We start from the raw sequence: 56878 nt of genomic DNA on the forward strand, positions 1-56878 counted from the left end.
GCTGCGGTCATGCTGATCTCGACTTTCAGTGATCCCTCATTTTAAGAGGGCCCACTGTCCGAGATATCCGCGGCAGGTCAGTCCGTGGCGACCGCGGCGGCATCCGCTTAGATAGGGCGCCGGCCTCCGCAGGGGTTCACGTGGCGGGCGAATCGTTCATCTGCAAGAAGGCGCGTAGATGCGGCGGCGGCCGCACTCGAATGGTGCGGACTCGATTTCGCGCCGATATTGACGGTGTTTTTGGTTGAGTGCGCGAAAAGGCGGGCCTCGCGTGCTGTGTGCACGTGGGGCCCGCCGGGTTCCTGCGAGGGAGTTCTGGGGGTGGTTAGCAGGGGTAGTTAGCCTTTTTTGATAACGACGATGGAGTTGTCGGTGTAGTAGTTGCGTTGGAAGTCGATGATGGTGGTGGTTTTGGCGATGACGGCGCAGTTGGCTACCTTGGTGTCGCGGCCGAATTTGTTGTCTTTGATGATGGTGCCTTTGAGGGGGCCGTAGGCTTTTTCGGCGATGTTGACGGTGCAGGCGCCGTTGTTGGCGTAGTTGTTGGTGTAGACGAAGTTGGAGACCACTCCGCGGTCCTGGGTGATTTGCACGGCGGCGCTGTGGGAGTCGGTGAGGCGGTTGCCGATGACTTTGACGTTGTTGCCGCTTTGTACCTGGATGGAGTCGTCGTGGCTGGGGGATCCGCCTTGGTTGGGGTCGTTGAGGTAGTGCATGTGGTCGTGGATCCAGCTTTTCTGGATGAGTGCGTTGCTGCCGGTGATGTGGATGCCGTCGATGACGTTGTGGATGTTGAGGCGGGTGGCGGTGAAGTTGTAGCCGTAGATGCCGTTAGCGTGGGGTGAGGCGACGGTCGGAAACAGTTCGGTGTCGGTGATGATGAGGTTGCTGTAGCCGCCGAGGTTGTTGATGAGGGCGCCGGGACCGTTCATGGTGCGGCCGCGGATGATGGAATTCTTGATGGTGACGTTGGCGGCGCTGATTTTGACCAGGCCGCGCACATCGAGGCCGTTCAGGACGGTGCCGGGCGTGGTGACGTTGATGTCACCGTTGACGACCTTCAGGGCGGTGCCGGCGGGAACACCGGTGTTGGAGGCGGTGGGCGGGCCAGCAGTCGGAGCCGGAGCAGGGGCTGGGGCCGGAGCTGGGGCCGGAGCAGGGGCTGGGGCCGGAGCAGGGGCCGGAGCAGGGGCTGGGGCCGGTGTTGGGGTGGGTGCGGTCTTGGCGGTGTAACCGACGATGGTCATGTCGACGGTGGCGTTGGCGGTGGCACTGGCGACGGTGATGGTGCCGTCGGACTTGCTGGTGACGGGGACGGTGTAGGTGCGCTCGGGGCCGTCGCCGGTGGGAGCGGTGAAGTAGTAGCGCTGGGTGTTTTCTGGACCGACGAGGACCTTGATGTCGGTGCGGGCAGCAGCGGTGGTGTCGAACATAACGTCAACCGTGGCCGCGTCGGTAGGGATCGTGCCCAGGTCGCGGGTGACCTTGCTGCCGGCAGGGATGGCGATCGACGTGGTGTTCGTCGCGGCTTGGGCTGGCAGAACGGTCAGACCGCTCAGCGCAACGGCGCACGCGCCAGCTGTGGCGATGAGGGCCAGGCGGTTTGACGGGCGAGTGGAACGAGGGGGGCGAACGGTGGCGAGCGAAGCGAAAACAGTGGAGGGAGTCATGGTTCACATTTCGTTGGGGGCACAGATGCGGGGGTGCAGGTGGCGGCTGTAGAGGCCGTGTGGAATACGATGAGCATTGCCCACTATGGGCAATGTAACAACTGGACTCGGGGCTTTCTCAGGTTCACCCCCCGTTCAGGGGCAGACGGTCTACCCAAAATGCGCGCAAAAAAGCGGCCGGACCTGCGGTAACAGGCCCGGCCGCATCCGTTTGCGGATATAAACGAATTTCGCGTTTGCGCTTCTCGCGCGCGCCGGTCTACGCGGCTACGCGGCTACGCGGCTACGCGGCTACGCGGCTACGCGGCTACGCGGCTACGCGGCTACGCGGCTACGGATTATGGGCGAGGGTATGCGCGTGTGAACGCACGCTGCTGGCCGCACACGGCGGAATGGCGCGGGCGAGCTGGGTCAGGAGTCGACGGGGGGCCAGATGCCGTCGCATCCGCTTTGATCACAAGCGAACTGCCACGCATCCCCGTTCGGCACGACCTGCATCGGCATGAGGCAGCGCGCGCAGTTGGGCGGGCCGAGCACGACCGTGTTGCCGCTGGCTAGTTCGGCCTCGGTATAGGGCGGACCGCAGTAGACAAGCGAACACGCATAGTTCTCGCAGCCGTAGTCGTAGGAGATACCGTGCCAGGAGACCTGCATGGGGTCGTTACACTGCGGGCACAGGCGCGGCCGGGCCACGTCTTTCTTTTGAAAAACCCACGACACGTTGTCGTCCATGAGGTGAGACTAGTCCTGCTAATGGGAGCTCGGTATGGTTTTGCCAATTTGTGGAGAGCCGAGCGGTTCCTACTCCGGTCGACGTTCACACGTGCGCAGACCTTGGGTCAGCGCAGGGGCATGTTGGCGTCGCTGGCGCGGCTGGCGAAAATTTGCCCAGGTAACCGCGGCATCAAACTCCTGCCGCGATGAGCGCCGCCGTGATCCTGGTGACGGAGCCGTTGATGGCCGCCGCCGCACGGGCGTAGACGGTCGCGGACTGCCGGTAGGGGTCATCGACGTCGTCGAGAGTGGGGGGAGTGGGCGAAGGGTGGAGTCCTCGGGTCAAGGCGACGCCGGCGATGAAGGCTGCGAAGTCGAGGGGCGGCCGGGCCCTGGAGACGGGGGGCAGGAGTCTCATGGAGGTCTCGACAGGTTCGACCGCCGCGTTCTGGGCTGCGGAGCCGGCGCCGGCCGAGGCCGGCGCGTCGACGAGAGCAGCCGGGGCTACCAGACGCGCAAACTGGTTGAGGGTGAACGTGTAGCGGGTTGCCTTGGGCAGCATCGATACGACCTGACGACGGTGCTCTCTGGTGGCAGTCAGCACCAGGTCGGCGTCGGCGATGAGCTCCTCGGTGAGCTGTCGCGCTACGTGCCTGGTGTGTGACGCACCGTACTGCGATGACCGAGCCGCTGCCTCGGGTGTCATGGCGCTGCCGGTCATGGCCTGGGTTCCGGCACTGGTGATGACGGCGTCGATGCCTGCTGTACGCAGGTTTTCGCGCAGCAGCTGCTCGGCCAGCGGTGACCGGCAGATGTTGCCGGTGCAGACCATGAGAATACGGGGGGCGTGAGCGGGCGCAGCGCTCACGTGCACGGATGCAGCCTGTGCGTCAGAGTTCAGGTCCCTACTGGTATTGGGTTCGTTCATGTTTTGCTCTCGATCGGCGGGAGTTTGTGGGGGCGATAACTTCGGGGCCGGAAATGTCACCGTCGGTGTGTCCATTTCTGTTGTGGCGTTAGCCGTCAGCATCCGGTCACTCAGCAGACAGCGCGGTCCTGACGGCGCCGCGAGCACGACCAGAAGTTTTCGAAGGTGAATCTTTCGTAGTGCGTTGGTACCGGATGGCTCTGATCACCACGGATCACGGCGTTCTGCGATCGCTGTGATCATTCGTGGCGAACCTAACAAGTGAATTCTAATGATGCGGTGTCGTTGAGCACGATCAGTGGTGTGCTGCGCAGTTCGAGCTGGCCGGTAAAGGGCTCGGCGCCCAGCCAGTTGAAGCGCAGCACGGTGCTCTCGCCGGGTGCCAGTTCGATGCCGATCGAACTCACCGGATACCCGGCATCGGCAGCCAGATGGTACGGCACTTCGACGCCGTCACGGGTGAGGCCGAGGTTGTGCACCTCGGGGGTGCCGTAGCCCGCGACCATGGTCTTGATATTGCCGGGTGCCACACCGAAGGCGCCGCCACCGGTGACGTAGGCCGGCAAGCTGGTGGCGGCATTAGCTGGGGCAGTGTTGGTAAGGGCCACCTCGAACGCATACTGCGGGCGCCGGTCCTGGCGGCAGGTCTGCTGGCCGATAGCTGTCTGCACGTCGAGGTAGAGGCCCATTTTGGCGCCGGTTCCGTCGTTCAGGTAGAGCCCGAACCGGTTGGTCTCGTCGTCACTGACCGGTCTGGCGCCGGCCAGGGTGGTGTCGTCGAGAATCGTCTGATCGGCTTCGTCGGCATTCCAGACCAGCACCCGGTTCTCGGCATTGGCCCTGGCTAGTGCTGCGATGAGCTTGGTCGGGTCGGCGTCACCGCTTTTTACTACGTTGAAAACGGCGCCGGCTGCTGCCGCGAAAAAGATGTCTTGCTGCTTCGGGTCGTCATACCGTGCGTACACGTCACTCAGCAGCAACTGCACAGCATTGTCAGCGTTGAGCTCGTCGCCGGTGGGGAGGGTGATCGGGCCGGTGGCCTTGAGCAGATAGCTGAGCGCGACCGGGTCGATCGAAAGCACACCATTTGCTTCCAGGCCGAATTCAAGGCGCCACATTTCGCGAGCGAGCTCACCGGTTTGCGCAAAGTCAGGAGCCATCGAGACGTTCTGAATAAACTGCCCGGTGATGTCGCCGTAAATGCTGCGAATCTCGTCGCCGAGGGGCAGCACCGGAGCCGGGTATTCCGGAAAGGAGGTCGAGCTGGCCTGCTGGGTGAGTTCAATGCTGCCCTTGTCAGTGTGGAGCAGCGCTAGCGCACCAGGGATGCCGCCGGTGGACCGCAGTTCGGCCGGGTTTTGGAACAGCAGAATGTAGTCGCGCGGCTCGGTGGCGCCAAGCATGGCCGGCAGCAGGGTCACTGCCCGGTTCATGCCGTCGAGCGTGGCCGAGGTTTCAACGGTGACGGTCTGCAGCCGGGTGACGGCAGCGCGCACGACGTCAAGCACGTCGTTGGTCTCGATGGCTTTCACGTTTGTGACTGCGCGGGCCAGGGCTGCATCGGCAGCTGCTACTGCCGGCTGCGCATCGAGCAGCGGTTGCAGGGCAATGGCGCCGTCGACGGGCTTGAAATCGGTCAGGTCGAGATTGCCGGCCAGCGCAGCCAGGGGGGTGACGGCGCTCTGCGCGACGTCGTCGACGACCGCGGCGAGTTGACGCACGGCCACGAGGTTGGAGCCGAGGAAGGGCAGCAGCTCGTAGGTGCGCCAGACCGGGTCGCTCGTGCGTGACCGAGCGGTGTTGGCGTATCCGGCCAACTGTGCAGCGGTCCGGGCAGCAGCCTCACCGTCACCGGCGACGACGTGGTCTGTGATTTTCTCGGCCAGCGGCACCGCAGCTTCGAGTGCGTCCCTGGCCTGCAGGCCACGAATGCCGACCCAGGCGGTGGCTGCCACCACGATGACCAGCAGGCCGAGCACGAGGAACCCCACGGTGGTGCGTGTTCGCGAGCGCTTCGGAGGCATGGTCTGGGTCGAGTGAGAAGAGGACATGGCCATATTCAAGCAGACCTCGGATGTCGGCTACGGCTTGACGCGCGCGCCGGTGCGGCATCCGTTTCGCTGGCTTCCGGGCGGAGCGCTGGCGCGATCATCGCGGACCTGACTTTCACCGGCCTCGTGATCGGGCCAGCGCTGGTGATTTTCTTTCGATGTGCGTGCTGGCCATGCGCCAACAGCGTCAGACCGATCTAACTGTCCCTAGAATTGGGGCTGGGTTATAGCTATCTAAGCGAGAGACTCTGTGTCGGAGTTCACTAGGCTCGGCAGCACATGGGAATTGTCGTTCCCGTTTTGGAATTGAAACCCGTGGTTGTATGCGACTCGGCCTGCCGTTCGCGTTCGCCGATGAACCAGCGCGAGGCAGAATAATGGGTAAGTTGACGTACGACTCGAGTATCACCGTCGAATTCGACGACCGAGTACTCGCGCACATTCAACTCGTGGTCGGCGCAAAACTGCGCCGCGGCGAATCGTTCTATTTCTCCTGGCGCGACGATCCCCCCGTCGGGGGAGGCCGCAGCACCGTTTGGATGCACCCCGGCATTTCGTTGGCCTATAAGTACTTCGGTAGCAAGGCGCCGGTACTCAACCGCGACTGGGTTGAGGCGCTGTCGCTCTCGGCCAACTCCGCGACCGGCCTGCAGGTGATGGCGGAACCGGCGCAACGCACCCCTCTCGCGCTGCGTCCGGACAGCTAACCCCACGTATGCCCCGGCTGCTTCCAAGGGGCTGAACTCGCACGGGCTGGGCATCGTCTCCCCCGGTGGAGACGAGCACGGCCGCGCCTCGGGCACGGAGGCGGTCGACGTTGCTCGTGATTGTTGACCCGTCTGAGAGGCGCGATCGCGAGAACGAGCGCTTTACTGGCCTTATTCGGGCGCTGGCCGGCTGCGATTGTTCAGCACGCCGTGGCTCTCATCGAGGTAACAACTGCCGCAGAGTGACTCGTAGGTGACTTCTTCGCCATCAATGGCTACCTGGTCGCCGTCGAACACGAAGACGCCGTCGATCTTGCGACCGTTGAACACGGCCTTGCGTCCGCACCGGCAGATGGTCTTGAGCTCTTCGAGGCTGTGAGAAACTTCGAGCAGCCGGCGACTGCCGGGAAAAGCGACGGTCTGAAAGTCTGTGCGGATGCCGTAGGCCAGCACGGGCACGTTCTCTAAAATCGCGATGCGCAGCAGGTCATCGACCTGGGTTTCGGTAAGAAACTGAGCCTCATCGAGCAGCAGCGCGCTCACGTCCCGGCCGGACCTGTGCAGAACCTGCGCGCGGTGCTGCTCGAACGCGGCGTACGCATCCGTCTCGGGAGTGAGCAGAAAATCGACGGTTCTGGTGACGCCGAGACGGGAGAGGATGCCGCGGTCGCCCTTGGTATCGACGCTCGGCTTGGCCAGCAGCACATGGTGGCCGCGTTCCTCATAGTTATAGGCCGCCTGAAGCATGGACGTGCTTTTACCGCTGTTCATGGCGCCGTATCGAAAGTACAGTTTTGCCATTATTCGATGCCTTTGATCGTGGTGCGTTCAGCGCTAAATTCTAGCGCGAGCAGCGCATGCCGACTGGTCACCCGTACCCGGGTGAACACGGCGCGCAGCACGCTGAGGTATGGGCGCAGGGCGCGGCGGCGCTGGTACGGCGGCAGTGAGATTACGACCTGGATGGTGATGGTGTCTACGTCGCGGTCGTCTCGGCGGGATCGTATCTGGGAATGCAGCTGCGCTTGGGCACGCGCCTGGGTGCGGGCCTGCGCGGATGCCTGCTCCTGGGCGGCGGTGACGATGGCAATGGTCGTGGTGTCGGTAGCCGGCATGGGAAGGGCTCCGCGCAGTCCGAAGGCCTGGGTAACCTGGGCGGTATCGGTCGGGCCCTCGCCGGATCCGTCGATCTGCACGACAAGGCTGGTCGGGTCGAATCCCTTGAGAGTGCAGAGAGCCACGATCATGGCGCCAGCGGCGGCGCGCTGGTCGGAGTCGAAAGCGGTCGCTCGACGGTCGGGGTCGGCGATGACGCAGAGCGGATCGAGGCCACGATCGGTGAGGCCGATGCGTTCGCGTCCGATGAGGTCGTCGAGCCAGGTGTGGTCGACCTCGGCCACGAGCACCCGCCGCACCTGAAAGGCGAGGGAGCGTGCGCGTTTGATGTCGGCGGCAGTGAGCTCTTGCCGAACGAGGACGTCGGCCAAAAAGGGGAGTACATCGGCGCCGAGATTGGTCAGGCGATGGTCCACCACCTCGTGCGCGAGGGGGCCGCGGTTCTCTTCCGTGCGCGCGCGGATGGCGCGGCGGGCATCCGTTTGCCAGCGGTGAATGGAGTTGACGACCTGTCGAGAGTAGGCGGCGGAGGCCAGGGCGGGCGCGAGTACCTGCGTCATAGCGATGATGGCGAACAAAACGGGCGACGTCGGCACACCGAGGAACGGTGACTGAACCAGGGCCGTGATGCCCACTACCGTGGCGGACGAGCCGCCGAGCACGAGGATCTCTTTCCACGGCCGGAACGGCGCGAGGGCCAAGAGCAGCAGGCCGAGTCCGATCGGGGCGAAGTCGTCCTGGATCATGCCGTTGAACTGCCAGGTACTCGCCGCGGCGAGCAGGTGCGCCGCGAGCCCCAATGCCACGATCACGATGGCGCGGATGCGGGTGAACGGGGCCAGGTCGGGACGAGCAGCCCAGACGAGCACTGCGGCCGCGATCATGAGCACGCCAACGGACACCACCGCGAGCCCTATGAGCAAAATCTCATGCATGCGCGAGATCGTCGCGACGACGGCGTAGGTGACGACGATGGCGGAGACAACCGGGGCGAGCGGCCAGGCGGCAAGGCCTCCGATCGGGTCGAGCCGCTGCTGAGAAGCGGATGCCGGCGCGCGCGGCCGACGCGGAGTGGGGGTCGCGCGGGTCATGCAGCGGGCCGTTTGAAACGGTTCGGCTGATCCTCGGGCTGTATCTGTGCCGCCGGCACCGTCAGGCGCACGTTCGTGCCGGCGCCCGGCCTGCTCCAGATCAATACGGATCCGCCGAGTTGTTCGATACGGCGCCGCACGGACTGGCGGATACCGAGGCGGTCGGATGCGGATTCCGATTCGGTGAAGCCGCGGCCCGCATCCGTTATAAGGAGTGAAATAGTGCTCAGGTCGGATTCAACGGCAACCTCGGCGGAGGCGACGCCGGCGTGCAGGATGACGTTGACGAGGCAGTGCTGCACGGCGAGGCCGACGTCGCGGTCGCTTCCGGCGTCGAGGCGGGCGAGGGCGTCGCGGTCACCGGTGACCTCGACGACGAGTCCGCGGTCACGGCTGCGTTCGATGGCGGTGTACACGGCGCTGGAGAGCCACGCGTCGCTATGCAACTTCTGGGTGTCGGTCGGTTGCAGGGCGGTGTTGGTGCGGGCGTCGATGTCGGTCAGCCAGTTGGTGTCGTGCAGGGTGGTCAGAGTGTATTTGAGGCTCGCGGTGAGGCCCGCTGAAAGTGCTCCGGGCTCGGCGAGCGACAGCGCGACGAGCTGAGCCACCGTCGTGTCGTTGAGTAGGGCAATGGCGCGGGTATCGAGGGCATCACGCAGCTGCCGGTTGGCGCTGTCTTGCACTGCGCGGTGGATCGCGGGCTGGGCGGCGTTGCTGGCCCGACGGTCGATTCCGGCGAGCACCATGGCGCCGACCAACACGAGGTAGGTGGACAGGGTGAACAGATCGGGCCGGTAGGGCACGGTGGTGGTGAGGATGGCAAGGAAAGCGGAGGCCTCGGCGAGAATGAAGGCGGCTGTACTCCAGAGCACGCCGCCGACCGCGCTGATTCCGGCGCCGCCGACCATGACGAGCGCCATCTTGGGCATGGCAACGAGGAACATATTCGACGCTGGGAATGCCTCTGGGACGTCGAGCACGGTCGTGGTGAACACGTAGACGCCGAGGGTTCCCACGACAAGGTAGGCGACCGCGAATGCAATGCGGCGGTGCCGGGTGAAGAGCACGAGCAGGGCGCCCATAGCCACGACGACCCCGACTGTCACCCAAAGTTCAGGACTGTGCAGACTAAGAATGGCAACCGAGACGACTGCGGCCATGAGGCAGGTCAGCGCAAACCAGTGTGCGGCCCGCGCGAGGGCGCGCGCGAGCGTCAACTGGACCAGGTGGCCGGGTAACCCTAGAGACATATTTCCCCCGTGTTCAGTATGCCACCGGGGGTGGGCGGTGGTTGAGCGAGGGTGCTGTTGGGGTGCTTGGGGTGGGCGTTGGCGGCATCCGCTCGCCGGGCCCACGTTATGGCCCCGGGCCCAGTTTCTAAGCTGGGCCCACGGTCCGGGCCCGGGCCCCGTCCGGAACGGAGTCAGAACAGGGTCGGCGCCAGATCGGGCGGAAGCTCCGCCGCGATCAGCGATCGGGGCGCCTCCGCAGGGCGGGCCCACGTTATGGCCGTGGGCGCAGTTTCTAAACTGGGCCCACGGTCCGGGCCCGGGCCCCGTCCACTTGACGCGGCCGGCACACGCGGCGCGGCCGGCACACGCGGCCCTGCCAAGGGCGGGCGTAGCGCGGGCGTGCGGGAGCCGGACGTTGGCATCCGCTCTGGGGAGGTCGGAAGGGCACTCGACCGCACGCCACCGGTGGCTGGGTCGACGATTCCACGCTCCAGGCCGTGCGCACGAATGAGAGGTTTGATGCGGGCGGCGAGCCACGTGCGGTACTCCTTGGGCGCGTATTGGCCGCCGGCGTAGAGTTCCCGATAACGGCCAACGAGTTCCGGATGCTCGCGCGCGAGCCACAGCAGGTACCAGTCTTTGACGGCTGGTTTGAGGTTGAGTCCCGAGTAGAGCACGCTCGTGGCACCGGCGGCCTTGGCCCGTCGCAGCGCCTCGTCGAGGTGGGCGCGGGTGTCGGTGAGAAAGGGCAAAATCGGCATCAGAAAGACGCCGCAGTCGAGTCCGCGTTCGCGGACCGCGGTGACCGTGGCGAGGCGCGCCTTGGTGGTGGGGGTTCCGGGCTCGACCGACTGCTGCAACTCGTCATCGTAGATTGCGATCGACATGGCCAGGTCCACCGGAACGTGTTCGCTCGCCTCCACGAGCAGGTCGAGGTCGCGGCGTAGCAGCGTGCCTTTGGTGAGAATGGAGATGGGCGTCTTGCTGTCGGCGAGGGCCGCAATGATGCCGGGCATGAGGCGGTAGCGCCCCTCCGCGCGCTGGTAGGGGTCAGTGTTGGTGCCAAGTGCCACTGGATGCCGGCCCCACGTCGGCTTGGCGAGTTCTTTCCTCAAGACCTCGGCCACGTTGACCTTCACGATGATCTCGCTGTCGAAATCTTTGCCGGCGTCGAGGTCGAGGTATGGGTGCGTGGTGCGTGCAAAGCAGTAGGTGCAGGCGTGTGAACAGCCGCGGTAGGGGTTGATCGTGTAGCCAAACGGCATCGTGCTCTGGCCGGGAACATGGTTGAGCGCCGACTTGCACAGGATCTCGTGGAACGTGATTCCCGCGAACTCGGGCGTCTGCACGCTGCGCACCAGGTTGTTCAGGCGGGCGAGTCCCGGCAGCGCGCCGACTTGTTCGGTCTGTAATTCCTGTGAGCTCCACCGCATGCAACTAGTCGAACATAAGTACTATTCAAATGCAAGTGCTGCGCAACATATTCGGAGTGAAACGAATGCCGGCGGCCGCCCCGCGCGCGCTGCCCCTTCGCGGCACTCGTTCGGAAAGCGGGCACCTCTAACACGGAGTGCCGCGCGTTCTAACGAGTGCCGCGAGGCTTAACGTACGGCGCCACCCGCGAGACGGGACAGCCGCATCCGTTCGCGGGTGATTCGCACTACTCTTCCGGGCAGGCAGACAGAGAGGGGATCCGCATGACCCGGTTACGACGCAGCGACCCGACCCGACCTGGCTATTCCCGGAGGCGGGCGGGCACGGGGTTCAGCTATCGCGACCCGGCCGGGCAACAAATCACCGACGCAAAGCTGCGGCAGCGGTTCGCGGCCCTCGCTATCCCCCCAGCGTGGAATGACGTGTGGATCTCGCCGCATCCGAACGGTCATATCCAGGCGATCGGCATCGATGCCGCCGAGCGCCGCCAGTACATCTACCACCCGGCCTGGCGTGAACAAAAGGACCGCCTCAAGTTCGAGCGCGCGCTGCAGTTGGCCTCGTCTTTGCCGCGGGTGCGCGGCCAGGTCACCCGTGAGTTGCGCGGCGACGGCCCGCCGCGTATTCGGGCGCTCGCCGCGGCATTTCGCATGCTCGACCTGGCCTCACTGCGCATCGGTAGCGAGCGCTATGCCGACACCTACGGCAGCCACGGACTCTCGACCCTGCTCTGCTCGCACGTCACGGTACGCGGCGACGAGGTCAGGCTTAATTTCCCGGCCAAGAGTGGGCAGCAGTTCGAGGGCGTAATAACGGATGCTGACCTCGCCACCTACCTGCGTGCCCGGCTGCGCGAACGGCCGGCCGCACCCCTGCTGTCCTGGGTATTAGATGACGTCGAGGACGTCGTCTCGGCCTCTGACATCAACGATTTCATCAGGGAACGCACCGGCGGCGAGTTCACCGCAAAGGACTTTCGTACCCTACGAGGCACGATTGCTGCCGCGCAGAGCCTGGCTCAGAGTTTGACGGAGAGCCTGGCGGCCAGCGCGCAACCGGCTGGGCCGGCTGCCAGGGGGCCGACCGGTGGGAAGGGCCCCAACAGCGTGCCCACCTCGTTTACTGCGTCCCCGGCATCCACTGCGCGGCCACCACGCGCGGCAACGCGCAGCCGACGCTCCGATGACCGCGCCATCGCCGAAGCGATGCGGCAGGCCGCCGATGCGCTCGGCAACACGCCGGCGATCGCCCGCACGAGTTACGTCGATCCGCGCGTCGTCGATCTGTTTCGCGCGGGTGAAACCATCGACCCGGCCAGCCGGGTATCGGTCGAAACAGCCCTGCGTGCACTTCTGCTCGGCGACACGGAGTGAGCAAAAAGTCACGCGGCACATTGTCGCGCCGGCAGCGCGAGCCATTTTTAGTGGATGTCCCCCGTTCGGGGTATAACTTAAACGTCGCCGGACTAGGCGCAGCTATGGTCATTGAGAAAGGTATGCCCGTGACCCACGATTCTGATCCCGTTGAAGAGCCGCCGCTCAATATTCCGGAGCCGCCGAGCACACCGACCAATCCCGACCAGCTCGTGGGACCGGACGGCCCCGATGGCCCCGACGCGGAACACGCGGGGTCTGCCGGGAAACCGGACGGTTCTTCCAGGGGACACCCCAAACCGACCGCGCCGGTCGCGAGTGCGAGTACCGGCCCGGACGGTCCAGCTCCGAGCGTCGATGGGTCGACTGCGGGAGAAGCCGCTGTCGCAGCCGCGGTCGAGCCGGACAGCGACACCGACAATGACGACGACCAGGACAACCGCGACAACGAGGTGAACCTCGACGACGTAGACCCGGTCGACGACCCCTCGAACCCTGATCTGATCGGCCGCGACGTGGATGGCGATGATCCCACCCGCGCCGAACCCACGGCGCGGATGACGACGATCCCACCCGCGCCGAAGCCAGGGCCTAAAACCCGCAACCTGAAGGAGTCCCCATGAAAGGCAAATTCCTGTTCCTCGCCGGTACCGCAACGGGCTTCGTGCTCGGATCCAAGGCTGGCCGCCAGGCCTACGATCGCCTGAGCGCGAACGCCCGCCGGCTCTGGGGAGACCCCACCACGCAGAAGGTTGTCTCGCAGGCCGAGACCATTGCGCGCGACGCGGCATCCGTGGCGCAGACCAAGGTGAGCGATCTGTTGGATCGCACGGAGGCATCCGTCAAGAAAGAAGAGACTCGGACCACCCCGAAAGCGGATGACGGGAGCCACGTCATTTAGACCACCGGGGAGTCGGCGGCCACGCGGGCTCTGTGCCGGTACGCGGGCTCTGTGCCGGTACGCGGGCTCCCTGCCGGTACGCGGGCTCTGTGTCGGCATACGGGCTCCCTGCCGGTACGCGGGCACGCGCGTCGTGTCGCGCGGGCCCGTCGTGTCGCGCGGGCCCGTCGCATCGGCAACTCCGCTGTGCGTGAACCGGCCGGCTAAACCGGCTGCAATACCGCTGGAGCCGCCAATGCGCCCCGCACCAGAAAGCTCGTCTCAGCCCGGTCGAACGAGGAGTAAACGACCTCGTCGTGAGCACTCCGAGCTTCGTCACTTCGAAGGCTCCCCCTCTCTGCTCGATCATTCTCCGCAGGGCGGCCGGGTCACCGTCAAGAATTTTCGGATCCCGCACCCACCACTCGGTCGGTGCGAGATGAAGGATGCCGTGCTGCGATACGTGCAGGTTTCCGCATCCGAAACGCCAATGTTCGGATCCACTTGCCGCCTCCGGGCCGTTCCGAGCCTCAAGTAGACATCAGCGGGTAGACATCAGCTGACTGCCTTGATCAAAGGGTTGACCGGGCGCACCTCCAAAACTCTCACGTCAGTCCAAGACACCGCCCGTGCATAATTCCTGCAAAGCCCTCCGGCGAACTTCTCTCAGGCGCATAACTCCTGCAATTTGTTCCAGGCACGACGAGGCTCCCCCGTGATCACGCGGGAGCTCAGGTAGCGGCCCGCAGATTGCAGGAGTTATGCACCTCGCCGGCCACCCAGCAGAGGCCCAGCAGTAGCCGAACAGTAGCCGAACAGGCGAAAGCCACCTAGAGGCCCACCCGGCGGGTGCCGGACAGCTAGTTGCTCAGGTGCAGGACCTCAGCGGTGGCGGCCAGCGACGCCGCGGCCGCGGCAGGGTCGTCAGAGAGTTTGGTGCCGTAACTGGGGATCATCTGACGGATACGCGGCTTCCAGCCCTCGATGCGGTCGGGGAAGCAGCGGGCCAGCAAGTCCACCATGATCGGCGCGGCCGTCGAGGCTCCCGGCGAGGCACCCAGCAGGCCGGCGATCGACCCATCAGCGGACGCGATGACCTCGGTGCCGAACTGCAGCACTCCGCCGAGCTTGGCGTCGTGCTTCATGACCTGCACGCGCTGGCCGGCGGTGATGAGCTCCCAGTCGTCCGAGACCGCAGCGGGAATGAACTCGCGCAGGGCCTTGAGTTTGGCGTTTCGCGAGGCGAATACCTCGCCGAGAAGGTATTTCATCAAGTCGAAGTTGTGACGCGCGACGGCGAGCATGGGGCCGAGGTTGTGCGTACGAATCGAGAACGGAAGGTCGAACCAGGTGCTTGTCTTCAAGAACTTCGGGCTGAAACCGGCGTACGGGCCGAACAACAGCGACATTTCGCCGTCGACCATGCGGGTATCGAGGTGCGGCACCGACATGGGCGGCGCGCCCTTGGCTGCCTTGCCGTATACCTTGGCCTGGTGCTGGGCGACGAGCTTCGGATTGGTGGTGCGCAGAAACTGGCCGCTGATCGGAAATCCGCCGAAACCCTTGATCTCGGGGATTCCACTCTGCTGCAGCAGCGCCAGGGCTCCACCGCCGGCGCCGACGAAGACGAAGCGGGCATTGATGCTGGTGCGGGTCTGGCCGACCTGGCGCAGCAGTTTGAGGTTCCAGGTGCCATCCGCTTTGTGCTTGAGACCGACGACCTGCTCGTTCATGTGCATCGTCACCCCCTGTCGTTCGAGGGTGTCGAACATGAACCGGGTGAGGGCGCCGAAGTCCACGTCGGTTCCGCTCACGATGCGCGTCGCGGCAATCTTCTGGCCGGCCGGGCGTTTGCGGGTGAGCAGGGGCGTCCACGTACCGATCTTCGCGGCGTCGTCGCTGAACTCCATGCCGGAGAACAACGGCTGGGTGGCCAGCACGGCATGACGTTTGCGCAGGTACTCCACGTTGGCTTTGCCGTGCACGAAAGTCATGTGCGGGGTGGAGTTGATGAACTTGTTCGGCTCCGGCAGGGCGCCGATGGAAACGAGGTGGGCCCACAGCTGGCGGCTGATCTGAAACTGCTCGTTGATGACGACGGCCTTGTCGGCCGTGACCGAACCGTCGGGTGCCTGCGGCATGTAGTTGAGCTCGCACAGGCCGGCATGGCCGGTGCCGGCGTTGTTCCACGGATTCGAGCTCTCCTGGGCAAGTTCGCCGAGACGCTCGTACACCTCGATGCGCCAGTCGGGCTGCAACTCCTTCAGGAGTATGCCGAGGGTGGCGCTCATGATGCCGCCACCAATGAGGACTACGTCGACGGTTCCCTGAGAATTCACACTTTTGAGTGTATCGCTGCCAGCGGATGCGCCCTACCGTGCCGTCCTGCCCCGCGGCGGCCCACACCTATCGGCGAGCGGGCGCGTTGAGGTGCTCGCAGGGCGCGCAGCACCGCATCACGGCTACTTTCGCGACGCAGCGGACAACGAGGTCGATCACCGCCCAGAGCCCACTCCCTGGCAGAAGCGGGCCGATGGTCGCAGTGATTCTCGACCGGGGTCGGAACGGTCTGTATGTTCACACAACATAAGTCACCTCGGCGAGGATCTGCCAACTTAGCGGGGTACCGGAGCGTATTCGGTCAGAAAAACCCGAGTAGCGCGTCGCCGTCATCATCATCGAAGACGACGCAGACATTCGTAACCTGCTGGAGGCCGTGCTCGCCCAGGCCGGGTTCGAGACACTCGCCACGAGCGACAGCCTCGACGGTATCGCCGTAGTACGCGCCTACGATCCGATCGTCACGACCCTCGACGTGAGCATGACCGGTATGGACGCCTTCGAAACGGCCAAGCGTGTCCGTGCGTTCAGCCCGACCTACCTCGTCATGCTCACTGCCCGCGACGACGAAATCGACACCCTCCAGGGCCTGGAAGCCAGCGCTGACGACTACCTGACCAGACCGTTTCGTGCGCGAGAGCTGCGCGCACCTGATGCCCGTCGGTGTCGATGAGGCGTTTGAAATCGTCAAGGTCCAGGAGCAGCCGGCGATGGCTTCTGCGTCGCTGCGGGTGCTGTTGATGGTGTCCAGGGCCTCCTGGAAGGCGCCATGGTTGGGCAAGCCGGTGAGCGGGTCGGTGTTCGCCTTCGCTGTGAGTCCGGCCCAAGCGCGGCCACACCGGGCTGACCGAGAAGCGCCAGAACGGCGACGACTGCCTCCGTGATGACCACCAAAGCCACGACCCTGAACACGCCGAAGGAGACGCGCTGCAGCACGCCCAACACCCCCGGTTCGACTCCCGCAGTCAAGACCTAGGCGACTTTTCTTGGAACGGGGCGCCGGACGGGATGTCGTCGCGACCGGTCGATAGGGCTTTGGTAACCAACGGGGTTCAGAGTTCGGCCGCACCAGCGGAACCGGGCCGGTGCGCGTGCGCGTCGAGGTTAGGCTACGACGAGGTCTACCGCGATGAGCTCGGCGATCTGCACGGCATTTAGTGCTGCACCCTTGCGGAGGTTGTCGTTACTGATGAAGAGGGCGAGGCCACGGCCATCCGCTACGCCTTCGTCCTGACGGATGCGACCGACGAAGCTGGCGTCCTGACCGGCAGCCTGCAGCGGGGTGGGGATGTCGGTCAGTTCGACGCCAGGGGCGGTTTTGAGTAATTCCTGGGCGCGGGCAACGCTGATCGGCTTGGCGAACTCGACGTTGATCGATAGGGAGTGGCCGGTGAACACAGGTACGCGCACGCAGGTTCCCGAAACGAGCAGCTCGGGCAAGGCGAGAATCTTGCGGCTCTCATTGCGCAGCTTCTTCTCTTCGTCGGTCTCGAACTGGCCGTCATCAACAATGGAGCCGGCCAGCGGAATCACGTCGAACGCGATCGGACGGGCGTAGATGGTGGGCTCGGGCAGGGTCACCGCGCTACCGTCGTGCACGAGCTGGAATAGATTTTCGTCTTGCGCGGCGACGCGCACCTGGCTGGCCAGCTCGAACGCGCCGGCCAGGCCGCTGCCGGACACCGCCTGATAGGTACTGACGATGAGCCGTTTGAGGCCGGCCTCATCGTGCAGAACTTTGAGCACGGGCATAGCTGCCATGGTGGTGCAGTTCGGGTTGGCGATAATGCCCTTGACGGCTCGCTTGATGGCTTCGGGGTTGACCTCGCTGACGACCAGCGGAACGTCGGGGTCCATGCGCCAGCCCGAGGAGTTGTCGACGACGAGCACGCCGGCCGCGGCGAAGCGCGGGGCCTGGGCCTTCGAAAGGGTGGCGCCGGCCGAGAAGATGGCCACGTCGAGCCCGGTGGGGTCGGCGATCGAGGCGTCTTCGATCGTGATGGGCTCACCCTTGAAGGTGAGGGTAGTGCCGGCCGAGCGGGCCGAGGCGAAGAAGCGGATGCTCTTGACCGGAAAATCGCGCTCCTCGAGCAGGCGCCGCACCACGGCGCCGACCTGTCCGGTGGCTCCGACGATGCCGATGTTGATACCGGCTGTGTTGGCTGAGGTGGTCACGTGTGTTTCCTAACGTCGTTCGCCCTCACGGGCACTTCATGCTGTCGAGGGGCTAGCGGCCGGAGCCGCCGTGCACGACGGCCTCGATCTCGCCGTCGAGCCCGAACGCGGTGTGTACCACGCGGAGGGCTTCGTTGATGGTGTCGGCCCGGGTGACCACCGAGATGCGGATCTCGCTCGTGGAAATCATCTCGATGTTGATTCCGGACTCATAGAGGGCCTCGAATAGTTTCGCCGATACTCCGGTATTGGTGCGCATGCCACCGCCGACCAGGGCGAGCTTGGCGATCTGGTCGTCGTATTGCAGGCTCGCGAAACCGATGAGGTCCTTCTCATTGGTCAGCGCGGTGAGTACCCGCTCCCCTTCCGACTTAGGCAGCGTGAACGAGATGTCGGTGAGCCCGGTGGCGGCAGCCGACACGTTCTGCACGATCATGTCGACGTTGGCATTGGTGCGCGCGACGATCTTGAAAATGAGCGCCGCCTTGCCCGGGATGTCGGGCACACCGACCACGGTGACCTTCGCCTCGCTCAAGTCAGCGGCGATTCCGGCGATGATTGGCTCTTCCACGATTTCTCCTTTTTCTCGCGCGGTCACGGCGTTGTACACGATGGTGCCGGTGTTGTTGTTGAACGAGGAGCGCACGTGGAGCGTGACGCCGTGGCGGCGCGCATATTCCACAGCGCGAATATACAGAACCTTGGCCCCCGCAGCGGCGAGTTCCAGCATCTCTTCGCTCGTGACGCGCTCGAGTTTGCGAGCGCGGGGAACGACGCGCGGATCCGCTGTGAAGACGCCATCGACATCGGTGTAGATCTCGCAGATGTCAGCGCCGAGGGCAGCGGCGAGAGCGACGGCGGTGGTGTCTGAGCCCCCCCGTCCAAGGGTGGTGATGTCTTTGGTGTCGCGGTTGAAACCCTGGAAACCGGCAACGATGGCGACGGCGCCCTCGTCGAGCGCCGAGCGGATACGCCCCGGTGTGACGTCGACGATACGCGCCGAACCGTGCCGGGCATCCGTGATCATGCCGGCCTGGCTTCCGGTGAAAGAGCGTGCGTCGTAGCCAAGGCTTTTGATGGCCATCGCGAGCAGCGCCATCGAGATGCGTTCACCGGCCGTGAGCAGCATGTCGAGTTCGCGCGGGGCGGGGAGCGGGGTGACCTGGTGGGCGAGGTCGAGCAGTTCGTCAGTGCTGTCACCCATCGCCGAGACGGCGACGACGACCTCATTGCCAGCCCTGCGGGTGTCGACGATGCGCTTAGCGACCCTCTTGATACTTTCGGCATCGGCGACGGATGACCCGCCAAACTTCTGCACGATCAAGCTCATGTGACTCCTGAGATGGGGGTTTGCGGGCCGATGATGCGCGCCCCGTCCAAGGTTCCATCCTAAATGCTGGCGCTCGGAATCGGTGCCATGTGACGCTGCGCTGCAGGATGGGGCGGGCGGAAGTGGCTAGTGCGCGACCTCGCGGCGGCCCTCGAACGCGCGGCCGAGGGTGACCTCGTCGGCGTACTCGAGATCGCCGCCCACCGGAAGACCGGAGGCGAGGCGGGTCACCTTGATCTCGAGGGTTGTGAGCAGGCGCGACAGGTAGGTCGCGGTGGCCTCCCCCTCGAGGTTCGGGTCGGTCGCGATGATCACCTCTTGCACGGTGTTGTCGGCGAGACGCTGCATCAGCTGGCGGATGCGCAGGTCGTCGGGGCCGACGCCGTCGATCGGGCTGATGGCGCCGCCGAGCACGTGGTACAGCCCCTTGAACTCGCGGGTGCGTTCTATCGCTACGACGTCTTTGGCCTCTTCCACCACGCAGATCGACGTGGGGTCGCGACGTGGGTCGCGGCAGATGAGACAGGTCGGCTGCTCGGAAACATTGCCACAAATTTCACAGAATCGCACCTTGTCGCGCACCTCGAGCAGCACGTTCGCCAGCCGGGTCACGTCGAACTTCTCGGTCTGCAGAATGTGGAACGCGATGCGCTGGGCTGACTTGGGGCCGATACCCGGAAGCTGGCCGAGCTCGTCGATCAGTTCCTGAACGATGCCTTCATACATGGTCTAGTAGTCGTTTCTGGTTCGGGGCGCCGCAGTGTACGGCTGTTCTTCGATGAAGGTGGCGCCGAGTATCTCGCGCACGACGGCCTCGCCGTAGCGCTGCTTCGTCGCGAACGACGGCGCCCGCGACGGATCTTTTGGGGCGCCGCGCTGGCCGGCATTCGGGTGCTGCCGGCCACGCTGCGCGCTGGGCTGGACGGCGTTCGGCTGCACGGCGTTCGTCTGCACGGCTGATGCCTCGGCCTGCCCCGCGTAGTTCGGCACACGTTCGTCGGCGGGTGCGTCCATCTCGGGGGGAACGTCGTCATCGAACGGTGGCGGTACGTCGTCAAACGGTGGCTCGTCGTGACGCTGCGGCGCGGCAAACGGCGCGGCGGTCGAGGCGTCAGGCACCGCGGAGTTTGCAGCCCCGGAAGTCGCAGCCCCGGAAGTCGCAACTGAGGTCGCGGACGCGGACGACGAGGTCGGGACCGGGGCAGGCGTCGAAACCGGCGCAGCGGCGTCGGCCGTGGCATCCGTTGTCTCGTCGGCGATAACGGGTATTGCCGGACCATTGGGCGAACCGGGAATGGCCACGGTGGCCCACCCACTGGTTGATGCGGCGACCGGTGACGCGCCTGCGCCCGGCGATGCTACCTCGCGCGCAGCAGCGGCCGGAACGGACGCCGTGCGCGGCGTCGCAACTGCCCCACGTGCAGTCGGTATGGCTGCAGTCCGCACCGCTGCAGTCGGCACGGCTGACCGGGATGCCGCCGAAACCGCACCCAGTGGATCTGGCTCAGCCGCTTCGAGCGCATCAGCGGCGGGTGCTGCAATTGCGGTTGATTCGAGTGCGGGGTCCGCTGGCGCAGGCTCCGCGGTGACGGTCGGCGAGGCGCTGGACGACGCGCTGGGCGAGGAGGTCTCACGGCTCGCTTCAACGCGCGCGATGAACTTGACCCGCAGGCCGAGCACGGCGACGATCGCCGTGCGCAGAAAATCGCTGGTTCCCATTCCGGGAACCTTTTGCTGCTTGAAGCTCTCGACGTCGGCTTGGCTTGGGAACGAGAGGGCGAGCACGTCGCCGTTCAGGCCGAGCACCTGAGCGGTGTAAACGACGAGCCACGCCGTGGTCTTCTCGTTTTTGACAGCTTCGAGAATCTCCGGCCAGGCGTCCTTGAGCTGCTGCAGAGTGACCGGGGCGCCGGCGGCGACAGCGGGGCGGTCAGCCTGCGTTCCCGAAGTGGCAGACTCGGCTACCGGTTGTGGAGACACGACTGGCGGTTGTGGAGACAGGATCGGCGCCGAGGCTGCGGCCGCGGAGGATGGCGACGCTTGGGAGACGGGCAGTATTCCCTGTGCGCCGGTCTTGGCGGGCTCGACCAGCGGTGAGGGCGCGGAGGAGGCGTGCACCACAGGAGGCGAGACCGGCGCGCCCGAGGCAGGCGGCACAGATCCCGCGGAATTCGCCGAGCCACCAACGGCGGGCGCCGCAGCAACACCGTCGACGCCGATGCGACGCTCAAGGCGCTCGACCCGGGCCAAAGCGCCGCGGGTCGTGTCATCGGTCGCGGGAATCAAGGCGCGCGCGATCATCAGCTCGAGGTGCAGGCGCGGCGAGGTGGCCCCGCTCATCTCGGTGAGCGCGGCGTTGAGAATATCGGCGGTCCGCGAGAGTTCGGCCGCCCCAAAAGCGGCGGCCTGCACGTTCATGCGCTCGAGTTCGTCTTGCGGCACACCGCGCAGCACGGCCGCCGCCCCCGCGACGCTCGTCGCCGCGACGATAATGAGGTCGCGCATGCGTTCCAGCAGGTCTTCAACGAACCGCCGCGGATCTTGCCCGGTCTGGATGACCCGGTCGACCGCATCGAACGCGGCGGCTGGATCGCGCGCGCCGATGGCTTCAACGGCCTCGTCGAGCAGGGACGCACTCGTGTAGCCCAGCAGTGCCACGGCGCGCTCATACTCAATGGACTGCCCATCGGACCCGGCCATGAGCTGGTCCAGGAGCGAAAGAGTATCGCGCGGCGAGCCGCCGCCGGCGCGCACGACGAGTGGCAGTACCCCGGGGGCAACGACCATCTTCTCGGTGTCACACATCTGCTGCACGTATTCGAGCATCGGTCCCGGCGGCACCAGCCGAAACGGGTAGTGATGGGTGCGCGAACGGATGGTGCCGATCACTTTTTCGGGTTCAGTGGTCGCAAAAATGAACTTCACGTGTTCCGGCGGCTCTTCGACGATCTTGAGCAGCGCGTTGAAGCCCTGCGGCGTGACCATGTGCGCCTCGTCGAGGATGAAGATCTTGTAGCGGTCGCGGGCCGGCGCAAAAATAGCGCGCTCACGAATATCGCGGGCGTCGTCGACACCGTTGTGGCTGGCCGCGTCGATCTCGACGACGTCGAGGGAGCCCCCGCCGTCGCGGGCGAGTTCCACACAGCTCGGGCAGACACCACAGGGAGTGTCGGTAGGACCCTCAGCACAGTTCAGGCAGCGGGCCAGGATGCGCGCCGATGTGGTCTTTCCGCAGCCACGCGGACCACTGAACAAATAGGCATGATTCACCCGGTTGGTGCGAAGCGCCGTCATCAGCGGATCGGTCACTTGGGACTGGCCGATCATCTCGGCAAAGGTCTCTGGCCGATAGCGGCGATACAGGGCGGTAACCACGTTCTCCATGGTACTTGCCCGCACCGACACTCGCCCGCGCTCGCGCCGCTGAACTGTTCTGTGCCTGCTCGTAAATCCGGTCGATCCGGGACAGGCCGTTCGAACGGGCTAACCCACCGTCGCCAAGGTCTGGCGGGCGATCTCAAGCTCTTCGTTGGTGGGAATCACCAGCACCGTGACCGCGGAATCGTCGGCGCTGATGACACGCGCGCCCCGTTCGGTGGCCGTGTTGCGCTCGGGATCGATGCGGATGCCCAGCGCGTCCAGCCCGGCAAGCGACCGTTCGCGCACGAGCGGCGCGTTCTCCCCGACACCGGCCGTGAACGAGATCACATCGAGCCGGCCGAGCTGCGCGTAGTACGCCCCGATATAGCCCTTGATTCGGTGCACATACACGTCGATCGCGAGTTGCGACGGCCCGTCGCCGGCGGTAGCGGCTTCCATGACGTCGCGCAAGTCGCCGCGTCCGGTGAGGCCGAGCAGCCCGCTACCGCGGTTGAGCAGGGTGTCGAGGTCATCGAAGTCGAGTCCGGCCCTGCGGTGCAGGTGAAAAAGCACGCCGGGGTCGATGTCACCGGAGCGGGTGCCCATGACGAGTCCCTCGAGCGGCGTCATGCCCATGCTGGTCTCGACCGAACGGCCGCCGGCGACCGCGCAGACCGAGCCTCCGTTGCCGAGGTGCAGCACGATCTGGTTGAGCTCCGTCACCGGGCGCGCGAGAAAGTTGGCCGCCTCGCGGGCCACGAATCCGTGGCTCGTGCCGTGAAAGCCATAGCGACGAATGCGAAAGCGCTCCGCCAGGTCGGCATTGATCGCGTAGGTGAACGCCTCCGGAGGCAACGTCTGGTGAAACGCCGTGTCGAAGATGGCCACGTGCGGCACATCGGCGAAAGCTTCACCGGCCGCGACGATGCCCTGCAGCGCGCCCGGATTGTGCAGCGGCGCGAGCCCGGACAGGTCGTCGATGTCACGCTCGACCTGCGGCGTCACCAGGGTCGGCTCGTGGAAACGCGCTCCGCCGTGCACGACCCGGTGCCCGACGGCGACCGGCGCGTGGGCCGCGAGCGACGGCCCGTGGGTCGCAAACGCCTCGAGCATCACGGCAAATCCGGCCGTGTGGTCGGCAATAGGCAGCTCACGCTGCCATGTCTGATCAGCGGATGCCGAACCTGGCGTTTTCGACGCGACGTCTGCCTCTGCGGTAGTCGCCGCCACCCCGGCGACAGAGTGTGCGGCCGCGCCCATGAGCTCGCCGATGCGCTCGACCAGACCGCTCGCCAACGTGGTCTCGGTGTCCATTTCGATCAGCTGATATTTGAACGAGCTCGAGCCGGAGTTGACGACGAGAACCGCAGTCACCGAGTTGCCCCGGCGGGTGTGGCATCCACGACAGGACTGCTCTGCGCGCCGCTGTCCGCAGCGGAGACAAGCCCGGCCGCCTGGATGGCCGTGATCGCCACGGTGTTGACGATGTCTTGCACCAGGGCACCGCGCGAGAGGTCGTTGATCGCCTTGCGCAGGCCCTGCAGCACGGGGCCGATCGCGACGGCGCCAGCGCTGCGCTGCACCGCCTTGTAGGTGTTGTTGCCGGTGTTGAGGTCGGGAAAGATGAACACCGTGGCGCGGCCGGCCACGCGGGAACCGGGCATCTTGGTGGCGGCGACCGCGGCATCCGCTGCTGCATCGTACTGAATCGGACCTTCGACCAGCAGGTCGGGCCGGCGCTCGCGCACGAGGGCAGTGGCGGCGCGTACCTTCTCGACGTCGGCGCCCTCGCCGGAACTGCCGGTGGAGTACGACAGCATGGCGATGCGCGGCTCAATGCCGAACTGCACCGCCGTCGCCGCAGCCGAAATGGCAATGTCGGCGAGCTGCTCGGCCGTGGGCACCGGAATGACGGCGCAGTCGCCATAGACCAGCACGCGATCGGCGAGCGCCATGAGGAACACGCTCGACACGACGCCGACGCCGGCCTGGGTCTTGATGATCTCGAAGCTCGGCCGGATGGTGTGCGCGGTGGTGTGGGTGGCACCGGAGACCATGCCGTCAGCGAGACCCTGCTGCACCATCATGGTACCGAAGTAGCTCACGTCGGTGACGGTCTCGTTGGCCTGGTCGAGCGTGATTCCCTTATGTGCCCGCAATTGCATATATTCCTGCGCGAACTTGATGCGCAGCAGGTCGTCGTAGGGGCTCACGACGTGGGCCTTGGAGATGTCCAGCCCCAGGCCGATGGCGCGCGAGCGCACCTCGAATTCCTCGCCGAGGATGGTCAGTTCGACCACATCGCGGGCCAGCAGGGTGGCAGCGGCGCGCAGCACGCGGTCGTCCTCCCCCTCGGGCAGCACGATGTGCTGCCGGTTCTGCCGGGCCCGTTCAAGCAGCGTGTACTCGAACATGAGCGGGGTGACGACCTCGGCCCGGCTCACATCGAGCCGATCGAGCAGTGCGGCCGCGTCGACGTACGTTTCGAACAGGGCCAGCGCCGTGTCGTGTTTGCGTTGCGAGTCGGCGGCGAGCCTCCCGCGGGTGCGGGTGATGCGCATGGTCGTGTCGTAGGAACCGAGCGACGTCCGAATGATCGGCAGGGATGGGGCGAGGCCCTCCATCAGCCGCTGGATAGGGTCGGGGAGTTCGAAGCCGCCGTTGAGCACGATGCCGGCGATCGACGGGAACGTTGCGGAGGCGTTGGCGAGCAGCACGGCCAGCAGCACATCCTCGCGGTCGCCAGGCACGACGACGACAGCGCCTTCGATCAGTCGTGGCAGCACGTTGACCATCGACATGGCCGCCACGACAACGCCGAGCGCCTCTCGGGCCAGCAGCGCCGGGTCGCCCTTGATCAGGGTGCCATCGGTCGCCTCCATGATGCTCTGCATGCTCGGTGCGACAAGGTAGGGGTCTTCGGGAATAGCCCAGATCGGCACGCCGAAGGCTCCGCCCGAGCGCGCCGGCTGGGCATTGGTCGTGGCGCGCACCGACTGGATAATTTCGGCCAGGACCGTTTGGTCGGCGCGGTTGACGATGATCGCCAAAATGGATGCGTGTTCGTCGCGCAATTCCGCCAGCGCGACGTCGGTCTGCTGTCCGATGTCCACGGCGCTGCGAGCGTCGCTCTGGCCAAGGCGTTCGCCCTCGCCGGGGCCAACACGGCCGCCGAGCACGAGCAGTACCGGGGCGCCGAGGTTCGCGGCGATGCGGGCGTTGAAGGCGAGTTCGGTGGGGCTGCCGACGTCGGTGTAGTCACTTCCGATGACGACAACAGTGTCGCAGTTGGCTTCGATCGCTTTGTAGCGCGCAACGATACGGGCCAGGGCCGCGTCGGGATCGGTGTTGACGTCGTCGTAACTGACGCCGATGCTCTGCTCGTAGGTTTGCCCGGCCGCAGCACCGGGTCCGGCGTTGGCCTGCAGGTGGCGAAGCAGGAGCTCGACGACGTAGTCCGGTTCGGTCGCGGTGCGGGCAACAGGGCGAAATACGCCGACCCGCTCCACCAGGTGGGTGAGCGTGTCGAGCACGCCGAGAGCGATTGAAGATTTGCCGGTATTACCTTCGGCGCTGGTGATATAGATGCTTCGAGCCACGGTGTCCATTCAAGCGTATGTGGGCTGTGAGTTTGTTCTAGCTAGATGTTGTCGCTGCCGGTTTGGTCGGTGCGCGGCGCGGCATCCGTCTTCGACCAGGACCAGTCGGTGACCGCTGGCAGGTCCTCGCCGACGTCCCGGGTGTACTGGCGCGCGGCCAGGCGGGCGTCCTGCATCTGCTGCCGGAGCAGGCCGGCGCGGGCGGCGAGGCCGGGGGTGCGGTCGATGACGTCCATGACGAGGTGATACCGATCGAGGTCGTTGAGCATGACCATGTCGAAGGGGGTCGTCGTGGTGCCGTTCTCCTTATAGCCGCGAGCGTGCAGGTTTTCGTGGCCGTGGCGCTTGTAGGTGAGCCGATGAATGAGCCACGGGTAGCCGTGATAGGCGAAAATGATGGGCTTGTCTGGCGTGAACACGGCATCGAAGGCGCTGTCGCTCAGGCCGTGCGGATGGTCGTCCTCGGACTGCAAGCGCATCAGGTCGACGACGTTCACGACCCGCAGCTTGAGATCCGGCAGGTTTTCGCGCAGAATCTCGGCGGCGGCGAGCACCTCGAGGGTGGGAACGTCGCCGGCCGCGGCGAGCACGACATCGGGCTCCTGACCGGCAATTTCAGTGCCGGCCCAGTCGAAGATGCCCAGCCCCCGGTTGCAGTGGGCGACGGCCTCGGTCATGGTGAGCAGGTTCGGCGCTGGCTGCTTGCCGGCCACGACCACGTTGACATAGTTGACGCTGCGCAGGCAGTGGTCGTAGGTGCTCAGCAGCGTATTCGCGTCGAAGGGCAGGTAGACCCGCACCACGTCGGCGCTCTTGTTGACGACGTGGTCGATGAATCCGGGGTCCTGGTGGCTGAACCCGTTGTGATCCTGCCGCCAGACGTGCGAACTGAGCAGGTAGTTCAGGCTCGCGATCGGCGCCCGCCATGAAATATCGGCGGTGACCTTGAGCCATTTAGCGTGCTGGTTGAACATCGAGTCGACGATGTGAATGAACGCTTCGTAGCAGTTGAACAGTCCATGCCGCCCGGTGAGCAGGTAGCCTTCGAGCCAACCCTGGCACTGGTGCTCGCTCAACACCTCCATGACGCGGCCGGCGCGCGCCAGGTTCGTGTCACCGGGACGGATCTCGGCGTCCCACTGTTTGCTGGTCACCTCGTAGACCGGCGGGGCCAGCCGGTTCGAGGCGGTTTCATCTGGCCCGAAGATGCGAAAGTTGTCGGGATTCAAGCGGATGACTTCGGCCAGGTAGCCGCCCAGCACCCGCGTGGCCTCATCCGTCGTTGCAGCCGGCTCTGGCACGTCGACGGCGAAATCACGAAAGTCGGGCAGGTGCAGGTCGCGGCGCAGAAGTCCGCCGTTGACGACCGGGTTGGCGCTCATGCGCAGGGGGCCGACCGGGGCGAGAGCTCGGATTTGTGCGACGGGAGCACCGGTGGAGTCGAACAGCTCTGCGGGACGGTAGGAGAGCATCCACTCTTCGAGCAGGGCCGTGTGCTCCGGTGTGTCACGGGCATTGGCGAGCGGAACCTGGTGGGCGCGCCAAGTGTTCTCCACCTGCACGCCGTCGATGATGGCGGGACAGGTCCAGCCCTTGGGGGTGCGCAGGATGATCATCGGCCAGCGCGGACGGGCAAAATCCTCGTTGTTGTTATCGGCCTTCGCCGCCGCTGCCTTGATCTCGGCGATCTGGTTGAGCACCAGGTCGAGCGTCTCGGCCATGCGGGCGTGCACGAGCAGCGGATCTTCGCCGTCGAACCCGCCAGAGACGATGTACGGAGTGTGACCGTAGCCGCGCATGAGGTCGAGCAGCTCGTCTTCGGGGATGCGCGCGAGCACGGTGGGGTTGGCGATCTTGTACCCGTTGAGGTGCAAAATGGGCAGCACGACGCCGTCGTGAATCGGGTCGATGAACTTGTTGGAGTGCCAGCTGGTGGCGAGCGGTCCGGTTTCAGCCTCGCCGTCACCGACCACCGCGGCCACGAGCAGGTTCGGATTGTCGAATGCGGCCCCGTAGGCGTGGCTGAGGGCATAGCCGAGTTCGCCACCCTCATGGATGGATCCGGGGAGTTCGGGCGAGGCGTGGCTGGGGATTCCGCCGGGGAAGGAGAACTGGCGAAACAGCTTCTGCACGCCGCGGGCGCTCTGTTCGATGTCGGCGTAGACCTCGGTGTAGGTGCCGTCAAGGTAGGCGTTGGCGACCATTCCGGGGCCGCCGTGGCCCGGGCCGGTGATGTAGATGGTGCTCTGGCTGCGTTCCTGGATGGCGCGGTTCAGGTGTGCGTAGAGAAAGTTGAGGCCGGGCGTTGTGCCCCAATGGCCGAGCAGGCGCGGTTTGACGTGGTCGCGGGTGAGGGGCTCGGTGAGCAGGGCGTTGCCGAGCAGATAGATCTGGCCGACGGTCAGGTAATTCGCGGCACGCCACCAGGCGTCGATACTCGCGAGGGCCTCCGGGCTCAGCGGTGCGGGTGCACGCGTAGGCCAGGTCATGGTGCCGGAATCGTGGATCATCGGTCCTCCGCATCGTCTCGCGGCCACGCAGCCGCTCTTCTTCCATCCTATTCAGCCTTGGTCGTGCCTCAAGTGCCAAAGGTCCCATTGGCCGCGGAGGCGTCCACCTTCTGGTGACAGTCCAGTAGATTTACTTCTGAACGCGAGCTGATCCAGTCATAAGATCGTTCAATGGAACTCCGTCAACTTGAACATTTCGTTACGGTCGCCGAGGAACGTCACTTCACCCATGCCGCTGACCTCTTACAGATCTCACAGTCCGGCCTCTCGGCGTCGATTCGTGCCCTCGAAGGTGAACTCGGGATGTCCCTCTTCGCCCGCAGCACTCGACGGGTAGAACTGACCGCGGCCGGACAGGCGCTTCTGGCGGACGCCCTGCGCACGCTGGCCAGCGCAGCCGCGGCGCAGAATGCGGTCGCGGCCGTTCGTGGTCTCATGCGTGGCCGGCTCACCGTCGGGGCCGAACCGTGCGCCGGTGCAATCGACCTGCCCGCCGAGCTGGCGCAGTTCCACACGGTCAACCGCGGTGTCGAGGTCAGACTGCGCTACGCGGGTTCGGTCGAACTCATCGAGAGCGTCGCAACCGGGCGAGCGGATATTGCGGTCGTCGTCGAAACCGGTCCCACCCCGCCAGGGGTTACCCTGCACGAGCTCGGCACGCAAAGACTCGTCGTACTCGCTCACCCCGACCATCCGCTGGCCGGCCGATCCTTGATCACTCTGGAGTCTTTGCGCACCGAGTCGCTGATCGGTTTTCAGTCCGGTTGGGCCGCGCATGTGCTTGCCCGACGGGCCTGTGCCGCAGCCGGATTCGACTATCGGGCGGCGATGGAGGTCAACGACGTGCATCCTCTACTGGATTTGGTGGGCTACAACCTCGGGGTCGCCATTGTTCCGGCGAGCTTCGCCGCCAAGCGTCCCGAAACCCTGCGCACGATCGAACTGCCCGGCGGCCTGCCGACGTGGAGTGTCGCGGTCGCCGTCGCTGACGAGCCGAGCCCGGCCGCCAGAGCGTTCCTGGATCAGCTCTTGGCAAACGTGGCGGTTCAGGTTGCGGGCAGCTCGGTCGACGCCAGCTCGGTCGCCGCCACCTGAGCCGAAACGCTTATTACTGGTTGCTAAGCCCTCGTCCTCGCCGCGTCAATGAGCGCCTCGAAACTGCGCTCGAGGCCCTTGTCTCTGATTTGCGCGTCGGGGTGTGCGTCGTACCAGCGGATGGTGTCGCGCGCGCCGAGAGCAAGCGGGGTGGTGCAGACAAAATCGGGCACGAGCGCCTTTATCTTGCTGTTGTCGAAGATGACAGAATGCGCCCTGTCGCCCAGCAGTGCCGGGCCGAGATGCGGCACCGCAGCCGCGATGGTCTCCGACGCCACGTGCACCAGCTCGGGCAGTGGCACGCCCGCTGCCTCGGCGTACAGCTCGTAGATCCTATTCCACGGCAGAAATTCGTCGGAGGTGATGGTGAAACTGTCGCCGATGGCCTGCGGCAGGCCGAACAGCCCAACAAAAGCTTTGGCGAAGTCCGTGCTGTGCGTGATCGTCCAGAGCGAGGTGCCGTCACCGTGCACCAGCACGGGGCGACCGGCGCGCATGCTGACGATGTCACTCCACCCGCCGGTGAGCGGGATCGCGGTCTGGTCGTAAGTGTGCGACGGGCGCACAATCGTGACCGGGAATCCCTGCTCGCGGTACGCCGCGACCAACAGGTCTTCGCAGGCGATCTTGTCCCTCGAGTACTGCGAGTAGGGGTTTCGAAGTGGCGTGGATTCCAGAATGGGCAGTCGAGCCGGCGGCTTCTGGTAGGCCGACGCCGAGCTGATGAACACGAACTGGCCCGTGCGCCCCGTGAACAGCTCGATATCGGCAGCCACGTGTTCGGCCGTGAAGGCAACGAAGTCCACGACGACATCGAAGGTTCGCCGACCCACAGCAGCCCGGATCGAGGCCGGGTTGCGCCCGTCTGCCGTGAGCACCTCCACACCGGCGGGAACCGGGCGCTGGGTTGTCGTCGCCCGGTTCAGCACCGTGAGATGGTGCCCGGTCGCGACCGCTTGTGCGGCGGCGGCAGCGCTGATCACGCCGGTACCGCCGATGAACAAGACGTCGAGCCCGCGCATCACCATGCGTAGTCTTCCGGAGCGCTCTTCTTGCCGGGGAAGATCTCGTCGAGGCGGGCCAGTGCCGACGCGTCGAGTTTCACATCGAGTGCGCGGATGCCCGCAGCCAGCTGGTCCTGCGTGCGCGGACCGATGATCGGGGCGGTGACGCCGCCCTGGTGCAGCAGCCAGGCGAGCGCGACGTCGCCGGGTTCGTGGCCGAGTTCGGCGGCGAAGTCTTCGTACTTCTCGATGGCGTCGCGGTGAGTCGCGAGGGCGTGCACGGCATGGTCGGAAAGGCGACGCTTCCCGTCTCGCTGCTGGCGGAGAACTCCGCCGAGCAGTCCGCCCTGCAGGGGGGACCAGGCGATGACGCCGATACCGTTGGCCTGTGCGGCCGGCAGCACCTCGAGCTCGATATCACGGGTGATCAGGTTGTAGATGGACTGCTCGCTGACCAGTCCGGTGAAATTGCGTCGACGCGCTTCGGCCTGGGCCGTGGCAATGTGCCAGCCGGCAAAGTTGCTGCTGCCGGCGTAGAGGATCTTCCCCTGCGCAACGGCCGTCTCCATGGCCTGCCAGATCTCGTCCCACGGGGTGCTGCGGTCGATGTGGTGAAACTGGTACACGTCGATGTAGTCGGTCTTGAGCCGGGTGAGGCTCGCGTCGAGGGCGCGACGGATGTTCAGGGCTGAGAGCTTGCCGTTGTTTGGCCAGTCGGTCATGTCACCGTAGAGCTTGGTGGCGAGCACGGTCTTGTCGCGGCGCTCGCCGCCCTGGGCGAACCAGTCGCCGACGATCTTCTCGGTCGCGCCGTTCCCGAGGCGACCGCCGTAAACGTTCGCGGTATCGACATAGTTGATTCCCGCGGCCTGGGCGGCGTCCAAAATGGCGAACGATTCGGACGGGTCCGTTTCCGGGCCGAAGTTCATGGTGCCGAGGCAGAGGCGAGAAACCTTGAGGCCGGAGCGGCCAAGCTGGGTGTATTCCATATCTTTAGGTTGGCCGCGCATCGTTCGACTGTCCAACAGCACCCACGGATACCACTGTGCACCTGCGCTTCTCAATCGAGAACGCCGGCCCAGCCGCCTCGGCACTCGAGCACCGCCCTGGTTGCCCCCGCGCTTCCACGCAGAGAAAAGACTCCTCGCGCACCCGCCAGAGCCCGGTTACCCTTGCTACGTTTCCGTCCTGGGGGAATTGGCCAAGGTGGCGCCACACGAGGAGCCGGTTCTCAGTTTAGGGTACGGCGTGGGGCGTGGCCAACCGAGCGCGGTCTGGCCGGTGGCGGCAGCATCCGCTGGAAACAGGTAAGATTCTCTGGTGCCGTTGCTTTACTGAAACGGCGGCCAGGAGAATTCGCCTAGTGGCCTATGGCGCACGCTTGGAAAGCGTGTTGGGTGAAAGCCCTCGGGGGTTCGAATCCCCCATTCTCCGCCAAGCTCGTAGTGCGCAGAGTTCAACGCCCCATTCTCCGCCAGATCAACAAACGCAACGTGTTGGGTGACGCACAGGTCAGGCGTCGGCGCGATCGGCGAGACCGCGCACGAAGGCGGCCTGGCCAGCGTGCTGCAGGTCGTCGGAGAGCACACTCGCCAGGCGCACGCCGACGGTGACGGCGGGAGTCCAGGACGCGTCGACGACCCGATCCAGGTCCGCCGCGCCCAGGGTCGCCAGATAGGTGAGGGTCGCGGTGTGCACGGCGTCATAGTAGCCGCCGAGCAGGTCCGCATCGGCGCGAACGGCGGCGACTTCGGCGGAGGTGAAGCCATAGCCGATCCTCTTCGGCTCGAACGGCAGGCCGAATCGTTCGGCCCACCCCTGCCCGGTGTACACCTGCTCGGTGCCCGCCAGGTCGGCGATATGGTCGTCCTGCAGGCGGGACAGATGCCAGATGAGCCAGGCGATCGTGTTGGCGTCGGCATCCGCTCGATACGTGAGGGTGGTAACGGTCGCATCTTTCAGGGTCGCACCGACGTATCCCTGGATACGGGAAAACTCTTCGATGAGCAGTTCAGACGGGGTCATGGCTCTCCTTAGTCGTTCTGCCACCGTACCCCCCGCCCACGCCGCGGCTGGTGCGGTGCTCAGGCTTATCGCACCGTCGATCAGCGGTGCGGCCCAATGAGCACGCGCTGCCGCGTCAGGTCGAGCCCGAGGGCAACGACGCGCGCCGAAAGGCCCACGGGCCCTTCGGCGAGCGCCCTCACCTCGAGCGCGTGCTGCAGCACCGACGCACTTCGGACGGGGAGCGCGCGCCAGATGTCAGCAACGGTGTGGCACAACGAGATCGCGCCGGTCGCGCTGGTCACCGACCATCCCGCGGCGAGCGCCGCGATGCGGGGTGCGCCGGGTACGCCGGCACACACAGAGGACACCGTTTGCGCCACCAGAATGCGATTTCTGAGGGTGTTTTCGGCGCCCATCACCGGGTCGGGGTAGACCGTCGCGCCGCATGCTCCGCACATTTTCGGTTCCTGACTGACCTGACGGCCCGAGTTACTGCATCACGTCGCCGGAGTTGGGCCCGAGGGTCTGCCCCACATAGAGGTTTCCTCCCGGCTCACTGGCAAGCAGCAGCGCCGTCGGGGCGACTTCGGCCGCAACGCCGAACCGCCGAAGCGGCAATTCGGCGCGCTTGGCACGCTTCCAATCTTCGGAGATGCCCTGCACGAGCGGGGTCTCGATCGGGCCGGGAGCGATGCTGTTGACGAGCACGTTGTCGCTGGCAACTTCAAGCGCCAGCGATTTAGTCAGAGCCACGACCCCCGCCTTGGCCGCCGAATAATGGCTCAGGCCGGTGCCGCCCTTGATGGCGAGCTGGGAGGCGATATTGATGATGCGGCCCCATTTCTGTTGGCGCATCTCCCCCACCACCTCCCGGCAGCACAGGAACACCCCGGTGAGGTCGACCGAGAGAGTCTCGTTCCACATGGCGAGTGTCATGTCTTGCAGTGGTGACTCGGTGAGCAGGCCGGCACTGTTCACCAGAACGTCAATGGTGCCCAGCCGTTGGCGAGCGGTCGCGAAGGCCGCGCGCACGCTGTCTTCCTGCGACACGTCGACGTTGATCGCGTCACTGTCGGTGCCCGCGCGATCGAGTACGACCACGCGGTCCCCGTTGGCAACAAAAGCTTCGGCGATCGCCCGCCCGATTCCACTACTGCCGCCGGTGACGACGACTCCACGGCCGGTGGACGCGCGATGGTGCTGGGTCATTTCTGTTCCATATCTAGGCGCGCATTTTCACGGTGAGTCCGCCGTCAACGATGAGGGACTGCCCGGTGACGTACCCGGCCTGCGACGAAGTGAGAAACGCGATGACACTGGCCACTTCTGCCGGCGTACCCACGCGACCCCAGGGGATATCCTTGCCGGCTCGCGCGAGTCCGTCCGGTCCCAGCGAATTGACCGGGTCGAGTGACTGCGGAGTTTCGATAAGTCCGGGAATGACCGCATTGGCCCGAATGCCCTGCGGCCCCAGTTCAACAGCCACACTGCGAATCAGACCGAGCACGCCGGCTTTCGCCGCAGCGTAGTGAGCATGACCCTCCCACCCGTAGACCGCGCCGGCGATCGAGGACACCGCCACCATAGCGCCGCCCTCGGTCATGCGTTCAGCTCCGGCACGCAGTGTGCGCAGCACACCGGTGAGATCGACATCGAGCATGTCGGTCCACCGTGCATCCGTCATGTCGCCGAGGGATGAATGACGCAAAATACCCGCGTTGGCAACGGCATAATCGAGGCGGCCGTACTCGTCGACCGCTCGTTGGGCGAAAGCGTCAACGGATGCCGTGCTGCGCACGTCGACCTCGTGCACGACGGCTTCGCCACCGGCGGCGCGCACCAGCCGCAGTGTTTCCTGCGGGTCGTGCGGGTCACCCGGAAACGTGCCGATGACGCTGCGCACCCCCTCGCCGGCATAATGCACGGCGAGGGCCCGACCGATGCCGCTGGCGGCTCCGGTGATGATGGCGACGTGGGGCTCAGACACGCTGGGCTTTCAGCTCGTTTTCCGGTGCGACAGCGAGGGGAGCTTCTGCCATGGGCTTAGCGGCGAACATGAGCACACCCGAGATGAGGGTGCCGAGGGCACCGACCCAGAGCGCGGCGGTTCCCGTGTTGGCGCCGGCGGCGACGGCGGTGAACAGCGCGCCGCCGATAACGATGCCGGGCTGGCTCATCGCGCCGATGAACGCGGTGCCGGTGGCGCGGCAGCTGACCGGGTAGCACTCGGCCATGAAGTACTGAATAGCTGCGTACGGGCCCACCAGAAAGAACAGGCCGGCGCCGAAGCTCGCGACGATGGTCACGGGGCTGTTCGCGAGGGGACTCAACATGATGGTGAAGGCGACCGATGCGAGGATCCAGCCGCTGATGATGGTGCGCTTGCGGCCGATCTTGTCACCGAGCCACCCGTGGAACACGTAACCGAAGTAGGCCAGGGCGTTGATGATGATGAGCATCCAGAAGGCATCGGAGAGTTCGACGCCCTTGGCGTTCTTGAGAACGGAGCTGCCCAGAATGCTGAAGATCATGATGCCAAAGAAGTTGAAGATCCAGGCGAGCGAGAACACGATCGTGTTGCGGCGCAGCTTCGGCTCCCAGATGAGCTTGAGTGGCGCGGTCGAGGAGTGCTCGACGCCATATGACCCGGCGAGCAGGTGGGCTTCTTCGGTGCGCCCGGCCTTCTCGAGGCGGGTGAGTTCACTGTGCAGTTCGAACTGGGGAGTTTCTTTGAGCTTGCGTGCGATGGCCCAGACGATGAGCGCTGCGGGGATGGTGGCCATCAAATACAGGACACGCCAGCCGAAGGTCGGAAGAAAAGCCAGGGCGAGCGCACTGGCGAGCAGAAAGCCGAGCGGCCAGCCGCCCTGAATGAAGGAGTAGCTCAGACCCGGTCGCTTGCGCTTCTTCTCGTCTTCGGTGACCTGGTAGACCTCGTTCATATAGGTCGCGTTGACGGCCTGCTCGGAGAACCCCAGACCGCCGAAGGATCGAACGATCACGAGTAACCCACTGCTGAGGAAGGCCATTCCGGTGGGGATGATAGCGGTGAGGCCGGAGACGATGGCCGTGCCGCCGACGGTGACGATCATGCCCTTGCGTCGTCCGAGGCGGTCGATGACCGGGCCGACGCCGAAGCAGACGATCGCGGTACCCACGGCGATCCAGGTGTTGATCGCGTAGGCTTCCGGCGCGGTCCAGCCGAAGGATTCCTGCATGGCGGGAAGGAGCGTGCCGAACAGTCCGTAGTCGAAGACCGCGACGGTCCAGGCGAGGAGCGCCAGAATCGTGGCGGTGCGGGTCTGCTTCACGGTGAAGGCGGGAAAGCGACGTTTCTCGTTGACGGTCGCCGCCGTGAGATCGAGGGTGGGAGATTTCAGTTTCATGCGGAGGGAACCTTTCGGGGGGAACGGGCGAGGAACGAATCTGCAATCTGGTCGAAGGTGTTCCAGCTGACGCCTTCGTGGGAGTTGAAATGCTCGATGAGGCGCTCGAGCATGAGGAGCACTTGCGGTCGTCCGGAGACGTCGGGGTGGATCGTCATCGTGAAGACGGCCTGATCCATTTCGCGGTAGACCCAGTCGAACTGGTCTTTCCACATCTGCTCTATGTCGCGCGGATTCACGAAACCGTGCGAGTTCGGGGCGGCCTTGATGAACATCATCGGCGGCAGGTCATCGAGGTACCAGTTGGCGGGAATCTCCACGAGGTCGGTCTCGGTGCCGCGCACGAGCGGCTCCATCCAGGTCTGCGCGTTCTGGGTGTAATCGATCTTTTTCCAGCTGTCACCAACACGCACGTAGTACGGCTCGAAGTCATTGTGCATGAGCGAGTGGTCATACTTGATCCCGCGTTCGAGCAGAATTTCGTTCGTCACCGTCGAGAATTCCCACCACGGGGCGACATACCCGGTGGGGCGGCGGCCCGAGACGTTTTCGATCAGTTCGATGGATCGGTCGAGGATCGTGGTCTCCTGTTCGCGGGTCATCGCGATCGGGTTCTCGTGGGAGTAGCCGTGCACGCCCATCTCGTGGCCCGCGGCAACGATCATGCGGGTGAGCTCGGGAAAGGTCTCGATGGAGTGCCCGGGAACGAACCAGGTGGTGGGCAAGTCGTACTTGTCGAACAGGCGAATAAGACGCGGCCCACCGACCTCGCCGCTGAACATGCCGCGAGAGATGTCGCACGGGGAATCTTCGCCGCCGTAGGAACCGAGCATGCCGGCGACAGCGTCGACGTCTACTCCAAATGCAATCTGGATATCTTTTTTCATATCTGTGCCTTTCGTTGCACTAACAAATTTGGGCGGACTCGGTGATGGCTGCCCCGTACAGGGCAAAGGCATCGGCGATCTCGTCATGGTTGCGCTCGAGCTGCAGCAGAAGGCTGAGCAGAATCAGCGATTGTGAGGGCCGCAGCAGGCCAGTGGGGATGGCACCGGCCGCGACGAGGTCTCGTCCTCCGCCGGCGCCGTAGACCGGGATGACCGGGCCGGCACTCACCCGGGTGCTCGTCACCACGATGGTGCCGGCCGTGGCGGCCGCGGCGACGGCGGCGCACAGGGCGGGGTTGCCGTTGCCGCTTCCCGTCGCTTGCAACACGATTCCGCTGGCCCCGGCCGCCACGGATGCCTGCAGCAAGATTCCGTCCGCCCCCGGATAGGCAGACACCACGTCGACGCGTCTGGCCTGGCGGGGCGGGATGGGCGGGAGCGGGAGCGGGGGCATCCGCTGGTCTTGGCGGGTGATGACGACGTCACCGGTGGCGGTCAGGAAACCGGCCGAGCCAAAGTCGGGGTTGGTGAAGGCCTGGAGCGCGAAGGTCTGTGCTTTGCGCACGCCGCGGGCGGGGAATATCTCGCCGCCGAAAACGATCAACACGCCGAGGCCTGCTGCCGCAGGTGATCCAGCGACCGCGATGGCATCTTCGAGGTTGCCGGGACCGTCGGGGTCGGCGGCGTCGGCGGATTTCTGCGCCCCGGTAAAGACCACCGGGCTCACGTGGTCGTGGGTGAGGTCGGCCAGGTAGGCGGTCTCTTCCATCGTGTCAGTGCCGTGCGTGACGACGACCCCCCGCACCGATGGGTCGGCGAGGGCAATCTTGATCTGCGCGCAGATCGCGATCATGTCGACGAGAGTGAGCAGGTAGGACCCCTCACAGGCGACGTCGACGACCCGCACGGGGTAGGCCGGGGCTGTGGCCAGACTGCCGAGAACCTGCGCACCGGCGTCGGCGGCAACCGCGGCGCCGCCTTCCGCAGGGCGGGCGCGCGACGAGATTGTTCCACCGGTCGCCAGCAACACCACGTGGGTGCCGGCACGATCTGTCATTATTTTCTCCGGGGGTCGGTACCCAAACGATTGGGTTTCTTGATGCAAGAGTTGCTACCCAATATTTCGGCCGACTGCTCGCGTCATTGCGGGTACGTAACGCTCACTACCCAATCGTTTGGGTAGTGAGGTTGTCAAACTATAGAATGAGATCGACAGGCAAGTCAAGCTTCGTATCCGGCTTTCTCGGATCACGGAAACTGGAGACAGCGACATGACAGACATCAGACCGGGGTCCGTCACCCTGAAAGATCTGGCCGCCGAACTCGGCCTGCACCCGTCGACCGTGTCACGGATCCTGCACGGGAAAGCTGACACGGCACGCGGCGCCGCCGCGCCGGTCACGGCCGAACGTGTGCGTGACCTCGCCAAGAAGGTGGGCTACTCCCCCGACCCCCAGGCCACGAGCCTGCGCACGCGGCGCACGCATCTTCTCGGAGTCATCGTTCCGCGTCTTTCCGACCTCGTGCTTGCGGTTATGTACGAAGGAATCGACGAGGCAGCCGACGACGCCAACTACTCCACATTCGTCATGAACTCTCGTGACGATACATTGATACAGCGGCGCAAGATGGAAATCATGCTGTCTCGGCGGGTAGACGGCCTCATCATCGGTGACGCGCACCTTGACGGCAATATTCTCGACGAGCTCACCGAACGCAAGGTGCCGTTCGTGCTCATGAACCGCACCATTGCCGGTTTTGCATCGGCCACCTGCGATGACACCCTGGGCGGAGCTCTGGTGGCGCAGCACCTGTGGGACCAGGGCCACCGCGATGTTTCCATCATCGCTGGTGAACCCTATGCCAGTACTGGAGTCGATCGCACGCACGGCTTCGTCTCCCGGTTTCGCGCGCTCGGCGGAACGATCCCCGAGAGCGCCATCGTGTGGTCGCGCTTCGACACAACGGGCGGGCACACCGCGGCGGATAGCATTCTGCGAGGCACACATCGTCGCCCCAGTGCGATCTTCGCGGTCAACGACTTCGCGGCCATCGGCGCCATGGGCGCGGCAAATTCTCACGGATTGCACGTGGGCCGCGATCTGGCCATTGTCGGATTCAATGACACGTCGCTGGCCGCGCAACTGCCCATCGCGCTGTCGTCGGTGCGATCGCCGATGCACGACATCGGCCGGGTCGCCGTGAAGTTGCTCCTCGGCGTGTTGAACGGAGACGCCGTGGAGTCGGTTAAGCTCGCTCCCGTTTTGTGCGTGCGAGACAGCAGTGATTTCACGTGGGAGGCAGGGCAAGAGGCGGTTACTGCCCGGCAACGATGAGGGTCCCCGGGTTCTTAGGTGGGGCCACGTCAAAGTTGACGCTCCCCGGCACATCATCTTGAAATACCTTTTTCTCAACGTTGATCGCCGCCCCTGGTGCCCGGAATATCAACGTTAGCGACGGTAGGCACTCACATCGGTGGCCTTGACCGAAAGCCAGACCGTCGACCCCACCTGCAGACCGAGGTCGGCAACCGCGGCCGGGGTCAACTCCGCGATGACCTCCGGGTCGCCGCTCGTGCGCAGGCGCACTCCGCCCGTGCCCGGCTCAATGGCTCTCACCCGGGCCGACCAGACGTTGCGGGGGCTCGCGTGATGGGGCCGTTCCGTGTGCACGACGACCGATGCCGGGCGAAAGACGGCCGCGACGGGGGTGGGGGCTTCTGCTGCGGGGGTGGGGGCTTCTGCGCCAGGGGTCGCGGAGGCAGGGGTTGCGGGCGACAGTGCCGCGGTATCCGCTGGGCGCACCCAGAACGTGCGGCCATCTGGAGCGACGACCGCGCCGTTCTGCGCGGTGCCCACCACGAGATTGACGCCGGCGAGGGCCGCGACGAAGGGGTTCTGCGGGGCCGCGAGCACCGCTGCGGTCGTGCCTTCGTCGATGAGCGCGCCGTGGTGCAGCACGGCGACGCGGTGGGCGAGCACGACAGCGTCGACGATGTCGTGGGTGACGATGATGGCGCTGGTGCCGGTTTCGGCAAGCTGCTCGCGGATGAGTTGACGGATGAACGGTGCTGTTTCCGCGTCGAGGGCGGCCATCGGCTCGTCGAGCAGGAGCACGCGCGGGCCGGCCGCGAGGGCTCGGGCGAGGGCGACGCGCTGCTGCTGCCCGCCGGAGAGGGCGCCCGGCAGGCTGTTGCCGAGGCCGGCCAGGCCGACCCGGTCGAGCCAGCGGTCGGCCTGCACCCGGGCCGAGGCGGCGTTCAGTCGCGCTTCGCCGAACCGGAGCGCGAAGGCCACGTTGGCACGGGCGCTCAGGTGCGGAAAGAGCAGGGGCTCTTGTCCGAGCAGGCCGATAGCGCGATTTTCGGGGGCCACGAGCCGGCCGGGCGCCGTGAGGGCCTCGCCATCGAGGGTGACGGTTCCGGTATCGGGGGTGGCGAGTCCGGCGAGCAGGTCGAGCACGGTCGATTTGCCTGAGCCGTTCGGGCCGAGGAGGGCCAGCACCTCGCCGGGCGCGAGCGTGAGTTGCACGTCGAGGGTGAACCCGCCTCGGGTGAGCTGGAGGTTCGCGGCCAGAAGTGCGGTGACGACGTCCTGGCCGACGGTGGCGGTCACGAGAGTACGCTCGCCCGGCGGGTTCCGACCAGCACGAGGATGATCACGGCGACCGCGATCAACAGCAGCGACAAGGCGACAGCCTGGTCGGTCGTCACGCCCGAGCCGTTGAAGGCGGTGTAGATGGCAAGGGGCATGGTGCGGGTGACTCCGACCTGGTTGCCAGCGAACAGGGCGGTCGCACCGAATTCGCCGAGCGCGCGGGCGAAGCTCAAAACGGTGCCGGCGAGAAGTCCGGGGCCGACCAGCGGCAGCGTGATGCGCGCGAAGACCGTGCCGCGGCCGGCGCCGAGGGTCGCGGCCACCCGCTCGTAGCGGATGCCGGCGGTGCGCAGCGCCCCCTCGACCGCGATCACGAGAAACGGCAGGGCCACGAAAGTTTGCGCAATGACGACCGCCGCGGTCGTGAAGGGAATGCGCAGCCCGGCAAGTTCGAGGGTGTTGCCGAGTACGCCGCCGCGGCCGAGCAGGGAGAGCAGCGCGATGCCGCCGACGAGCGGCGGCAGCACGAGTGGAACGGTGACGAGCGCGCGTAATAAGCCGGCTGCACGCGGCTTCGACCGCGCGATGACGACGGCCAGCGGCACGCCGAGCAGCAGGCAGAGCAGGGTCGAAACGGATGCCGTCGCCAGCGACAAACCCAGCGGCTGCAGGGCCTCGGGTGAGAGCAGCAGGGCGGGCAGGGCAGGCCAATCGACCTTGAGCAAGAGGCCGGCGAGCGGCAGCACGAGCAGGGCGAGGCCGATGCTCGCGGGCAGATAAAGCAGGCGCGGAATCACGCGCGCCACCTCCAGGATCCGGTCGCGGCTCCGGTCGCGGCTCCGGTCGCGGCTCCGGTCGCGGCTCCGGTCGCGGCTCCAGTCGCGGCTCCGGTCGCGGCTCCAGTCGCGGCTCCGGTCGCGGCTCCAGTCGCGGCTCCGGTCGCGGCTCCGGTCGCGGCTCCGGTCCGGGCCCGGGCCCGGGCCGCGGGCCCAGGTTCTAACCTGGGCCTGCGTTCACAAGATGGGCCCAGACGAACAAGAACCCTCACGGGGCAAGAAAGCCGTGGGCGGCGAGCACGGCCTGACCGGCCGGGGAGAGGACCAGGTCGACGAAGGCCTGAGCGGCCTCGGCGTGCGCGCTGTCGGCTACGACCGCGATCGGATAGTGCCCGACGACCGCATCCGCTCCGGCCGGCGTCACTCCCTGGATGCGATCGGGATTGGCGACGACGTCCGTCGCGTAGACGAGGCCGGCATCCGCTTCACCCACGGCGATCTTAGTGACGACGGCCGTCACATTCTGTTCCTCGCTGGCGGGTGTGAGGCTGACGCCCGCGTTGGCGAGCAGGCTGGCGGATGCCGCGCCGCACGGCACCTGCGCCGCGCACAGCACGGTGATCACGCCGGGTCGGGCGAGATCCTTCAGGGTCTCGATCCTGAGCGGGTTGCCGGGGGCGACCGCGATACGAAGCGTGTTGCCGGCGAACAGAGTGGCTTGACCGACCAGTGCATCGTCGCCCAGCGGCTGCATATTCTTCTGGTCGGCACTGGCGAACACATCGGCGGGGGCGCCGGCCGCGATCTGGGTGGCGAGGGTGGAGGATCCGTCGTAGGTGACCTGGACGTCGACGGCCGGATTCTCGTCTTCGAGCAGGGTGGCGAGCTCGTCGAAGGCTTCGGTCAGGGACGCTGCGGCGTAGACGCTGAGGGTCTGGGGCGCGAGCCCCAGAGCGGTCGGCGCATCGGTGTTCGAGGCATTCGAGGCGTTCGAGGGTGCACAGCCGGCGAGGGCCAGGGCGAGCACGGCCAGAACGGCCAGTGCCTGCGGGAGGCGGCTCACGGCATCCGTCCCGGAGTTTCGACGATCACGTTGGTGGCCTTGATCACGGCGACGCTGAGCGAGCCGATCTCGAGGCCGAGTTCGCGCACGGCCTCACTCGACATGAGCGAGACCACGCGGTGCGGGCCGCACTGCAGTTCGACCTGGGCCATGACCGTGTCCAGGGTGATGGCGGTGACGATGCCGACGAATCGATTGCGGGCACTGCGCCCCACACTCGATGGGTCGGTCGGGGTGCTCGCCTGGTCGACCGCGAAGGCCGCGAGCGCGGTTCCGTCGACCGCGAGGCGACCGGTGGCGTCGGCATCCGCTGCGAGACGGCCACCGTCGACCCAGCGTCGTACGGTGTCGTCGCTGACGCCGAGCAGCTCGGCGGCCTCACTGATCCGATATTGCGTCATAAATGGCACGATAGCACCGCATGTGCGGTCTCAACCCATCCGGCTGGCCCCGAAACCACGACCGGCTGGCCCGCAAACCGCATCCGGCTAACCCGGAAACCACATCCGGCTAACCCTAAAATCACGGCGGGCTGCCCCGCACCATGCGCATAACTCCTGCAAATTGCTCAGCCCGGCCGGTACGAACCGCTCAGATAGGGGCAGAGTGACGGCGGCGGCGACAGATTGCAGGAGTTATGCCTCTGTGCAGGGCGGTTCGGCGGTGCTCTTCCCCGAGCTGGTGGCCGCGGGGCCGCGCAGCGCCTAGCGTTAAGCCATGGCTATTCCTCCCCTTGTCGAGCCCGTTGATCGGCTCACCGCCTCCGAAACCGTGCGTACCGCCCGCCAGCGCCGCCTCCCCCAGCTCAATGAACTCGGTCAGCGCCGCCTCGCCAACGCCCGGGTGCTCGTGCTCGGCGCCGGTGGACTCGGCTCCCCCGCCCTGCTCTACCTCGCAGCGGCCGGCGTGGGCACCATCGGCATCGTCGACGATGACGACGTGGAGCCGAGCAACCTGCAGCGCCAGATCGTTCACGGGCAAGCGGATGTCGGCCATCCCAAGGTTGACAGCGCCGCCGAGCGCGTCGCCGAGATCGCTCCGGAAACCACGGTCGTCCGGCACTCCGAGCGTCTCGTGGCGAGCAACGCGGCCGAAATCATCGGCGGCTACGACATCGTCATCGACGGCACCGACAACTTTCCGACCCGGTTTCTCGTGAACGACACCTGCGCGCGGCTGGGGCTGCCGCTGGTGTGGGCATCCGTTTTGCGGTTCGACGCCCAGCTCTCGGTGTTCTGGGCCACTCCGCCGGCCGGCAGCGGCATCACCGGAGTGCACCTGCGCGACTTGTTTCCGACGCCGCCGGCCGAGGGCGAGGTGCCCAACTGCGCCGATGCCGGTGTGCTCGGCGCGCTGTGCGGCCAGGTCGGGTCGCTCATGGCGACCGAAACCATCAAGCTCATCACGGGGATCGGCTCGCCCCTGATCGGTCGGGTGCTCGTGATCGACGCGCTATCGGGTCGGTTCAACGAGATTCCGCTGCTTGGAACCGGCATTGCCGCCGAGCCGACCGCCGCCGAGATTGCCGCCGAGGGTTCAGCCGAGCTCGCCCAAGCGGCCATGGAGAGCACCCCCGAGGTCTCGAGCGTGGAACTTGTCAACCGCCTCGCCGCGCAGAGCGCCGGCACCGACAATTTTCTCGTCGTGGACGTGCGCGAGCCGAATGAATTCGCCGAAAGCTCGATTCCGACGGCCCGGCTCTTGCCCATCGGTGAGCTTCTCACCGATGGGGCGCTCTCAGACAGTGGACGCGCCGCGCTGCCTCAAGACACGCCACTGATTCTGCATTGCCACGCTGGCGGCCGGGCCGCCCGCGCCGCGAACGCGCTGCGCGAGGCGGGATTCACCGATGTTTCGGTGCTCAGCGGCGGGATCCTCGCCTGGGATGACCTCGTCACCGCCGGGGGCGCCTCGGGCATCGGCAGCCGCTGGGAGTCACCAGAGCCCGTCCCGACCAGGCAGCACGCCTCGGCGGGCGACGACGCCGGCACCACCGACCAATCAGACAGTCTGGTCTAGCCGGTGAGCGACACCGAACGCACACACGGGCACACGCACACCGAGCGGGCGGATGCCTGCGCACCCGCCGCATCCGCACGCAGCGTTGCCGAGCAACTCGCGATCGTGCTCGGCAGTGTCGAGCCCTTGCCGCCGGTGCGGGTCGCGCTCGACGAGGCCCGTGGGCTCGTATTGGCCGAAGACGTACTCACGGTGACCGACACGCCTCCCTTCGATAACTCCGCGATGGACGGCTACGCCGTTATCCGCGCTGATCTGCTCGAAGCATCCGCTCAGAACCCGATCACCCTGCCCGTCGTGGCCGACCTCGCCGCCGGCACGGACCAGAACCCGCGCCTGGTACCCGGGCAGGTCGCGCGGATCATGACGGGCGCGCCGATTCCCGACGGAGCGGATGCCGTTGTACCGATCGAAGACACCGACCAGGGCACCGAGCAAGTCACCATCCTTCAGGCGCCCAAGCCCGCGGCGCACATACGCCGGGCCGGCGAAGACGCCCACGCCGGCGACCGGGTGCTGCGCGCGGGCAGCGTGCTCTGGCCCACCCGGGTCGCCGCAGCGGCGAGCGCCGGAACCAGCTCTGTTCTCGTGCACCCCGCTCCTCGGGTGGCCGTCATCTCCACCGGCAGCGAACTCGTCACTCCCGGCAGCCCGACGCGTCGCGGCCAGATTCCCGATTCCAACTCCTTTCTGCTGTCGGCGGCCGTCGCCGAAGCCGGCGGGATTCCCGTACGGATCGGCGCCGTGCCCGACGACGACGATGTGCTGCGTGCGGTGTTGACCGAGCTGGCCGGCCAGGTCGACGTGATCGTGCTCTCCGGCGGGGTGAGCGTCGGAGCGTACGACGTGGTCAAAGCCGTGCTCAAGCCGCTCGGCACGGTCGACTTCGGACCGGTCAAGATGCAACCCGGTAAGCCGCAGGGGTTCGGACGCTGGCCCGCCACCGACAGTGTGCCCGGACCGCTGATCTTCGCCCTGCCCGGCAACCCGGTCAGCGCCTACGTGTCCTTCGAGGTGTTCGTGCGACCCGCGCTGCGGCGTCTGCTCGGCCAGGAGACCCTGCACCGGCGCACTGTCACCGCTACGGTCGTCGATGGTTGGCGTTCCCCGCCCGGACGTGCCCAGTACATGCCCGTCATCCTCACGCACCGCACCGCCGACACCGAAGATGGCAGCGCAGAGGGCAGCACAGATGGCAGCACAGACAGCATCGAGGCACACCCAGCTTCTCGCGGCGGGTCGGGTTCGCACCTCGTCGCCGGCCTCGCTCAGGCCAACGGGCTCGCCATCGTGCTCGAAGACACGTCTCACATTCGCGGCGGCGACCTCATCACTGTCATGCTGACATCATGACGCACACCACCGACACGACCGGAGCGACCATGCCCGCACAGCTGTTCACCCACCTCGACTCGGCCGGACAGGCTCGTATGGTCGACGTGACCAACAAGGTTCCGACCGTGCGCAGCGCCACCGCCGCCGGTTTCGTGCGTTGCGGCGCGCCAGTGATCGCCGCCCTCCGTGACGGCACCGCGCCCAAGGGCGACGTGCTCGCCGTGGCCCGTATCGCCGGAATCCAGGGCGCCAAGAAGACCGCCGACCTGCTCCCCCTGGCCCATGTGATCGGTGTACACGGCGCCGTCGTCGACCTCGTTGTTGACGATGACGGCGTCAGCATCACCGCCACCGTGCGCACCGCCGACCGCACCGGCGTCGAAATGGAGGCGTTCACCGCCGTCACGGTCGCTGCCCTCGCGGTCGTCGATATGGTCAAGGGCCTCGATAAATCCGTCACGATCGAAAACGTGCGCCTCCTCGCCAAGAGCGGCGGCAAGAGCGGCGACTGGCTGCGCGCTTGACCCGGCGCGATTCCGGCACATCCTTCGCTCGAAACGGATGCCCCATCATCGTCACGGGCGCGCCCAGTTTCGGTAGCCGCTATGCCGGTTACCGGAGCGCGCACCGAAATCGGGCGCGCCCATCCGCTGGGCAGACGACATGAGTCGAGGTGCAGGCGCCACTGTCGATTTGCTCGTGCTCGCCGGCGGCCGCGGGCGCCGACTCGGCGGCGCACTCAAGCCCGCGGTCGAAGTGGCCGGTCGTACCCTGCTCTCCCGGGTTCTCGACGCCCGCCCGGTCGCCCGGAACGCCGTCGTCGTCGGCCCGCCTGCCGCCCGGCCCGCCGCCGGCGGTCGACCGGACGACGGCCTGGTCTGGGCCCTGGAGGATCCTCCGTTCGGCGGCCCGGTAGCCGGCATCGCGGCTGGCCTCACAGCGCTTGCGGCGAACGCCGATGCACCCGCCGATTGGGTGCTCGTGCTCGCCTGCGATCTGCCCTGGGGAGCGGATGCCGCCCACCTGCTCGTCGCGGCAGCATCCGCGGCCGAGACCATCGGTGAACAGGCCGAGGGCGTGCACCTCACCGACGACACCGGCCACGCCCAATGGCTTGCCGGGATTTACCGGGCACCCGCCCTGCGCGCCGCCGTGGACCGACTGGGCACTCACGTGAATGGTGCCAGCATGCGTGAGCTGCTCGCGGGACTCAACCTCACGGGACTGCTGGACGAATCCGAAGCCGGTGCTGACGTGGACACGTGGGAAGATGTTGAGAGCAGCACCGCTCGCTTGACCGGTGCTCCCACAATTCAGCCCGACCAGAGGAGTGTCCCCGAATGAGCTCTACACCGTTGCCTCCCGAAGCGCTCGACGAGTGGCTCACGGCCCTCGCCGATCGGCTGCAGCTCGACCCGGCCGACGTGCCGGTGGGCGACCTGCTCGACGCAGCCCGCGACATTGCCCACAACGTGGCCCGGCCGGCTGCTCCCCTGAGCACCTTTCTGATCGGCCTCGCCGCCGCAAAGAACGGTGGAGCGGGCACCGATATCGAAGCTGCCTGCGCCGCCGCGAGCGAACTCGCCCGCGACTGGGCGCCTGAGAAGCTCTGATGGCGACCCTGCGATTCTTTGCCGGCGCAGCCGAAGCCGCCCAGACCGACACGGCCACGCTCGACGCGGGCACGATCGGCGAGCTGCGCGCCGAGCTCGGCGAGCGCTACGGCACCGACTTCATGCGTGTGCTCGGGCTGTGTTCCCTGCTGGTGAACGGCGCCCGCGCCGGTGATGACGCGGTCACGCTCGCGCCCACCGACGCGGTCGACGTGCTCCCACCCTTCGCCGGCGGCTGACCACTCGGTTTCCCGGACACGACTTCCGAGATGTGCCCCGTCGCTTCGGTCCTCGTTGTTCCTAACCGGTCGAAGCTATAAACCGACCCAGGAATGCGTTCCGTCAACCTCGTACTGCTTCTTCCAGATCGGAACCTCTGCCTTCACGGCCTCGACGAGACTCTCACAGGCCGCGAAGGCGTCGCCGCGGTGCGCGCTCGCCACGACCGCCACGAGGGCGAGGTCGCCGACCTCGAGGTGTCCGATGCGGTGGCTGACCGCCAGCACCACCAGCGGATGCTTCCCCCGCACCCGGTCAGCGATCTCACCGATGATGCGCCCCGCGTCGGGATGCGCACTGTAGTCGAGGCCCGTGACGCGGCCGGAAGCATCCGGATCGTGATCGCGCACCTGACCAATAAACGTCACCACGGCCCCGTGGGTCGCATCGGACACCGCCGACAGGTGCTCACCCACGTCGAGTAGCGACTCGGTGACCCGCGCGAAGCCAGCAGCCATCAGTGGTCCCCCCCATCGAGCTGGTCGATGATGTGCCGCACGAGCGGCGCAAGAATAGCCACACCGTCACGCACCGCGCCGGTGGAACCGGGCAGGTTCACGACCAGGGCACCGTTGTTGCCGACCGAATCGGCGATGCCGGCGATACCGCGAGACAACACCGCGGTCGGGATCGTCGCGGCGCTCAACGCGCGCATCCGCTCGGAGATTCCCGGCAGAATCGTGTGGATCACGGTCGTCGTGCCCTCGGGTGTGAGGTCACGCGCCGACACGCCGGTGCCACCGGTCGTCACGACGAGGCGAGCGCCATCGCCGAGCGCTGCCAGGATCGCTCCCGCCACACTCTCGATGCCGTCGGGTACCACCCGCGGTGGCCCGCACGGAATGCCGACCTCCGCGAGCGCATCGACGGTGGCCGGCCCCGACCGGTCTTCGCGCTCCCCGCGCGACGAGCGATCAGACACGGTGATCACGACGGCCCCGAGTTCGGCACCAAGCTTGAGCTGAGTTTTCACCGTTCTACACTACCGCGACGCAGCCCGAGCGGTCCGGCTACCGGCATCCGCTCTGGGCCGAATTCATTTGTCACGGTGTTTGCGCGGTGCACGCCGAACAGCAAACGAACAGGCTGGTTACGCAGCGAGCCGTACGCCCGACAACCAGCCGAGGAAGCCCATGTCAACCGTCTTACCACCACGCGTTACGTCCACGCTGAAGCCGGACCTCTCCAATTGGGATCCGGAACACGACGAAACGTGGGATTCGCGCCTTGCCTGGCGCACCCTGTGGATCACTACTTTCAGCATGACCCTGGGCTTCGCGGCCTGGTACCTGGTCAGCGCTATCGCCCCACGGCTGAACGACATCGGCTTCGACCTCGGCACCAGCCAGCTGTACTGGCTGGTCGCGCTGCCGGGCCTCGCCGCCGGCCTGTTGCGACTCATCTTCATGTTTTTACCGCCGATTCTCGGCACCCGCGTACTCGTCGCCCTGTCAAGCGCCCTCCTACTGCTGCCGATGATCGGCTGGACCCTCGTCGCCCGCGACGTCTCCACCCCCTACTGGGTGCTGCTGGCACTCTCGTTCGCCGCCGGTATCGGCGGCGGCAGCTTCTCAGGGTTCATGGCGTCGACGAGCTATTTCTTTCCCAAGCGCCTGGCCGGAACGGCCCTCGGCCTGCAGGCGGGGCTCGGCAACTTCGGCATCGGCCTCATTCAGCTGCTCACTCCATGGGTGGTCGGTTTCGGCCTGCTCGGCACTGCCGCCCTCACCCCGGAGAGCGACTCGAACGGTGAACTGGTCTGGCTGCACAACGGCGGACTCGTGCTCATCCCCTGGGTGATCCTCGCGATCATCCTCGCCCTCCTCTGCCTCAAGCGTGTGCCGATCAAGGCCAACTTCAGACAGCAGCTCGACATCTTCACGGTCAAGCACACCTGGATCATGACCGCCATCTACCTGATGAGCTTCGGCGCATTCAGCGGTCTGGCCGCGCAGATGGGCCTGATCATTCTCAACGTGTACGGAGATTTTCCGGATGCTCCCAACCCGCTCGCTTTTGCCTTCATCGGCCCCGTCGTCGGCGCCCTCGTGCGCGCGGCCTCTGGTCCGCTCTGCGACCGGTTCGGCGGCGCCATCTTCACCTTCATCGGCGGCGCGGGCATGGCCGTCGGCACCACCGTCACGGTATTCTTTCTCACCCCGACGAGCGTCGACGAGTTCGACGGCTTTCTCACCGGCATGATCATCATCTTCTTCTTCTCCGGGCTGGCCAATGCCGGAACGTTCAAGCAGATGCCGATGATCTTTCCCAAGCGGCAGGCCGGCGGAGCGATCGGCTGGACCGCAGCGATCGCCGCCTTCGGACCGTTCATCGTGGGCATGGCCCTCACCGCCATGAGTCCGACCACTTTCTTCATCGGCTGCTCCGCCTTCTGCGTGGTCTGCACCGGGCTGGCCTGGTTTTATTACGCGCGTCCCGGTGCCCCCAACCCGAGCTGACGCTCCCTCCATTTACCCGAAGTCCCCTCCTCCTCCAGCGGGGGCTTCGGGTTTTTTCCTGCCAGCAGGGGGTCATACTGACATGAGGAGGTCACCGATGACCAGAAATGAAGAACCATCAGGCGGTGACCCGGTCTGCTGGCTCGAACAGGTCTGCCCGGAGTGCGGCGCCTACGTCTCCGGCGAGTTGCCGGCCACCTGTTGGCGGTGCAACACGGTGGTTTCGCCGTCCTGACGGCTTGAACCGGGCATCCGTCAGCCATCCTGTGAAGCGGATGCCGGGCCGCGCCTCGCCTCGCCTGCTTGCGTTGTACTCGGAACGGTTAGACGCGCGTCTCAGACAGTTCAGTCGGCGCGGGCTCCGCAACGTCGTCCGTAAAGGGCTGCGAGGTTCGCGGCGCGTTGTACAGCGTCTCGTCGAGGATTCCCTGGCGCTTGGCCACGATCGTGGGCACGAGCGCCTGACCGGCCACGTTCACGGCGGTGCGGCCCATGTCGATGAGCGGATCAATGGCCAGCAGAAGGCCGACCCCGGCCAGCGGCAGACCCAGCGTTGACAGGGTCAGCGTCAGCATGACGACGGCGCCCGTGGTGCCGGCCGTGGCTGCCGAACCCAATACGGATACGAGAACGATGAGCAGGTACTGGGTGAGGTCCAGCTGAATTCCGAAGAACTGTGCCACAAAGATGGCGGCGACGGCGGGGTAAATAGCCGCGCAACCATCCATCTTGGTCGTCGCCCCGAGCGGAACAGCGAAGGATGCATATCCGCGCGGTACGCCCATGCTGCGTTCCGTGACGCGCTGCGTCAGCGGAAGAGTGCCGATGGATGAGCGCGACACGAAGCCCAGCTGAACAGCCGGCCAGACACCCGAGTAGTACTGCTTGACGGAGAGACCGTGAGACTTGATCAGTACCGGGTAGACCACGAACAATACCAGGATCAGGCCAACGTAGATGGTGGCTGCGAACTTGCCCAGCGAACCCATGGTGTCCCACCCGTAGACCGCGACGGCATTACCGATCAGGCCGATCGTGCCGAGCGGCGCGATGCGAATAATCCACCACAGCACCTTTTGAATGACCGCCAGAGCTGACGCGTTGAGGTTCAGGAATGGCTCGGCAGCTTTGCCCACCTTCAACGCGGCAATGCCTACCGCAATGGCGATGACGAGAATCTGCAGCACGTTGAAGCTGACGGTGGTACTTGCGATGCCATCGACGACGGAAGTATTGGCGCCGAGTCCGAGGAAGTTCTTCGGGAAGAGCCCGGTCAAAAATGCCCACCAGTCCCCGGTCTTACCGGTGTATTCGGCATTCTCGGTGATGCCCGTTCCGGCTCCCGGTCGTACCAGCACGCCCAGTCCGATGCCGATCAGAACGGCAATCAACGCGGTGATGGCAAACCACAGCAGAGTGTTCCACGCCAGCTTCGCCGCGTTGGACACTGCGCGCAGGTTCGCGATGGAGCTGACCACGGCCGTGAAGATGAGCGGTACGACGGCAGCTTGCAGCAGCGAGACGTAGCTTGACCCGATAATTTTCAGGGTCGCACCGAGCCCGTTGGGATTCGCTTCGGTACTGCCGGTGTATTTGGCCATCAGCCCGAGGCCCAGACCGATGATGAGCGCGGCGATGATCTGAACGCTGAACGAGCGCACCCATTTGGGAAATCTGCTGCCGTGGGTACTGACGGGAACTACTGAAGTCACTGGTTCGACACTTCCTCTTGTCATTCGTGAGTAACACTGGCGCCCCTGTCCCGCGCAGCGGAGCTCCTTGAGAGTCCACCGCCGCGTGCAGGCGCCTTTATCCCCAAGGCTGGAAGGCGGCGCAGTATTCCTTCACTCGGTAGATGACCTTGTGCGGCTACTTCTCCTGCAGGTATTCGGCGAGCACCCGCGCATGGTTCACCCGTGGGTCCTTTGCTCCATAGACCAAAGTCGTCACGCCGGCCGCGGCGAGCGCGCGAAGCTGCACGACGGCCGCCTGGGTCTCGGTAGTGCCGTCAAGTTCGGCGCGGTAGCGCAGGGTGAACTCATCCATGCGCTTCGGGTCGTGCTTCCACCAGGTGCGGAGCTTGGGTGACGGCGCAATCTCTTTCAGCCATTCATCGAGGTCGGCGCTCTCCTTAGAGACACCGCGCGGCCAGAGTCGATCAACCAGCACCCGGCAGCCATCAGAAGCGGATGCCGCCTCATACGCCCTCTTGATCCGCACCATGAAATCAGACTACTTTCTGGAGCGCTCCAGCGGGCGCTCGCTTTTCTCCCAGCCGCGGTGGGGCGCCCGCGAACCGGCGCCCCGCGGGTCGTCGCGGGAACGGTAGACCACGTAGGGGCGCACGAGGTAGCCGAGTGGCGCCGAGAACACGTGCACCAGTCGGGTGAATGGCCAGAGCAGGAACAGCGTCGTGGCCGTCAGCACGTGCAGTTGAAAGAAGAACGGCACGTCGCTCATCAGCGACGGGTCGGGCTGCAGGCTATACAGCGAGCGGATCCACGGCGAAATCGACCCGCGATAGTCGTAGCCGCCGCCAAAGATTTGGTATAGCACGGTCGCTGTCGTGCCGAACGTAATCGTACTGGCCAGGAACACGTACATGACTTTGTCCATCACCGTTGTGACCAGCAGCACCCGTTTGGTCAGGCGGCGGCGGTAGACCAAAATGGCGAGCCCGGCAACGGTGAGTACGGCGGCGAAGCTGCCCAGCCAGGTCGCACCGAGGTGGTACATGTGCTCGGTCACGCCGAAGAATTGGAGCCACGGCTTGGGAATGAACAGGCCGACGACATGCCCGCCGATCACCATGAGGATGCCATAGTGAAACATGGGTGAACCCCAGCGCAGCAGGCGGTTCTCGTAGGTCTGACTGGACCGCGAGGTCCAGCCGAACTGGTCATAGCGGTAGCGCAATAGGTGGCCCACCACGAACACTCCCGTCGCGGCGTAGGGAAAAGCGACCCAGAGCAGGTAATCCCAGGCGGTCATACTCTCACATCTTCATTTGCGTGCGCGGAAAACGGCTTCAAATTGCCGAGGTAGGTCATGCCGACCGTCTCGGTCGGCGGCCCCTCATTGACCAGGTTGAGGTAGCGTTCGCGGGTCTCGTCGTCGATCATGGGCAACGACAGGCACACCGCCTCGACCAGGTGGGCGTAGGGACTGTCGAACTTCTCGAGCGCCGTGCGCAAGACCTCGATGCCGTCCCGGTGTGCGGCGAGCAGTTCCTGCGCGATCGGCGAGTCCGACAACGCCGAGAATTCCAGCACCATGGGCAGGTAGTCGGGTAGTTCGTCGGCGTCAACCTGCCAGCCCGCGGCCCGGTAGGCCTCGACGAACCGCACGAGCGCCATGCCGCGGCGGCGAGTGTCGCCGGCGGCGTAGTAGGTGAGGTACGGGCAGCACTTGCGTTTCAGGTCGAAGGTTGCGGTGAAGTGCGTTTCGAGCTGCTGCTGGCTGAGCGTGTTCACCGCGGTGAAGAATGCCTGGAAGCTGCGGCGCAGCTCGCCGGGCAGATCCGCAACGGATGTCTCCACCAGCGCAAACTGCGCCCGCCGTTCCGGCGTGGGGTAGTCGAGCAGAATCGACGCCGCCATGTGCGCAATCACCCCTTGCTCTGGCGTCAGAGGAACGGCCGCGATCGCTCGCGGCGCCACCTTGGGTGCCCGGAAGCCGAAGTTCATCCGTGCGCCGAGGGTGCCGACACTCATGCGGGGCTCCCGGCATCCGCTATCGGCGGGAACATGCCCTGGGGCGCTCCGTTACCGTTCCAGTTGAGCAGGTTGACCCGGCCCGGGGTGGTCGGCGCGGTCGCACTCGGGCGCCCGGTCATGGTGTTGTAGTTGTCGACCGTGGCGCCGAGCGGCATGCCGACGGTGTTGCCGTACGGGCCGCTGTGCCCGGCAGAGCCGGGCCCGCCCATGCCGGGGCCGCCGTCGGTGTCGAGCGAGCAGCCGAGCTCTTCGAGCTCGCGTGCGGTCTCGACGTGAGCCTTGGGAATGACGTAGCGGTCTTCGTACTTAGCGATTGCCAGCAGCCGGTACATGGCGGTGATGGTCTCACCGGTCATGCCGACCGCGTTCGGAATGCGCTCGTCTGGTTCGTTGCCGAGGAAGATGCCCCGCATGTAGGCGCGCATCGCGGCGAGCTTGCGCAGTGACAGCTCGACCGGAACGACGTCGCCGGCCGAGAACAGTCCGGCGAGGTATTCCACCGGGATGCGCAGCTTGTCGATCGCGGCGAATAGGGTGCGCGCGTCTTCGCCGTCGCTGCCCGAGTTGCTCACGACGTCGACCACCGGGGAGAGCGGGGGGATGTACCAGACCATCGGCATGGTGCGGTACTCCGGGTGCAGGGGCAGGGCGATCTCGTACTCGGAGATGAGCTTATAGATGGGGCTGTTCTGGGCGGCTTCGATCCAGTCGTCGGCCATGCCCTCCGCCTTGGCGGCGGCGATGACCTCGGGGTCGAACGGGTCGAGAAAGCAGGCGCGCTGGGCGCCCTGCAGGTCCTGATCGTTTTCGATCGAGGCCGCGGCGAGCACCGCGTCGGCGTCGTAGAGCATGAGGCCCAGGTAGCGCAGGCGTCCGACACAGGTTTCGGAGCAGATGGTGGGCTTGCCCTGTTCGATCAATGGGTAGCAGAGCGTGCACTTCTCGGCTTTGCCCGTTTTGTGGTTGAAGTACACCTTCTTATAGGGGCAGGCGGAGACGCACATGCGCCAGCCGCGGCATCCGTCTTCGTCAACGAGCACGATGCCGTCTTCTTCACGCTTGTACATGGCACCGGAGGGGCAGGCCGCGACGCAGGCGGGGTTGAGGCAGTGCTCGCAGATACGCGGCAGGTAGAACATGAAGGTCTCTTCGAACTCCATCTTCACGTGCTCACTCATCGTTGCGAGAATCGGGTCCTGCGCGGCGGTTTCCTGCGAGCCACCGAGGTTGTCGTCCCAGTTACCCGACCATTTGATGTCCATGTCCTGGCCGGTCAGCAGCGACTTCGGGCGTGCGACCGGGCTTTGCGTGCCGGCCGGGGCGGTGGTGAGCATGTCGTAGTCGTAGGTCCACGGCTCGTAATAGTCGTCGATTTGCGGCAGGTTCGGGTTGTTGAAGATCTGCGAGAGCTTCTTCAGCCGCCCGCCGGCCTTGAGCTGCAGCCGGCCGCGCTTGTTGCGTACCCAGCCGCCCTTCCACTTTTCCTGATTTTCGTATTCGCGCGGGTACCCGATGCCGGGCCGCGTCTCCACGTTGTTGAACCAGGCGTACTCCACGCCGGTGCGGTTGGTCCACACCTGCTTGCAGGTGACGGAGCAGGTGTGACACCCGATGCACTTGTCGAGGTTCATAATCATCGACATCTGGGCCATAACACGCATTAGTAGTCCACTTTCTGGCTGCGACGACGAATCACGGTGACCTCGTCGCGTTGGTTCCCGGTCGGGCCGAGGTAGTTGAAGGCGAAGGACAGCTGGGCGTAGCCGCCGATCAGGTGGCTGGGTTTCAAGAGGATGCGGGTGAGCGAGTTGTTGGTGCCGCCGCGCATACCGCTGGTTTCGGCGACCGGCACGTTGATGGTGCGGTCTTTCGCGTGGTACATGTACACGGTGCCTTCGGGCATGCGGTGCGAAACGATCGCTCGCGCGACGACGACGCCGTTGCGGTTGTAGGACTCGATCCACTCGTTGTCGCGCACGCCGATCTTGTCGGCGTCCTGCGGGCTCATCCAGATGGTTGGCCCGCCGCGGGAAAGCGAGAGCATGAGCAGGTTGTCCTGGTATTCGGAGTGGATCGACCACTTCGAGTGCGGGGTGAGGTAGCGCACGGCGACCTCGGCATGACCGGCCGAGCCCGTCGCCCCGGTCGCGGTCGTGGCGCCGACGATCGAGTCGTCGAACAACCGGTGCATGTCCAGCGGCGGCCGAAAAATGGGTAGCTGTTCACCGAGCTCGATCATCCAGTCGTGGTCAAGGTAGAAGTGCTGGCGACCGGTGAGGGTGTGCCAGGGCTTCAGGTGCTCGACGTTGATGGTGAAAGCGCTGTAGCGGCGACCACCGTGCTCGGAACCCGACCACTCCGGGGAGGTAAGCACCGGAACCGGCGCTCCCTGCACATCCGGGTAGCTGAATCGGCGGCCCTCGTTGTCGCTGGCCAGGTGGGCGAGCTTGACGCCGGTGCGTTCCTCGAGCTGGCGAAAACCCTGGGTGCCGAGGCGGCCGTTGGTGGTGCCGGAGAGGGCGAGCACCATTTCGCAGGCGTGGATCGCCGTCGACAGGCGCGGGCGGCCGGCGGCCGGCCCGCTGGGCACCAGGCCGTTCTTCTTGCCGAGGTAGGCGACCTCCACGTCGGGGTTGAATTTCACCCCCTTGGTGACCATGCCTTCCGCGGCGGTGAGCGGCCCGAGCGCGCCGAGCTGTGCGGCAAAGGCCGGGTAGTCGCGTTCGACAACGACGAGCCTCGGCATGGTGACCCCGGGAATGAGCGGCTGGTCGCTGAGCACAATGCCGTGCGGAGTGGCCATGCCGTCGGGGGTGTCGTGTTGCAGCGGAGCGGCGACGAGGTCCTTGCGCACCCCGAGGTGCTTCACCGACATTTCGGAGATTTTCGCGGCGAGCACGTGAAAGATGTCGAAGTCGGTCTTGGCCTGCCACGGCGGGGCGATCGCGGGGTTGAACGAGTGAATGAACGGATGCATGTCCGTCGTGGAGAGATCGTTCTTCTCGTACCAGGTGGCCGGGGGCAACACCACGTCACTGTAAATAGTCGTCGACGTCATGCGGAAGTCGCTCGTGACCATCAGGTCGAGCTTGCCCTCCGGCGCGCTCTCATGCCATTTCATGGTCTTCGGGCG

At 65.8% G+C, this 56878-nt stretch carries 50 protein-coding genes, 1 tRNA gene, 1 other RNA gene and 1 pseudogene (1 of these 53 cut by a window edge); 15 read left to right on the forward strand and 38 right to left on the reverse strand.

Annotation, left to right across the window (positions count from 1 at the left end):
• Positions 1 to 338 precede the first annotated feature (338 nt).
• The 4 genes from CXY74_RS17565 to CXY74_RS09105 form a co-directional block, all read right to left on the reverse strand.
• On the reverse strand, positions 339 to 1670 hold the full coding sequence (locus CXY74_RS17565) for a hypothetical protein (RefSeq protein ID WP_158252335.1): 1332 nt from the start codon (positions 1668 to 1670) through the stop codon (positions 339 to 341).
• Positions 1671 to 2081: 411 nt separating this feature from the next.
• On the reverse strand, positions 2082 to 2402 hold the full coding sequence (locus CXY74_RS09095) for a hypothetical protein (RefSeq protein ID WP_104200157.1): 321 nt from the start codon (positions 2400 to 2402) through the stop codon (positions 2082 to 2084).
• Between the two features lie 172 nt (positions 2403 to 2574).
• Positions 2575 to 3312, reverse strand: a complete 738-nt coding sequence (locus tag CXY74_RS09100) for a low molecular weight phosphatase family protein (RefSeq protein WP_158252336.1) — start codon at positions 3310 to 3312, stop codon at positions 2575 to 2577.
• Between the two features lie 254 nt (positions 3313 to 3566).
• Positions 3567 to 5363, reverse strand: coding sequence for a DUF4012 domain-containing protein (locus tag CXY74_RS09105; RefSeq protein ID WP_158252337.1), 1797 nt, complete (start codon positions 5361 to 5363; stop codon positions 3567 to 3569).
• Positions 5364 to 5740: 377 nt separating this feature from the next.
• On the opposite strand from CXY74_RS09105, the gene CXY74_RS09110 reads away from it, so the two are divergent.
• The gene (locus CXY74_RS09110) at positions 5741 to 6070 is read left to right on the forward strand and encodes an ATP-dependent DNA ligase (protein WP_104200326.1); all 330 of its coding nucleotides are present in this window, start codon (positions 5741 to 5743) and stop codon (positions 6068 to 6070) included.
• Between the two features lie 171 nt (positions 6071 to 6241).
• Here the strand turns inward: CXY74_RS09110 and CXY74_RS09115 are convergent, their stop codons facing one another.
• From CXY74_RS09115 to CXY74_RS09130, 4 genes are all read right to left on the reverse strand, one after another.
• The gene (locus CXY74_RS09115; RefSeq protein ID WP_104127658.1) at positions 6242 to 6871 is read right to left on the reverse strand and encodes a thymidine kinase; all 630 of its coding nucleotides are present in this window, start codon (positions 6869 to 6871) and stop codon (positions 6242 to 6244) included.
• A complete protein-coding gene (locus CXY74_RS09120) occupies positions 6871 to 8277 on the reverse strand; it encodes a hypothetical protein (protein WP_104200160.1) in 1407 nt (468 codons plus the stop codon). The genes CXY74_RS09115 and CXY74_RS09120 overlap by 1 nt, the downstream gene beginning before the upstream one ends.
• Positions 8274 to 9527: a sensor histidine kinase gene (locus CXY74_RS09125; protein ID WP_104200161.1), complete on the reverse strand. Its 1254-nt coding sequence runs from the start codon at positions 9525 to 9527 to the stop codon at positions 8274 to 8276. Before CXY74_RS09125 ends, CXY74_RS09120 begins: the two co-directional genes overlap by 4 nt.
• A 173-nt stretch (positions 9528 to 9700) precedes the next feature.
• On the reverse strand, positions 9701 to 10942 hold the full coding sequence (locus tag CXY74_RS09130) for an Rv2578c family radical SAM protein (RefSeq protein WP_233193305.1): 1242 nt from the start codon (positions 10940 to 10942) through the stop codon (positions 9701 to 9703).
• 264 nt (positions 10943 to 11206) lie between these two features.
• Here CXY74_RS09130 and CXY74_RS09135 point away from each other — a divergent pair, with 264 nt between their 5' ends.
• From CXY74_RS09135 to CXY74_RS09145, 3 genes are all read left to right on the forward strand, one after another.
• The gene (locus CXY74_RS09135; protein WP_104200162.1) at positions 11207 to 12316 is read left to right on the forward strand and encodes a DNA topoisomerase IB; all 1110 of its coding nucleotides are present in this window, start codon (positions 11207 to 11209) and stop codon (positions 12314 to 12316) included.
• A 128-nt stretch (positions 12317 to 12444) separates the two neighbouring features.
• Positions 12445 to 12939: a hypothetical protein gene (locus tag CXY74_RS09140; protein WP_146070106.1), complete on the forward strand. Its 495-nt coding sequence runs from the start codon at positions 12445 to 12447 to the stop codon at positions 12937 to 12939.
• The gene (locus CXY74_RS09145; RefSeq protein WP_104200164.1) at positions 12936 to 13217 is read left to right on the forward strand and encodes a hypothetical protein; all 282 of its coding nucleotides are present in this window, start codon (positions 12936 to 12938) and stop codon (positions 13215 to 13217) included. The genes CXY74_RS09140 and CXY74_RS09145 overlap by 4 nt, the downstream gene beginning before the upstream one ends.
• An 839-nt stretch (positions 13218 to 14056) precedes the next feature.
• Here the strand turns inward: CXY74_RS09145 and CXY74_RS09150 are convergent.
• Complete coding sequence (locus CXY74_RS09150) at positions 14057 to 15535, reverse strand: malate:quinone oxidoreductase (RefSeq protein WP_104200165.1); 1479 nt, start codon at positions 15533 to 15535, stop codon at positions 14057 to 14059.
• 338 nt (positions 15536 to 15873) lie between these two features.
• On the opposite strand from CXY74_RS09150, the gene CXY74_RS09155 reads away from it, so the two are divergent.
• The gene (locus CXY74_RS09155; protein ID WP_304481665.1) at positions 15874 to 16209 is read left to right on the forward strand and encodes a response regulator; all 336 of its coding nucleotides are present in this window, start codon (positions 15874 to 15876) and stop codon (positions 16207 to 16209) included.
• A 431-nt stretch (positions 16210 to 16640) separates the two neighbouring features.
• Here the strand turns inward: CXY74_RS09155 and CXY74_RS09160 are convergent, their stop codons facing one another.
• From CXY74_RS09160 to CXY74_RS09190, 7 genes and pseudogenes are all read right to left on the reverse strand, one after another.
• Positions 16641 to 17711 (reverse strand): aspartate-semialdehyde dehydrogenase, encoded by a 1071-nt coding sequence (locus CXY74_RS09160; protein ID WP_104200167.1) that lies wholly within the window; start codon positions 17709 to 17711, stop codon positions 16641 to 16643.
• A gap of 52 nt (positions 17712 to 17763) precedes the next feature.
• Positions 17764 to 19041 (reverse strand): aspartate kinase, encoded by a 1278-nt coding sequence (locus CXY74_RS09165; protein ID WP_104195992.1) that lies wholly within the window; start codon positions 19039 to 19041, stop codon positions 17764 to 17766.
• A gap of 126 nt (positions 19042 to 19167) precedes the next feature.
• On the reverse strand, positions 19168 to 19767 hold the full coding sequence (gene recR, locus CXY74_RS09170; RefSeq protein ID WP_104192574.1) for a recombination mediator RecR: 600 nt from the start codon (positions 19765 to 19767) through the stop codon (positions 19168 to 19170).
• A 471-nt stretch (positions 19768 to 20238) separates the two neighbouring features.
• Positions 20239 to 22416, reverse strand: a pseudogene (locus tag CXY74_RS09175) (DNA polymerase III subunit gamma and tau); the annotation flags it as partial.
• A gap of 108 nt (positions 22417 to 22524) precedes the next feature.
• Positions 22525 to 23775, reverse strand: a complete 1251-nt coding sequence (locus CXY74_RS09180; RefSeq protein WP_104200169.1) for an acetate/propionate family kinase — start codon at positions 23773 to 23775, stop codon at positions 22525 to 22527.
• Positions 23772 to 26000 (reverse strand): phosphate acetyltransferase, encoded by a 2229-nt coding sequence (gene pta, locus CXY74_RS09185; protein ID WP_104200327.1) that lies wholly within the window; start codon positions 25998 to 26000, stop codon positions 23772 to 23774. The genes CXY74_RS09180 and pta overlap by 4 nt, the downstream gene beginning before the upstream one ends.
• Positions 26001 to 26041: 41 nt before the next feature.
• Positions 26042 to 28489, reverse strand: a complete 2448-nt coding sequence (locus CXY74_RS09190) for a phosphoketolase (protein ID WP_233193326.1) — start codon at positions 28487 to 28489, stop codon at positions 26042 to 26044.
• A gap of 192 nt (positions 28490 to 28681) precedes the next feature.
• Between CXY74_RS09190 and CXY74_RS09195 the strand changes: the two genes are divergently transcribed.
• On the forward strand, positions 28682 to 29605 hold the full coding sequence (locus CXY74_RS09195) for a LysR family transcriptional regulator (RefSeq protein WP_104200171.1): 924 nt from the start codon (positions 28682 to 28684) through the stop codon (positions 29603 to 29605).
• A gap of 23 nt (positions 29606 to 29628) precedes the next feature.
• On the opposite strand, the gene CXY74_RS09200 is transcribed toward CXY74_RS09195, so the two are convergent.
• The 3 genes from CXY74_RS09200 to ffs all read right to left on the reverse strand — a co-directional run bounded on the left by CXY74_RS09200 (position 29629) and on the right by ffs (position 31838).
• Positions 29629 to 30627 (reverse strand): NAD-dependent epimerase/dehydratase family protein, encoded by a 999-nt coding sequence (locus CXY74_RS09200; protein ID WP_104200328.1) that lies wholly within the window; start codon positions 30625 to 30627, stop codon positions 29629 to 29631.
• Positions 30627 to 31598: an aldo/keto reductase gene (locus tag CXY74_RS09205; RefSeq protein WP_104200172.1), complete on the reverse strand. Its 972-nt coding sequence runs from the start codon at positions 31596 to 31598 to the stop codon at positions 30627 to 30629. The genes CXY74_RS09200 and CXY74_RS09205 overlap by 1 nt, the downstream gene beginning before the upstream one ends.
• A gap of 143 nt (positions 31599 to 31741) precedes the next feature.
• Positions 31742 to 31838: signal recognition particle sRNA small type (gene ffs, locus CXY74_RS09210), an RNA gene on the reverse strand.
• Between the two features lie 120 nt (positions 31839 to 31958).
• Here ffs and CXY74_RS09215 point away from each other — a divergent pair.
• Positions 31959 to 32046: transfer RNA gene (locus CXY74_RS09215), tRNA-Ser, on the forward strand.
• 75 nt (positions 32047 to 32121) lie between these two features.
• On the opposite strand, the gene CXY74_RS09220 is transcribed toward CXY74_RS09215, so the two are convergent.
• The 7 genes from CXY74_RS09220 to CXY74_RS09250 form a co-directional block, all read right to left on the reverse strand.
• The gene (locus CXY74_RS09220) at positions 32122 to 32634 is read right to left on the reverse strand and encodes a DinB family protein (protein WP_104200173.1); all 513 of its coding nucleotides are present in this window, start codon (positions 32632 to 32634) and stop codon (positions 32122 to 32124) included.
• Between the two features lie 80 nt (positions 32635 to 32714).
• Positions 32715 to 33074 (reverse strand): hypothetical protein, encoded by a 360-nt coding sequence (locus tag CXY74_RS09225; RefSeq protein ID WP_104200174.1) that lies wholly within the window; start codon positions 33072 to 33074, stop codon positions 32715 to 32717.
• Between the two features lie 31 nt (positions 33075 to 33105).
• On the reverse strand, positions 33106 to 33825 hold the full coding sequence (locus tag CXY74_RS09230; RefSeq protein ID WP_104200175.1) for an SDR family NAD(P)-dependent oxidoreductase: 720 nt from the start codon (positions 33823 to 33825) through the stop codon (positions 33106 to 33108).
• 13 nt (positions 33826 to 33838) lie between these two features.
• Entirely contained in the window at positions 33839 to 34603 is a 765-nt protein-coding gene (locus CXY74_RS09235) for an SDR family NAD(P)-dependent oxidoreductase (RefSeq protein WP_104200176.1), read from the reverse strand.
• Complete coding sequence (locus CXY74_RS09240; RefSeq protein ID WP_104200177.1) at positions 34596 to 36002, reverse strand: MFS transporter; 1407 nt, start codon at positions 36000 to 36002, stop codon at positions 34596 to 34598. The genes CXY74_RS09235 and CXY74_RS09240 overlap by 8 nt, the downstream gene beginning before the upstream one ends.
• Positions 35999 to 36889, reverse strand: coding sequence for a polysaccharide deacetylase (locus CXY74_RS09245; RefSeq protein ID WP_104200178.1), 891 nt, complete (start codon positions 36887 to 36889; stop codon positions 35999 to 36001). Before CXY74_RS09245 ends, CXY74_RS09240 begins: the two co-directional genes overlap by 4 nt.
• Positions 36890 to 36908: 19 nt before the next feature.
• Positions 36909 to 37946, reverse strand: a complete 1038-nt coding sequence (locus CXY74_RS09250) for an asparaginase (protein ID WP_233193306.1) — start codon at positions 37944 to 37946, stop codon at positions 36909 to 36911.
• Positions 37947 to 38160: 214 nt separating this feature from the next.
• Between CXY74_RS09250 and CXY74_RS09255 the strand changes: the two genes are divergently transcribed.
• The gene (locus tag CXY74_RS09255) at positions 38161 to 39225 is read left to right on the forward strand and encodes a LacI family DNA-binding transcriptional regulator (RefSeq protein ID WP_104200179.1); all 1065 of its coding nucleotides are present in this window, start codon (positions 38161 to 38163) and stop codon (positions 39223 to 39225) included.
• Positions 39226 to 39339: 114 nt separating this feature from the next.
• On the opposite strand, the gene CXY74_RS09260 is transcribed toward CXY74_RS09255, so the two are convergent.
• From CXY74_RS09260 to CXY74_RS09275, 4 genes are all read right to left on the reverse strand, one after another.
• On the reverse strand, positions 39340 to 40503 hold the full coding sequence (locus tag CXY74_RS09260) for a sulfate/molybdate ABC transporter ATP-binding protein (protein WP_104200180.1): 1164 nt from the start codon (positions 40501 to 40503) through the stop codon (positions 39340 to 39342).
• Entirely contained in the window at positions 40500 to 41282 is a 783-nt protein-coding gene (locus CXY74_RS09265; RefSeq protein ID WP_233193307.1) for an ABC transporter permease, read from the reverse strand. Before CXY74_RS09265 ends, CXY74_RS09260 begins: the two co-directional genes overlap by 4 nt.
• A 247-nt stretch (positions 41283 to 41529) precedes the next feature.
• Entirely contained in the window at positions 41530 to 42324 is a 795-nt protein-coding gene (gene modA / locus CXY74_RS09270; RefSeq protein WP_104200182.1) for a molybdate ABC transporter substrate-binding protein, read from the reverse strand.
• Entirely contained in the window at positions 42321 to 42725 is a 405-nt protein-coding gene (locus CXY74_RS09275) for a molybdopterin-binding protein (RefSeq protein WP_104200183.1), read from the reverse strand. The genes modA and CXY74_RS09275 overlap by 4 nt, the downstream gene beginning before the upstream one ends.
• Positions 42726 to 43041: 316 nt before the next feature.
• Between CXY74_RS09275 and CXY74_RS09280 the strand changes: the two genes are divergently transcribed.
• The 6 genes from CXY74_RS09280 to CXY74_RS09305 all read left to right on the forward strand — a co-directional run bounded on the left by CXY74_RS09280 (position 43042) and on the right by CXY74_RS09305 (position 47530).
• The gene (locus CXY74_RS09280) at positions 43042 to 44343 is read left to right on the forward strand and encodes a ThiF family adenylyltransferase (RefSeq protein ID WP_104200184.1); all 1302 of its coding nucleotides are present in this window, start codon (positions 43042 to 43044) and stop codon (positions 44341 to 44343) included.
• 3 nt (positions 44344 to 44346) lie between these two features.
• Positions 44347 to 45696, forward strand: a complete 1350-nt coding sequence (gene glp / locus CXY74_RS09285) for a gephyrin-like molybdotransferase Glp (protein WP_104200185.1) — start codon at positions 44347 to 44349, stop codon at positions 45694 to 45696.
• Complete coding sequence (gene moaC, locus CXY74_RS09290) at positions 45693 to 46202, forward strand: cyclic pyranopterin monophosphate synthase MoaC (RefSeq protein WP_233193308.1); 510 nt, start codon at positions 45693 to 45695, stop codon at positions 46200 to 46202. The genes glp and moaC overlap by 4 nt, the downstream gene beginning before the upstream one ends.
• A gap of 139 nt (positions 46203 to 46341) precedes the next feature.
• Positions 46342 to 47022, forward strand: a complete 681-nt coding sequence (locus CXY74_RS09295; protein ID WP_104200186.1) for a molybdenum cofactor guanylyltransferase — start codon at positions 46342 to 46344, stop codon at positions 47020 to 47022.
• Positions 47019 to 47291 (forward strand): DUF6457 domain-containing protein, encoded by a 273-nt coding sequence (locus CXY74_RS09300; RefSeq protein ID WP_104200187.1) that lies wholly within the window; start codon positions 47019 to 47021, stop codon positions 47289 to 47291. Before CXY74_RS09295 ends, CXY74_RS09300 begins: the two co-directional genes overlap by 4 nt.
• Positions 47291 to 47530, forward strand: a complete 240-nt coding sequence (locus CXY74_RS09305) for a MoaD/ThiS family protein (RefSeq protein WP_104200188.1) — start codon at positions 47291 to 47293, stop codon at positions 47528 to 47530. The genes CXY74_RS09300 and CXY74_RS09305 overlap by 1 nt, the downstream gene beginning before the upstream one ends.
• 75 nt (positions 47531 to 47605) lie before the next feature.
• Here CXY74_RS09305 and CXY74_RS09310 read toward each other — a convergent pair whose 3' ends face one another.
• A complete protein-coding gene (locus tag CXY74_RS09310) occupies positions 47606 to 48028 on the reverse strand; it encodes a molybdenum cofactor biosynthesis protein MoaE (RefSeq protein ID WP_104200189.1) in 423 nt (140 codons plus the stop codon).
• Positions 48028 to 48543: a molybdenum cofactor biosynthesis protein B gene (locus tag CXY74_RS09315; protein ID WP_104196015.1), complete on the reverse strand. Its 516-nt coding sequence runs from the start codon at positions 48541 to 48543 to the stop codon at positions 48028 to 48030. Before CXY74_RS09315 ends, CXY74_RS09310 begins: the two co-directional genes overlap by 1 nt.
• A 160-nt stretch (positions 48544 to 48703) precedes the next feature.
• On the opposite strand from CXY74_RS09315, the gene CXY74_RS09320 reads away from it, so the two are divergent.
• Positions 48704 to 50029, forward strand: coding sequence for an MFS transporter (locus CXY74_RS09320; protein WP_104200190.1), 1326 nt, complete (start codon positions 48704 to 48706; stop codon positions 50027 to 50029).
• Between the two features lie 323 nt (positions 50030 to 50352).
• On the opposite strand, the gene CXY74_RS09325 is transcribed toward CXY74_RS09320, so the two are convergent.
• From CXY74_RS09325 to CXY74_RS09350, 6 genes are all read right to left on the reverse strand, one after another.
• A complete protein-coding gene (locus CXY74_RS09325) occupies positions 50353 to 51765 on the reverse strand; it encodes a dicarboxylate/amino acid:cation symporter (protein ID WP_104200191.1) in 1413 nt (470 codons plus the stop codon).
• Between the two features lie 133 nt (positions 51766 to 51898).
• A complete protein-coding gene (locus tag CXY74_RS09330) occupies positions 51899 to 52252 on the reverse strand; it encodes a DUF488 domain-containing protein (RefSeq protein WP_104200192.1) in 354 nt (117 codons plus the stop codon).
• A gap of 9 nt (positions 52253 to 52261) precedes the next feature.
• Positions 52262 to 53020 (reverse strand): respiratory nitrate reductase subunit gamma, encoded by a 759-nt coding sequence (gene narI, locus CXY74_RS09335; protein WP_104200193.1) that lies wholly within the window; start codon positions 53018 to 53020, stop codon positions 52262 to 52264.
• Entirely contained in the window at positions 53017 to 53742 is a 726-nt protein-coding gene (gene narJ, locus CXY74_RS09340) for a nitrate reductase molybdenum cofactor assembly chaperone (RefSeq protein WP_233193309.1), read from the reverse strand. The genes narI and narJ overlap by 4 nt, the downstream gene beginning before the upstream one ends.
• Positions 53739 to 55406: a nitrate reductase subunit beta gene (gene narH / locus CXY74_RS09345; protein WP_104200194.1), complete on the reverse strand. Its 1668-nt coding sequence runs from the start codon at positions 55404 to 55406 to the stop codon at positions 53739 to 53741. The genes narJ and narH overlap by 4 nt, the downstream gene beginning before the upstream one ends.
• Positions 55406 to 56878, reverse strand: partial view of a nitrate reductase subunit alpha gene (locus CXY74_RS09350; RefSeq protein WP_233193310.1) — the end only. Its footprint extends 2310 nt past the window's final position; only the last 1473 of its 3783 coding nucleotides appear in the window; its start codon lies beyond the right edge, outside the window — the gene reads right to left on this strand; it ends in the stop codon at positions 55406 to 55408. The genes narH and CXY74_RS09350 overlap by 1 nt, the downstream gene beginning before the upstream one ends.

Origin of the sequence: Cryobacterium sp. Y29 (assembly GCF_002929825.1) — a bacterium.
In the GTDB taxonomy this organism is placed as follows: domain Bacteria; phylum Actinomycetota; class Actinomycetes; order Actinomycetales; family Microbacteriaceae; genus Cryobacterium.

What these genes read in the sequence shown, in the direction of transcription:
- recR (WP_104192574.1), bottom strand. Translation starts at nt 19,767, where the DNA reads ATGTATGAAGGCATCGTTCAGGAACTGATCGACGAGCTCGGCCAGCTT.
- CXY74_RS09240 (WP_104200177.1), bottom strand. Translation starts at nt 36,002, where the DNA reads ATGAAACTGAAATCTCCCACCCTCGATCTCACGGCGGCGACCGTCAAC.
- CXY74_RS09110 (WP_104200326.1), top strand. Translation starts at nt 5,741, where the DNA reads ATGGGTAAGTTGACGTACGACTCGAGTATCACCGTCGAATTCGACGAC.
- CXY74_RS09115 (WP_104127658.1), bottom strand. Translation starts at nt 6,871, where the DNA reads ATGGCAAAACTGTACTTTCGATACGGCGCCATGAACAGCGGTAAAAGC.
- CXY74_RS09105 (WP_158252337.1), bottom strand. Translation starts at nt 5,363, where the DNA reads ATGTCCTCTTCTCACTCGACCCAGACCATGCCTCCGAAGCGCTCGCGA.
- CXY74_RS09275 (WP_104200183.1), bottom strand. Translation starts at nt 42,725, where the DNA reads ATGACGCAATATCGGATCAGTGAGGCCGCCGAGCTGCTCGGCGTCAGC.
- CXY74_RS09220 (WP_104200173.1), bottom strand. Translation starts at nt 32,634, where the DNA reads ATGACCCCGTCTGAACTGCTCATCGAAGAGTTTTCCCGTATCCAGGGA.
- CXY74_RS09145 (WP_104200164.1), top strand. Translation starts at nt 12,936, where the DNA reads ATGAAAGGCAAATTCCTGTTCCTCGCCGGTACCGCAACGGGCTTCGTG.
- CXY74_RS09225 (WP_104200174.1), bottom strand. Translation starts at nt 33,074, where the DNA reads ATGTGCGGAGCATGCGGCGCGACGGTCTACCCCGACCCGGTGATGGGC.
- CXY74_RS09250 (WP_233193306.1), bottom strand. Translation starts at nt 37,946, where the DNA reads ATGACAGATCGTGCCGGCACCCACGTGGTGTTGCTGGCGACCGGTGGA.
- CXY74_RS09300 (WP_104200187.1), top strand. Translation starts at nt 47,019, where the DNA reads ATGAGCTCTACACCGTTGCCTCCCGAAGCGCTCGACGAGTGGCTCACG.
- CXY74_RS09095 (WP_104200157.1), bottom strand. Translation starts at nt 2,402, where the DNA reads ATGGACGACAACGTGTCGTGGGTTTTTCAAAAGAAAGACGTGGCCCGG.
- CXY74_RS09120 (WP_104200160.1), bottom strand. Translation starts at nt 8,277, where the DNA reads ATGACCCGCGCGACCCCCACTCCGCGTCGGCCGCGCGCGCCGGCATCC.
- CXY74_RS09325 (WP_104200191.1), bottom strand. Translation starts at nt 51,765, where the DNA reads ATGACAAGAGGAAGTGTCGAACCAGTGACTTCAGTAGTTCCCGTCAGT.
- narH (WP_104200194.1), bottom strand. Translation starts at nt 55,406, where the DNA reads ATGCGTGTTATGGCCCAGATGTCGATGATTATGAACCTCGACAAGTGC.
- CXY74_RS09280 (WP_104200184.1), top strand. Translation starts at nt 43,042, where the DNA reads ATGGCTATTCCTCCCCTTGTCGAGCCCGTTGATCGGCTCACCGCCTCC.
- CXY74_RS09135 (WP_104200162.1), top strand. Translation starts at nt 11,207, where the DNA reads ATGACCCGGTTACGACGCAGCGACCCGACCCGACCTGGCTATTCCCGG.
- CXY74_RS09305 (WP_104200188.1), top strand. Translation starts at nt 47,291, where the DNA reads ATGGCGACCCTGCGATTCTTTGCCGGCGCAGCCGAAGCCGCCCAGACC.
- CXY74_RS09100 (WP_158252336.1), bottom strand. Translation starts at nt 3,312, where the DNA reads ATGAACGAACCCAATACCAGTAGGGACCTGAACTCTGACGCACAGGCT.
- CXY74_RS09295 (WP_104200186.1), top strand. Translation starts at nt 46,342, where the DNA reads ATGAGTCGAGGTGCAGGCGCCACTGTCGATTTGCTCGTGCTCGCCGGC.
- CXY74_RS09165 (WP_104195992.1), bottom strand. Translation starts at nt 19,041, where the DNA reads ATGAGCTTGATCGTGCAGAAGTTTGGCGGGTCATCCGTCGCCGATGCC.
- narJ (WP_233193309.1), bottom strand. Translation starts at nt 53,742, where the DNA reads ATGAGTGTCGGCACCCTCGGCGCACGGATGAACTTCGGCTTCCGGGCA.
- narI (WP_104200193.1), bottom strand. Translation starts at nt 53,020, where the DNA reads ATGACCGCCTGGGATTACCTGCTCTGGGTCGCTTTTCCCTACGCCGCG.
- CXY74_RS09230 (WP_104200175.1), bottom strand. Translation starts at nt 33,825, where the DNA reads ATGACCCAGCACCATCGCGCGTCCACCGGCCGTGGAGTCGTCGTCACC.
- CXY74_RS09255 (WP_104200179.1), top strand. Translation starts at nt 38,161, where the DNA reads ATGACAGACATCAGACCGGGGTCCGTCACCCTGAAAGATCTGGCCGCC.
- CXY74_RS09245 (WP_104200178.1), bottom strand. Translation starts at nt 36,889, where the DNA reads ATGAAAAAAGATATCCAGATTGCATTTGGAGTAGACGTCGACGCTGTC.
- CXY74_RS09200 (WP_104200328.1), bottom strand. Translation starts at nt 30,627, where the DNA reads ATGCGCGGGCTCGACGTCTTGTTCATCGGCGGTACCGGCGTGATCAGC.
- CXY74_RS09205 (WP_104200172.1), bottom strand. Translation starts at nt 31,598, where the DNA reads ATGGAATACACCCAGCTTGGCCGCTCCGGCCTCAAGGTTTCTCGCCTC.
- CXY74_RS09130 (WP_233193305.1), bottom strand. Translation starts at nt 10,942, where the DNA reads ATGCGGTGGAGCTCACAGGAATTACAGACCGAACAAGTCGGCGCGCTG.
- CXY74_RS09125 (WP_104200161.1), bottom strand. Translation starts at nt 9,527, where the DNA reads ATGTCTCTAGGGTTACCCGGCCACCTGGTCCAGTTGACGCTCGCGCGC.
- CXY74_RS09320 (WP_104200190.1), top strand. Translation starts at nt 48,704, where the DNA reads ATGTCAACCGTCTTACCACCACGCGTTACGTCCACGCTGAAGCCGGAC.
- CXY74_RS09190 (WP_233193326.1), bottom strand. Translation starts at nt 28,489, where the DNA reads ATGACCTGGCCTACGCGTGCACCCGCACCGCTGAGCCCGGAGGCCCTC.
- CXY74_RS09195 (WP_104200171.1), top strand. Translation starts at nt 28,682, where the DNA reads ATGGAACTCCGTCAACTTGAACATTTCGTTACGGTCGCCGAGGAACGT.
- CXY74_RS17565 (WP_158252335.1), bottom strand. Translation starts at nt 1,670, where the DNA reads ATGACTCCCTCCACTGTTTTCGCTTCGCTCGCCACCGTTCGCCCCCCT.
- moaC (WP_233193308.1), top strand. Translation starts at nt 45,693, where the DNA reads ATGACGCACACCACCGACACGACCGGAGCGACCATGCCCGCACAGCTG.
- CXY74_RS09310 (WP_104200189.1), bottom strand. Translation starts at nt 48,028, where the DNA reads ATGGCTGCTGGCTTCGCGCGGGTCACCGAGTCGCTACTCGACGTGGGT.
- CXY74_RS09330 (WP_104200192.1), bottom strand. Translation starts at nt 52,252, where the DNA reads ATGGTGCGGATCAAGAGGGCGTATGAGGCGGCATCCGCTTCTGATGGC.